At 66.4% G+C, this 55,775-nt stretch carries 51 protein-coding genes (1 of these 51 running past the window's edge); 37 read left to right on the top strand and 14 right to left on the bottom strand.

Annotated features, from left to right (window positions below):
- Positions 1 to 307: the 3' portion of an IclR family transcriptional regulator domain-containing protein gene (locus AC07PV_RS16665; RefSeq protein WP_218296030.1), read on the top strand. It extends 473 nt beyond the left edge of the window; 307 of the gene's 780 nt are visible here — the last part of the coding sequence; its start codon lies beyond the left edge, outside the window; it ends in the stop codon at positions 305 to 307.
- A gap of 81 nt (positions 308 to 388) precedes the next feature.
- Here AC07PV_RS16665 and hemL read toward each other — a convergent pair whose 3' ends face one another.
- Together hemL and thiD are read right to left on the bottom strand one after the other, a co-directional pair.
- Positions 389 to 1,699 (bottom strand): glutamate-1-semialdehyde 2,1-aminomutase, encoded by a 1,311-nt coding sequence (gene hemL / locus AC07PV_RS16660; protein ID WP_218296029.1) that lies wholly within the window; start codon positions 1,697 to 1,699, stop codon positions 389 to 391.
- Positions 1,683 to 2,642, bottom strand: coding sequence for a bifunctional hydroxymethylpyrimidine kinase/phosphomethylpyrimidine kinase (gene thiD, locus AC07PV_RS16655; RefSeq protein ID WP_218296028.1), 960 nt, complete (start codon positions 2,640 to 2,642; stop codon positions 1,683 to 1,685). The genes hemL and thiD overlap by 17 nt, the downstream gene beginning before the upstream one ends.
- 94 nt (positions 2,643 to 2,736) lie before the next feature.
- Here thiD and AC07PV_RS16650 point away from each other — a divergent pair, with 94 nt between their 5' ends.
- The 6 genes from AC07PV_RS16650 to AC07PV_RS16625 are packed head-to-tail and all read left to right on the top strand — an operon-like array spanning position 2,737 to position 12,798.
- Positions 2,737 to 2,910 (top strand): rubredoxin, encoded by a 174-nt coding sequence (locus tag AC07PV_RS16650; RefSeq protein WP_082836248.1) that lies wholly within the window; start codon positions 2,737 to 2,739, stop codon positions 2,908 to 2,910.
- Positions 2,911 to 2,968: 58 nt separating this feature from the next.
- Entirely contained in the window at positions 2,969 to 3,367 is a 399-nt protein-coding gene (locus AC07PV_RS16645; RefSeq protein ID WP_005796099.1) for a response regulator, read from the top strand.
- Positions 3,368 to 3,733 carry a response regulator gene (locus tag AC07PV_RS16640; protein WP_010459520.1) on the top strand — a complete coding sequence of 122 codons (366 nt, stop codon included), beginning with the start codon at positions 3,368 to 3,370 and terminating at the stop codon, positions 3,731 to 3,733.
- 15 nt (positions 3,734 to 3,748) lie between these two features.
- Complete coding sequence (locus tag AC07PV_RS16635; RefSeq protein ID WP_218296027.1) at positions 3,749 to 4,276, top strand: chemotaxis protein CheW; 528 nt, start codon at positions 3,749 to 3,751, stop codon at positions 4,274 to 4,276.
- A gap of 21 nt (positions 4,277 to 4,297) precedes the next feature.
- The gene (locus tag AC07PV_RS16630; protein ID WP_218296026.1) at positions 4,298 to 6,586 is read left to right on the top strand and encodes a methyl-accepting chemotaxis protein; all 2,289 of its coding nucleotides are present in this window, start codon (positions 4,298 to 4,300) and stop codon (positions 6,584 to 6,586) included.
- A gap of 47 nt (positions 6,587 to 6,633) precedes the next feature.
- Positions 6,634 to 12,798 carry a hybrid sensor histidine kinase/response regulator gene (locus tag AC07PV_RS16625; protein WP_494630829.1) on the top strand — a complete coding sequence of 2,055 codons (6,165 nt, stop codon included), beginning with the start codon at positions 6,634 to 6,636 and terminating at the stop codon, positions 12,796 to 12,798.
- A gap of 178 nt (positions 12,799 to 12,976) precedes the next feature.
- Here AC07PV_RS16625 and AC07PV_RS16620 read toward each other — a convergent pair whose 3' ends face one another.
- Positions 12,977 to 14,467: a cryptochrome/photolyase family protein gene (locus AC07PV_RS16620; RefSeq protein WP_494630827.1), complete on the bottom strand. Its 1,491-nt coding sequence runs from the start codon at positions 14,465 to 14,467 to the stop codon at positions 12,977 to 12,979.
- Between the two features lie 21 nt (positions 14,468 to 14,488).
- On the opposite strand from AC07PV_RS16620, the gene AC07PV_RS16615 reads away from it, so the two are divergent.
- The 9 genes from AC07PV_RS16615 (at position 14,489) to AC07PV_RS16575 (ending at position 21,843) form a co-directional block, all read left to right on the top strand.
- The gene (locus AC07PV_RS16615; protein WP_218296023.1) at positions 14,489 to 15,088 is read left to right on the top strand and encodes a YqgE/AlgH family protein; all 600 of its coding nucleotides are present in this window, start codon (positions 14,489 to 14,491) and stop codon (positions 15,086 to 15,088) included.
- Complete coding sequence (gene ruvX / locus AC07PV_RS16610) at positions 15,085 to 15,504, top strand: Holliday junction resolvase RuvX (protein WP_218296022.1); 420 nt, start codon at positions 15,085 to 15,087, stop codon at positions 15,502 to 15,504. Before AC07PV_RS16615 ends, ruvX begins: the two co-directional genes overlap by 4 nt.
- Positions 15,501 to 16,025 (top strand): bifunctional pyr operon transcriptional regulator/uracil phosphoribosyltransferase PyrR, encoded by a 525-nt coding sequence (pyrR, locus tag AC07PV_RS16605; RefSeq protein WP_494630826.1) that lies wholly within the window; start codon positions 15,501 to 15,503, stop codon positions 16,023 to 16,025. Before ruvX ends, pyrR begins: the two co-directional genes overlap by 4 nt.
- 2 nt (positions 16,026 to 16,027) lie before the next feature.
- Complete coding sequence (locus AC07PV_RS16600) at positions 16,028 to 16,990, top strand: aspartate carbamoyltransferase catalytic subunit (protein ID WP_218339666.1); 963 nt, start codon at positions 16,028 to 16,030, stop codon at positions 16,988 to 16,990.
- Between the two features lie 79 nt (positions 16,991 to 17,069).
- Positions 17,070 to 18,359 carry a dihydroorotase gene (locus tag AC07PV_RS16595; RefSeq protein WP_494630824.1) on the top strand — a complete coding sequence of 430 codons (1,290 nt, stop codon included), beginning with the start codon at positions 17,070 to 17,072 and terminating at the stop codon, positions 18,357 to 18,359.
- A gap of 138 nt (positions 18,360 to 18,497) precedes the next feature.
- Positions 18,498 to 19,235, top strand: a complete 738-nt coding sequence (locus AC07PV_RS16590) for a lysophospholipid acyltransferase family protein (RefSeq protein WP_218339665.1) — start codon at positions 18,498 to 18,500, stop codon at positions 19,233 to 19,235.
- Positions 19,236 to 19,453: 218 nt separating this feature from the next.
- Positions 19,454 to 20,686, top strand: a complete 1,233-nt coding sequence (locus AC07PV_RS16585; RefSeq protein ID WP_494630822.1) for a Yip1 family protein — start codon at positions 19,454 to 19,456, stop codon at positions 20,684 to 20,686.
- A gap of 210 nt (positions 20,687 to 20,896) precedes the next feature.
- On the top strand, positions 20,897 to 21,457 hold the full coding sequence (locus AC07PV_RS16580; protein WP_494630821.1) for a DUF4166 domain-containing protein: 561 nt from the start codon (positions 20,897 to 20,899) through the stop codon (positions 21,455 to 21,457).
- Complete coding sequence (locus AC07PV_RS16575; RefSeq protein WP_218339662.1) at positions 21,454 to 21,843, top strand: thiol-disulfide oxidoreductase DCC family protein; 390 nt, start codon at positions 21,454 to 21,456, stop codon at positions 21,841 to 21,843. The genes AC07PV_RS16580 and AC07PV_RS16575 overlap by 4 nt, the downstream gene beginning before the upstream one ends.
- A gap of 24 nt (positions 21,844 to 21,867) precedes the next feature.
- Here the strand turns inward: AC07PV_RS16575 and AC07PV_RS16570 are convergent, their stop codons facing one another.
- Positions 21,868 to 22,932, bottom strand: coding sequence for an ABC transporter ATP-binding protein (locus tag AC07PV_RS16570; RefSeq protein WP_218296014.1), 1,065 nt, complete (start codon positions 22,930 to 22,932; stop codon positions 21,868 to 21,870).
- Positions 22,933 to 23,057: 125 nt separating this feature from the next.
- Here AC07PV_RS16570 and AC07PV_RS16565 point away from each other — a divergent pair, with 125 nt between their 5' ends.
- Positions 23,058 to 24,692 carry an ABC transporter permease gene (locus AC07PV_RS16565; RefSeq protein ID WP_494630820.1) on the top strand — a complete coding sequence of 545 codons (1,635 nt, stop codon included), beginning with the start codon at positions 23,058 to 23,060 and terminating at the stop codon, positions 24,690 to 24,692.
- 94 nt (positions 24,693 to 24,786) lie between these two features.
- Here the strand turns inward: AC07PV_RS16565 and AC07PV_RS16560 are convergent, their stop codons facing one another.
- The 3 genes from AC07PV_RS16560 to AC07PV_RS16550 all read right to left on the bottom strand — a co-directional run bounded on the left by AC07PV_RS16560 (position 24,787) and on the right by AC07PV_RS16550 (position 27,976).
- A complete protein-coding gene (locus AC07PV_RS16560; protein ID WP_218296012.1) occupies positions 24,787 to 25,104 on the bottom strand; it encodes a hypothetical protein in 318 nt (105 codons plus the stop codon).
- 366 nt (positions 25,105 to 25,470) lie between these two features.
- Complete coding sequence (locus AC07PV_RS16555) at positions 25,471 to 26,910, bottom strand: aldehyde dehydrogenase family protein (RefSeq protein WP_218296011.1); 1,440 nt, start codon at positions 26,908 to 26,910, stop codon at positions 25,471 to 25,473.
- Positions 26,911 to 27,247: 337 nt separating this feature from the next.
- Entirely contained in the window at positions 27,248 to 27,976 is a 729-nt protein-coding gene (locus AC07PV_RS16550) for a FadR/GntR family transcriptional regulator (protein ID WP_218296010.1), read from the bottom strand.
- Positions 27,977 to 28,104: 128 nt separating this feature from the next.
- Between AC07PV_RS16550 and AC07PV_RS16545 the strand changes: the two genes are divergently transcribed.
- The 10 genes from AC07PV_RS16545 (at position 28,105) to AC07PV_RS16500 (ending at position 39,669) form a co-directional block, all read left to right on the top strand.
- Positions 28,105 to 28,923 (top strand): NAD-dependent epimerase/dehydratase family protein, encoded by an 819-nt coding sequence (locus AC07PV_RS16545; protein WP_492253821.1) that lies wholly within the window; start codon positions 28,105 to 28,107, stop codon positions 28,921 to 28,923.
- A gap of 8 nt (positions 28,924 to 28,931) precedes the next feature.
- Entirely contained in the window at positions 28,932 to 29,828 is an 897-nt protein-coding gene (locus tag AC07PV_RS16540; RefSeq protein ID WP_369643295.1) for an SMP-30/gluconolactonase/LRE family protein, read from the top strand.
- A gap of 57 nt (positions 29,829 to 29,885) precedes the next feature.
- Positions 29,886 to 30,863 (top strand): TRAP transporter substrate-binding protein, encoded by a 978-nt coding sequence (locus tag AC07PV_RS16535; protein WP_494630819.1) that lies wholly within the window; start codon positions 29,886 to 29,888, stop codon positions 30,861 to 30,863.
- Between the two features lie 71 nt (positions 30,864 to 30,934).
- On the top strand, positions 30,935 to 31,423 hold the full coding sequence (locus tag AC07PV_RS16530) for a TRAP transporter small permease (RefSeq protein ID WP_218296006.1): 489 nt from the start codon (positions 30,935 to 30,937) through the stop codon (positions 31,421 to 31,423).
- A gap of 217 nt (positions 31,424 to 31,640) precedes the next feature.
- Positions 31,641 to 32,933 (top strand): TRAP transporter large permease, encoded by a 1,293-nt coding sequence (locus AC07PV_RS16525; RefSeq protein WP_218296005.1) that lies wholly within the window; start codon positions 31,641 to 31,643, stop codon positions 32,931 to 32,933.
- Between the two features lie 45 nt (positions 32,934 to 32,978).
- Positions 32,979 to 34,553 carry a galactarate dehydratase gene (garD, locus tag AC07PV_RS16520; protein ID WP_494630942.1) on the top strand — a complete coding sequence of 525 codons (1,575 nt, stop codon included), beginning with the start codon at positions 32,979 to 32,981 and terminating at the stop codon, positions 34,551 to 34,553.
- A gap of 261 nt (positions 34,554 to 34,814) precedes the next feature.
- Positions 34,815 to 35,741 (top strand): DMT family transporter, encoded by a 927-nt coding sequence (locus AC07PV_RS16515; RefSeq protein ID WP_494630818.1) that lies wholly within the window; start codon positions 34,815 to 34,817, stop codon positions 35,739 to 35,741.
- Between the two features lie 21 nt (positions 35,742 to 35,762).
- On the top strand, positions 35,763 to 36,875 hold the full coding sequence (locus AC07PV_RS16510) for an aldose epimerase family protein (RefSeq protein ID WP_494630817.1): 1,113 nt from the start codon (positions 35,763 to 35,765) through the stop codon (positions 36,873 to 36,875).
- A gap of 76 nt (positions 36,876 to 36,951) precedes the next feature.
- Positions 36,952 to 37,941, top strand: coding sequence for a catalase family protein (locus tag AC07PV_RS16505; protein WP_494630816.1), 990 nt, complete (start codon positions 36,952 to 36,954; stop codon positions 37,939 to 37,941).
- 204 nt (positions 37,942 to 38,145) lie between these two features.
- The gene (locus AC07PV_RS16500) at positions 38,146 to 39,669 is read left to right on the top strand and encodes a DegQ family serine endoprotease (protein ID WP_369643289.1); all 1,524 of its coding nucleotides are present in this window, start codon (positions 38,146 to 38,148) and stop codon (positions 39,667 to 39,669) included.
- Positions 39,670 to 39,720: 51 nt separating this feature from the next.
- Here AC07PV_RS16500 and AC07PV_RS16495 read toward each other — a convergent pair whose 3' ends face one another.
- Complete coding sequence (locus tag AC07PV_RS16495) at positions 39,721 to 40,749, bottom strand: ABC transporter substrate-binding protein (RefSeq protein ID WP_494630815.1); 1,029 nt, start codon at positions 40,747 to 40,749, stop codon at positions 39,721 to 39,723.
- A gap of 187 nt (positions 40,750 to 40,936) precedes the next feature.
- Here AC07PV_RS16495 and AC07PV_RS16490 point away from each other — a divergent pair, with 187 nt between their 5' ends.
- The 3 genes from AC07PV_RS16490 (at position 40,937) to AC07PV_RS16480 (ending at position 44,168) form a co-directional block, all read left to right on the top strand.
- Entirely contained in the window at positions 40,937 to 41,596 is a 660-nt protein-coding gene (locus AC07PV_RS16490; RefSeq protein ID WP_218295998.1) for a response regulator transcription factor, read from the top strand.
- The gene (locus tag AC07PV_RS16485; RefSeq protein ID WP_494630813.1) at positions 41,593 to 42,978 is read left to right on the top strand and encodes an ATP-binding protein; all 1,386 of its coding nucleotides are present in this window, start codon (positions 41,593 to 41,595) and stop codon (positions 42,976 to 42,978) included. The genes AC07PV_RS16490 and AC07PV_RS16485 overlap by 4 nt, the downstream gene beginning before the upstream one ends.
- Before the next feature lie 197 nt (positions 42,979 to 43,175).
- Positions 43,176 to 44,168: a 2-dehydropantoate 2-reductase gene (locus AC07PV_RS16480; RefSeq protein ID WP_494630811.1), complete on the top strand. Its 993-nt coding sequence runs from the start codon at positions 43,176 to 43,178 to the stop codon at positions 44,166 to 44,168.
- Positions 44,169 to 44,172: 4 nt separating this feature from the next.
- On the opposite strand, the gene AC07PV_RS16475 is transcribed toward AC07PV_RS16480, so the two are convergent.
- Complete coding sequence (locus AC07PV_RS16475; RefSeq protein WP_218339647.1) at positions 44,173 to 44,658, bottom strand: Lrp/AsnC family transcriptional regulator; 486 nt, start codon at positions 44,656 to 44,658, stop codon at positions 44,173 to 44,175.
- 88 nt (positions 44,659 to 44,746) lie between these two features.
- Here AC07PV_RS16475 and AC07PV_RS16470 point away from each other — a divergent pair, with 88 nt between their 5' ends.
- Both AC07PV_RS16470 and AC07PV_RS16465 read left to right on the top strand, forming a co-directional pair.
- Positions 44,747 to 45,637: an EamA family transporter gene (locus AC07PV_RS16470; RefSeq protein ID WP_218295994.1), complete on the top strand. Its 891-nt coding sequence runs from the start codon at positions 44,747 to 44,749 to the stop codon at positions 45,635 to 45,637.
- A gap of 330 nt (positions 45,638 to 45,967) precedes the next feature.
- On the top strand, positions 45,968 to 46,183 hold the full coding sequence (locus AC07PV_RS16465) for a hypothetical protein (protein ID WP_218295993.1): 216 nt from the start codon (positions 45,968 to 45,970) through the stop codon (positions 46,181 to 46,183).
- Between the two features lie 52 nt (positions 46,184 to 46,235).
- Here the strand turns inward: AC07PV_RS16465 and AC07PV_RS16460 are convergent, their stop codons facing one another.
- Positions 46,236 to 47,069, bottom strand: a complete 834-nt coding sequence (locus AC07PV_RS16460) for a hypothetical protein (RefSeq protein WP_370627770.1) — start codon at positions 47,067 to 47,069, stop codon at positions 46,236 to 46,238.
- 290 nt (positions 47,070 to 47,359) lie between these two features.
- On the opposite strand from AC07PV_RS16460, the gene AC07PV_RS16455 reads away from it, so the two are divergent.
- Positions 47,360 to 47,560 (top strand): hypothetical protein, encoded by a 201-nt coding sequence (locus tag AC07PV_RS16455; RefSeq protein WP_218339646.1) that lies wholly within the window; start codon positions 47,360 to 47,362, stop codon positions 47,558 to 47,560.
- Positions 47,561 to 47,815: 255 nt separating this feature from the next.
- Here AC07PV_RS16455 and AC07PV_RS16450 read toward each other — a convergent pair whose 3' ends face one another.
- Both AC07PV_RS16450 and AC07PV_RS16445 read right to left on the bottom strand, forming a co-directional pair.
- Positions 47,816 to 48,268, bottom strand: a complete 453-nt coding sequence (locus tag AC07PV_RS16450; RefSeq protein ID WP_492244531.1) for a GFA family protein — start codon at positions 48,266 to 48,268, stop codon at positions 47,816 to 47,818.
- 120 nt (positions 48,269 to 48,388) lie between these two features.
- Positions 48,389 to 48,724 carry a hypothetical protein gene (locus AC07PV_RS16445; RefSeq protein WP_218339644.1) on the bottom strand — a complete coding sequence of 112 codons (336 nt, stop codon included), beginning with the start codon at positions 48,722 to 48,724 and terminating at the stop codon, positions 48,389 to 48,391.
- A 461-nt stretch (positions 48,725 to 49,185) separates the two neighbouring features.
- On the opposite strand from AC07PV_RS16445, the gene AC07PV_RS16440 reads away from it, so the two are divergent.
- Positions 49,186 to 50,367 carry a tyrosine-type recombinase/integrase gene (locus tag AC07PV_RS16440; protein ID WP_494630810.1) on the top strand — a complete coding sequence of 394 codons (1,182 nt, stop codon included), beginning with the start codon at positions 49,186 to 49,188 and terminating at the stop codon, positions 50,365 to 50,367.
- A 1,431-nt stretch (positions 50,368 to 51,798) separates the two neighbouring features.
- Here AC07PV_RS16440 and AC07PV_RS16435 read toward each other — a convergent pair.
- On the bottom strand, positions 51,799 to 53,304 hold the full coding sequence (locus AC07PV_RS16435; RefSeq protein WP_494630808.1) for a hypothetical protein: 1,506 nt from the start codon (positions 53,302 to 53,304) through the stop codon (positions 51,799 to 51,801).
- Positions 53,305 to 53,585: 281 nt separating this feature from the next.
- Here AC07PV_RS16435 and AC07PV_RS16430 point away from each other — a divergent pair, with 281 nt between their 5' ends.
- The 3 genes from AC07PV_RS16430 to AC07PV_RS16420 all read left to right on the top strand — a co-directional run bounded on the left by AC07PV_RS16430 (position 53,586) and on the right by AC07PV_RS16420 (position 54,577).
- Positions 53,586 to 53,798 (top strand): hypothetical protein, encoded by a 213-nt coding sequence (locus AC07PV_RS16430; protein WP_494630807.1) that lies wholly within the window; start codon positions 53,586 to 53,588, stop codon positions 53,796 to 53,798.
- Between the two features lie 171 nt (positions 53,799 to 53,969).
- The gene (locus AC07PV_RS16425; RefSeq protein ID WP_494630805.1) at positions 53,970 to 54,311 is read left to right on the top strand and encodes a helix-turn-helix transcriptional regulator; all 342 of its coding nucleotides are present in this window, start codon (positions 53,970 to 53,972) and stop codon (positions 54,309 to 54,311) included.
- On the top strand, positions 54,311 to 54,577 hold the full coding sequence (locus AC07PV_RS16420) for an Ogr/Delta-like zinc finger protein (RefSeq protein ID WP_494630803.1): 267 nt from the start codon (positions 54,311 to 54,313) through the stop codon (positions 54,575 to 54,577). Before AC07PV_RS16425 ends, AC07PV_RS16420 begins: the two co-directional genes overlap by 1 nt.
- Before the next feature lie 71 nt (positions 54,578 to 54,648).
- Here AC07PV_RS16420 and AC07PV_RS16415 read toward each other — a convergent pair whose 3' ends face one another.
- Positions 54,649 to 55,329, bottom strand: coding sequence for a hypothetical protein (locus AC07PV_RS16415; RefSeq protein WP_494630802.1), 681 nt, complete (start codon positions 55,327 to 55,329; stop codon positions 54,649 to 54,651).
- Positions 55,330 to 55,775 lie beyond the last annotated feature (446 nt).

Raw genomic sequence — 55,775 nt, 5'->3', positions numbered from 1 at the left:
ACCGGCGGCGCTGACGGCGTGGCTCAAGGCCTGCCCGCTGCACCGGCTCACGCCCCACACCATCACCCAGGTCGGCCCGCTGCGGCAGGTGATTGCCAAGGCGCGCCGCGACGACCATTGCTTGGCGGTGGAGGAGCACGAGCTGGGCGTGCACGCGCTGGCCGTGCCCCTGCGCAATCTGCAGGGCGACACGGTGGCCGCGCTCAATGTGGTGGCGTCGCCCAAGCAGGTGGACGAGCGCAGCCTGCAGCGCGACATGCTGCCACTGCTGCAGGAGGCCGCCCGCGAGCTGCGGGGGCTGCTGTGAACGAATGCCAACGTCGAGTTAGCAAGCAGGAATATTCATAAAAATGGCCGATAGCGCTTGATGGGTAAGCGCTGGTAGCTATTATTTTGATAGTTCCTTGAAGACTTCGCGGGCGGCTGCCACGGTGGCGGCGATGTCGTCGGCGGTGTGTGCCGCGCTCACGAAGCCCGCCTCGTACAGCGCCGGCGCGATGTAGATACCGCGATCGAGCAGGCCGTGGAACAGCTGGTTGAAACGCGCGCTGTCGGTCTTGAGCACCTGGGCGTAGTTCTGGGGCAGTTCGGGCATCAGGAAGAAGCCGAACATGCCGCCTTCGCTGTCGGTGCTGAAGGGCACGCCTTCGGCCGCCGCCGCGGCAGCCAGCCCATCGACCAGCGAGCGCGTGGTGGCCGACAGGGCGTCGAAGAAACCCGGCTTCCTGATCTCGCGCAGCGTGGCCAGCCCGCAGGCCGTGGCCACCGGGTTGCCCGACAACGTGCCCGCCTGGTACACGGCCCCCAGCGGTGCCAAGTGTTCCATGATGGCGCGCGGGCCCCCAAAGGCGGCCAGCGGCATGCCGCCACCGATCACCTTGCCCAGCACCGTGATGTCGGGCTTGAAGCCCGGGATGCTCCGGGCGTACACGCTCTGGGCGCTGCCCAGGGCCACGCGAAAGCCCGTCATCACCTCGTCGAGCACCAGCAGCGCGCCGTATTCGGTGCACAGCTCGCGGCAGCGCTTCATGAACGGAACGCTGGCGCGCACCAGGTTCATGTTGCCCGCGATGGGCTCGATCATCACGCAGGCCAGTTCCTTGCCATGCAGGGCAAAGGCTTCTTCCAGCTGGGCGACGTTGTTGTATTCGAGCACCAGGGTGTGCTGCACCACCTCGGGCGGCACGCCTGCGCTGGTGGCGTTGCCGAACGTGGCCAGGCCCGAACCGGCCTTGACCAGCAGGGAGTCGGCATGGCCGTGGTAGCAGCCCTCGAACTTGATGAATTTGCTGCGGCCCGTGGCACCGCGCGCCAGTCGGATGGCGCTCATGCCCGCTTCGGTGCCCGAGCTGACCAGGCGGATCATCTCCATCGAAGGGACGAGGCTCAGGATTTCCTCGGCCAGCTCCACTTCGCGCTCGGTCGGCGCGCCAAAACTGAAGCCTTCGAGCGCTGCGCTCTGCACGGCTTCGAGCACGGCGGGGTGGCCGTGGCCCAGGATCATCGGACCCCAGGAGCCGATGTAGTCGATGAAGCGCTGGTCGTTGGCGTCCCAGAAGTAGGCGCCCTGGGCGCGCTTCACGAAACGCGGCGTGCCGCCCACGGCCTTGAAGGCCCGCACGGGCGAGTTCACGCCGCCGGGGATCAGCGCCTTGGCGCGTTCGAACAGGGGGATGTTGAGGTCAGTGCTTGGTGTCATGGGGTGGCATCACAAAGCCTTCGAGGGCCTGTGCTTCGTCAATCGGGGGTTCTTCTTCATCGCCGTCGGCCTCGTCGTCGTCGGGCTGGGCCCAGAACATGCGGTCGGGCACGATGTGCCCCATGCCGGGGCGAAAGCCGGCGTCCAGGCAGCGGTCGAGGTAGCCCAGGGCCTCGCTGGTGGCCTCGCCCAGGTCGTTGCCGCTGGCCACCAGGGCGGTGAGCGCGGCGGACAAGGTGTCGCCAGCGCCGGAGAAGGTGGCGTCGAACAACTCGAACTTGCCGCTGCCCAGCACGGTCTGGGGCGAGGCCAGCACGTTCTCGACAAATTGCTCGGGCAGCGGAATACCGGTGACCAGGGTGTAGGGCACACCCATCTCGGAGGCGGCCCGGGCGATGTCGCGCGCGGTCGGGCTGCGGTCGCTGGTCCAGTCCGGCAGCAGCCAGCGCCACAGGGTGCTGTGGTTTCCAACCAACACCGAGGTCTGCGGTAACAACAATTCCCGGAAGGCGTCCAGGTACTCGTCGATCAGCTCGTCGCGCCACCAGGACAGGTTGGGCATGTAGGCGATCACGGGCACTTCGTCGTAGTCGGTCGTGATCTCGGCGATGGTGCTGATGTTCTCCGGGCTGCCCACGAAACCGACCTTGATGGCCTGTACCGGCAGGTCCTCCAGGACGGCGCGGGCCTGCTCGGCCACGGCCTCGTCGTCAAAACTGAAGTGGTCGAAAATCTCCGCGGTATCGCGGGCGTACGCGCCGCAGACCACGGCGATCGGGTGCCCGCCCACGGAGGCGATGGTGGTGATGTCGGCCGTCAGTCCGCCGGCGCCGCTGGGGTCGCTGGCGTTGAAGACGAGCACGCACGCAGGGCTTGCGTCCTCCGAACCGTCATCTTCGAGATCTATGATTTCTGGGGGGGGAGGGGATGCTTTGGCGGTCATGGACCAGATCCTGCTTGAGGGGCGGCACCGGCGCCGTGGCCCGCGGAGATGACTAGATACAATCGTTGCATTCTATGTGAAGGCCCTTTAAGCTGTGACCGACTCTAAAACTTGGATGTGTTTGATTTGCGGTTGGATTTATGACGAAGCAGAGGGTTCACCTGAGCACGGCATTGCACCCAACACTCCATGGGATCAGGTTCCCATGAATTGGACCTGCCCTGAATGTGGCGCCCGCAAGGAAGACTTCGAGATGGTTCAGATTTGAGGCGCACCAGCATCATGTGCTGCCGCGTTGTTTATTTTTCCATCGGGAGCAGTAACAATTGACTACAACAGGCGCATCTTTCAAAGTGCTAGTGGTGGATGACAGCAACACCATCCGTCGAAGCGCCGAGATTTTTCTCAAGCAGGGGGGGCACGAAGTCTTGTTGGCCGACGACGGCTTTGATGCTTTGGCCAAAGTCAACGATTACCAGCCTCAGCTGATTTTCTGCGACATCCTCATGCCCAAGCTCGACGGGTACCAGACCTGCGCCATCATCAAGCGCAACGCCCGTTTTGCAGATACTCCGGTGGTAATGCTGTCTTCCAAGGACGGCGTATTCGACAAGGCGCGCGGGCGCATGGTCGGCTGCCAGGAATATCTCACCAAACCGTTTACCAAAGACCAGCTGCTGCAGGCAGTGCAGCAGTTTGGCAATTCCCAACAAGGAGCGATGTAAATGCCCATCCAGAAAGTACTGGTCGTCGACGACTCGAAGACCGAGTTGATGTTTTTGACGGACCTGCTTCAGAAAAAAGGCATGCAGGTACGCACCGCTGAAAATGCCGATGAAGCCTTTCGCCGCCTGGCGGAAGAAAAGCCCGATCTGATCCTCATGGATGTCGTGATGCCCGGCCAGAATGGCTTTCAACTCACGCGCGCCATCACCCGCGACCCGCTGTATGCCGACGTGCCCATCATCATGTGCACCAGCAAGAACCAGGAAACGGATCGCGTCTGGGGGATGCGGCAGGGTGCGCGGGGCTACATCACCAAGCCCGTCGATCCCGCCGAACTGCAGGCCAAAATCGACGCCCTGAACTGAGGCTGCGGCGCGTTCATGGCCAACCGCGAAGCCCTGCGAGAGCTCCAGACCCGACTTGCCAGCCGCCTTCAGGCCGCAAGAACCGAAGGGACCTCTGTGTCATCCTGGCTGGCTGTCGAGTCCGCCGGGAGTTTCTATTTGCTGCCCCTTGGACAGTCGGGGGAGATTTTCCCCTGGGTCTCGATCCAGGCGGTGCCCTATACCCAAAGCTGGTTCCTGGGCGTTGCCAACCTGCGCGGCGGGCTGGTCGGCGTGGTGGATCTCGCGGGGCTCCTGGGCTCCGCGGCGCCCCGCACCGAACAGGCCCTGTCGGAGGCCAGCCTCCTGGCTTTCAACGCGGCCCTCGAAGTCAATGCCGCTTTGCTGGTGGACCGCCTGGCCGGCCTGCGCGGGACCGATGCGTTCGTGTCCTCCGAGCCTCCGGCCGAGGATTCCCCTGCATTCTTCGGCACCACGTATATCGATTCCAGCGGCGCGCGCTGGCAGGAACTGAACTTGCAGATCCTGTCCCAACATCCCGCTTTCCTGAGCATCAGTGCTTGAGTTTTTCTGTAAGGCTGCACCATGTCCGTCGTCAATCAATTTGGAAAACTGTTCAACCGGAAACCTGCCACACCGGATGCAGGCGCGATTGCCGGCACGGCCGACGACGGGCAGGATATTCTTGCCACGGGTTCGCTGGACGGCGCGCAATTGCGCGACGCGTACCAGGCCGAAGCCATGAACAGTGTTCAGGGTGACCCGGACGGCTATGCCCCCGAGCAGTCTGCCCAGGACGCGGAGGAAGACCTCATCTCCCTGCCACTGCTGGGCCGCTCGACCGCTGCAGCCCACCAGCGCCGCCTGCTCGGCCTGCTGGCTGTGGGCGTGATCGTCCTCGCCTTGATCGCTGCCTGGGTGCTGCGGCAGGCCGACCGCTCCGCGCAGCAGCTTGCTGCAACGGGCCAGTCCCTCATGCAGTCGCAGCGCCTGGCGAAGTCGGTGTCGCAGGCGCTGGTGGGAAGTCCGCAGGCCTTCCCGGACGTGGTGGAAAGCTCCGGCGTGCTGGCGCGCAATGTGCGCGCCCTGAATGCGGGTGATGGCGAACTCGGCGTGGAATCGCTGGGCGAGCCCTACAAGCCCGATCTGGACGCCGTGAACCCGCTCATGGAACGTGCCGAGCGCAATGCCAGCGTGGTGATGGGCCAGCAGAAGATCCTGACGCAGGTGGGGGACGCTCTGCGCACCATCAACCGCCAATCGTCCGACCTGCTGGAAATCGCCGAGACGGTGTCGTCCCTCAAGCTGCAGCAGAACGCGCCTGCCGCCGAGATTTCCGCCGCCGGCCAGCTCGTGATGCTGACCCAGCGTATCGGCAAGTCGGCCAACGAATTCCAGACCATGGAAGGCGTGAGCCCCGAGGCCGTGTTCCTGCTGGGCAAGGACTTGAATTCGTTCAAGGAAATCGCCCAGGGCCTGCTCGATGGCAGCCCTGAACTGCGCCTGGCCGCCACCAAGGATGCCCAGACCCGCGAACAGCTCGAAGCCCTGGTCAAGCTCTATGAGCAGACCCGCACGCAAGCCAGCGCCATTCTGGGCAACCTGCAAGGTCTGGTGTCTGCCCGTGAAGCCCAGTCGGCGATCATTGCCGACAGCGAGCCCCTGCGCCGCCAGCTCGAAGGCCTGCAGAGCAAGCTGTCCGCCCAGACGGGTGTGGGCGGTGGACAGCTCGCTGCCCTGGCCCTCGCCGGCCTGTTCGTGATCTTTTGCGGCGTGGGCATCTCGCGCGTGCAGCTGCTGGACAGCCGTGGCCGCCAGGCTGCTGCCGAAATGCAGCAGAAGGACGCCAAGCGCCAGGAGCAGGAAGCCAAGCGCGTCAATGACGCCAACCAGGCCGCCATTTTGCGGCTGATGAACGAACTGCAGTCGGTCGCTGAAGGTGACCTGACCCAGGAAGCCACCGTGACGGAAGACATCACGGGCGCCATCGCCGACTCGGTGAACTACACGGTGGAAGAACTGCGCCAGCTGGTGGGCAGCGTGCAGAACACGGCCACGCGGGTGGCGCAGACGACGGCCCAGGTGGACAACACGTCCACGGAGCTGCTGGCGGCATCCACCGAGCAGCTGCGCGAAATTCGTGAAACCGGCCGTTCGGTGCTCGACATGGCCACCCGAATCAACGAGGTGTCCACACAAGCGCAAGAGTCCGCCACGGTGGCCCGTCAATCGCTGCAAGCTGCCGACTCGGGCCTGCAGGCCGTGCAGAACGCCATCGGCGGTATGAACTCCATCCGCGACCAGATCCAGGACACCTCCAAGCGGATCAAGCGCCTGGGCGAATCGTCGCAGGAGATCGGTGAAATCACCGAGCTGATTTCCGACATTACCGAGCAGACGAACGTGCTGGCCCTGAACGCTGCCATCCAGGCAGCGTCCGCCGGTGAAGCCGGCCGAGGCTTCTCGGTGGTGGCCGAAGAAGTGCAGCGGCTGGCTGAACGTTCCGCAGACGCCACGCGCCAGATCTCGGCACTCGTGAAGGCCATTCAGACCGACACGCAGGATGCCGTGGCCGCTATGGAACGCTCCACGCAGGGTGTGGTGGAAGGGGCGCGCCTGTCCGACAGCGCCGGTACCGCACTGACCGAGATCGACCGCGTGTCGCGCCGCCTTGCCGAACTTATTGAGCAGATTTCGTCCTCGACATCCCGGGAAGCCGTTCTGGCCAACGAAGTGGCCGACAACATCCAGCACATTTTTGCGGTGACCGAGCAAACGGGTGAAGGTACCCGAACCACAGCGCAGCAGGTGCGCGAGCTCTCGCACATGGCTGAAGAACTGCGCCAATCGGTGGCACGGTTCAAAATCGCCTGACGCTGTAGTCATCAACCAGCTGGCTCATAGCAGCCGGGGACGAATCCATGTCATCTATTGATGTCAACAATGCACCGGCCGCGGATGGGACCCAGGGAGATCAGGACCTGGGTCCTTTGGCGTGGGTGCTTGACGAACTGCGCAAATCCCTTGACGGTGCTGTCAAGGCCATGCGCCGCTTTGTGCGCGATGCGGAAGCCGCCCGCGAATCGGATCTCGCGGCGCTCGATGCCGGCCCGCTGCGCATTGCCCGGCAGCAGCTGCACCAGGCGTGCGGCGCGCTGGAAATGGTGGGCATGGGCCCGCCGGCGCTGGTCCTGCGGGCCATGGAGTCTGCCGTCCAGAAGTTCGTGCAGCGGCCCGAGACCTGCAGCGACGACGCCGCGGCCGTCATCGAGCGTGCGAGCTTTGCGCTGATCGAATACCTGGAAACCGTTCTGGCTGGCAAGGCGGCTTCGCCCGTTGCGCTGTTCCCCCAGTACCGCGACGCGCAGGCGCTGGCCGGCGCGGACCGCGTCCATCCTGCCGACCTGTGGCCTGTGGAGCGCAGGTTTCGCGAGCCCGAGGGTGCAGTGTCGGTCACGCCGCTGCCGTACGGTCCTGAAGCGCGCGCGCGCCTGGACGCCGCGGTGCTGCGAATCGTCAAATCCGGTGATCTGCGGGCCTCGTTGAGCCTGAGGGACACCTGCCTGGGCTTCGTGGCGGCCCAGCCGGACCGCCAGTCCCGCGCTTTCTGGAAGATCTGCGCGGGCTTCTTCGAGGCCTTTGGCTCCGGCCTGTTGCCCGCGGATGTCTACGTCAAGCGCGTGGCGTCCCGTGTGCTGATGCAGTACGCCACCCTGGCCAAGGGCGACACGACCATTGCAGACCGCCTGGTGCAGGACCTGCTGTTCTTCTGTTCCCAGGCCAGGCCGGCCGATGCGGCCGCCAGCGACGTGCCCTCGCTGCAGGCCGTGCGGCAGGCCTTCGCGCTGGACCGGTTCAAGCCGGTCGACTATGAGGCTGCGCGTTTCGGCCGTTTTGACCCCGCCATGCTGGCGCAGGCACGCAAGCGGATCGCCGCGGCCACCGAGACCTGGTCCGCGCTGGCCGGCGGGGACCGCAACAAGCTCAAGCCCGCGGCGGATCAATTCAGCCTGGTGTGCGACTCGCTGCGCAAGCTGCATCCCGGAAGCGAAAGCCTTGCGCAGGCCCTGACGCGCGCACTGGAATCCACCACCCGTTCCGGCGAACCGCCCTCGGCCGCCTTGGCCATGGAAGTGGCAACCTCGGTCCTGTACCTGCAGGCGGCCTTTGAAGAGCTGGATGCGGGCGACGACCAAATGGAAATCCGCGCGGGCAGGCTCGCGCAGCGCCTGGATGCCGTCGGCGCGGGCGCGGAGCCCGAGCCCCTGGAACAGTGGATGGAGGAGCTGTACCGCCGGGTCAGCGACAACCAGACCATGGGCAGCGTTGTCGACGAACTGCGCTCCACGCTGGGCGAAGCCGAGAAGGCGCTGGATCAGTTTTTCCGCAATCCGCAGGACACGGCGGTCCTGGCGACCGTCCCCGGCCATCTCGCGCAGATGCGCGGTGTGCTGTCCGTGCTGGGCCTGGACCAGGCGTCGCTCGCGGTGGTTCGCATGCGCGACATGGTGGAGCGCCTGCTCATCAACGAGGTGCCCGAGGCCGATCGCCAGGGTGTCTTCGAGAAGCTGGGCAACAGCCTCGGCGCGCTGGGGTTCCTGATCGACATGCTCAGCTACCAGCGCACCATGGCCCGCAAGCTGTTCGTGTACGACGAAGAGCTCGGTGAACTGCGCATCCTCATGGGCAAGACCCGTCCGCGTGCGTCGGATGCCGTGGAAGAGGCGCCGGCCAAGCTGGAAGAGCGGGCCGCCATCCCATTGCCCGACGTGGTGCCACGTTTTCCCGTGCCGGAACCCTTCGGCGAGCCCACGGATTTCGGATCCCTGCCTTCCCTGCCGGACATGCCGTCCGAGGTGGCCCCTGCGCAGCTGGCGCCGGTGGATCCGGGGTCGCTCGCACCCGACATTTCCTTTGATCTGCCCGTCGCCACAGAAGGTGGCGGCGCGCCGGTGCCCCAGGCGGCAGCGCCCGCGCCCGCAGCGGCGCAGGCACCGGAGATCGAGGATGAACTGCTGGAGGTCTTCCTGGAGGAGGCCCGCGAAGTGGTGGTCAATGGCCTGGCCGCCATCGACGTGCTTCAGGATGAGCCGGGCAACCTCAGCGAACAGACCACGCTGCGCCGTGCCTTCCACACGCTCAAGGGCAGTTCGCGGATGGTCGGGCTGAACGATTTCGGTGAAGCGGCCTGGTCCATGGAACAGGTGCTCAACGCTTGGTTGGCAGAGCAAAAGCCGATGCAGCCCAGCCTGCTGCAGCTGTCCTCGGACGCGCTGCGGGCATTCAGCCGTTGGGCGGACGATATCGCCTCTGGCCAGGCTTCGGGCTGGCAGCCAGACGCATTCCGCAAGTCCGCGGATGCCATGCGGCTCGACGGCACCTTGCTGCCGCTGGCCACCCCGTTCGCCAGCGAGGACAGCCCCCCGCAGGCTGCGCCCGTGCAGGAGCAGATGCAGGAAGCTGCAGCCCTGGACGGCGTGCCCATCGAATCGCTGGAGCCAGAAGCTGCAGACGCACCACAGGCGGTGGAAGAGGCGCTGGCCATCCCCGACTTCGAAGCCACCGAAATCTTCGACCACGCACCCGAAGTGCCGGCGGATCAGGCCGTGGCCTCCCCCGAGGTGGCCGAGGAGATCGATTTCTCCGTGTTTGCAGCCGCGCTGGACGAAGCGCCCGCAGACGCCGCGGTGATCGATCCTTCCAGTGCCGACTTCGTGCTGGATCTCGAACTGCCCGACCTGGAACCCACCGTGGTGGCGCCTGAAGCCGAACTTCCGGCGCCAGCGACCGCGTTGTCCGACGAACTGACTGAGGACGAAGTGGCCGGGCTGCTGTCGGCGCAGTCCCTGGATGCCGCCGAGCCGCTGGAAGCCCCGGAGCCGGTGGAACTGGAGGCGCTGGAGCCATTGCCGGAGGCCGGTGCGCCCGAGCCCGAAGTCCTCGTGCCTGCCGAAGCGGTGGAAACCGTGGACGCCGAGCCCGTTGCTGCAACGCCGGAACTGGCCGAGGCCCTGCCGCTGGAAGACAGCAGCAGCGACGAAGCGGTCAAGGTGATCGACACGCTGCGCATTGGCATTCCGCTCTACAACGTCTATCTGAACGAAGCCGATGAATGGTCCCGCCGCCTGGTGACCTGCCTGCAGGAATGGTCGCTGGAACTGCACGAGCCCCTGCCGGACATCGCGGTGGCGTTGTCGCACTCGCTCGCGGGCAGCTCCGCCACCGTGGGCTTCAATGCCCTGTCCGAAATGGCGCGCGTACTGGAGCATGCGCTCCAGCATGTGACGTTGCAGTCCGGCGGCACCCAGGAACAGGCCCAGGCCTTCATGGCGGCGGCGGAAGATATCCGCCGGTTGCTGCACCAGTTCGCGGCCGGTTTCCTCAAGGAGCCCAGCCAGGAAGTGCTGGAGCAACTGCGCCAGATCTTGCAGACCGAGGTGGACAACACCCTGTCGCCGCCCGAAGAAGATGCGGAAGCCGCAGACGGGCTGGCGATGGAGCCGGTGGCACCGATCGGCGCGGAAGCCGCGCAGCCGCTGCCCCCAGCCGAACCCGTACCCGATGTCCCCGCCGAGCTGACGCCCGTGCCGGTTCCAAAGGGGCATGTGGCGCCCGCGCTGTCCGCCGTGGTGCACGACCACGACCAGATGGTCGACGACGCGATTGCCCATGCCGTGGCGCTGGGTTCGGACGTGGATGACGACATCGATGCGATCGACGTCATCGATCCGGACCTGTTCCCGATCTTCGAGGAAGAGGCCGCGGAACTGCTGCCGCAGCTCGGTGGAGCCCTGCGCCAGTGGGCTTCGCGCCCGGACAACCTGGGTGCGCGCAGCGAGGTGCTGCGGGCATTGCACACCCTCAAGGGCAGCTCGCGCCTGGCGGGTGCCATGCGTTTGGGCGAAATGGCCCACCGCCTCGAATCCGCCATCGAGCAGCTGGACGCCGAGACCGTCACCTCCGACCAGATCGAGCCCCTGCAGGCCAGCTTTGACGGCCTGCAGGCCAACTTCGAAGCCCTGCGGACCATTGGGCAGAGCCCCGCCGACACGGTGGTGTCGCTGCCGGTCGAGGCCGTGCGCGCTAGTTCCCCGGTGGACCTGTCGGCAGTGCCGGTGGATGCGCCTGCACAGGCGCTGGCAACGCCGCCATCGGCGCCTGCCGTGCGCCTGCCGGCACCCTCCCAGCTTGCGCCGCTGCGCGTGGCGTCCAACCAGTCGGTGCGTGTGCGTGCGCAGCTGCTGGACCGCCTGGTGAACCAGGCGGGCGAAGTGATGATCAGCCGATCGCGCCTGGACGTGCGGCTGGGCCAGTTCCGCAGTTCGCTGGCCGACCTGTCGGGCAATCTGGACCGCCTGCGCCAGCAGCTGCGGGACATCGAGGTGCAGGCCGAATCGCAGATGCAGTCGCGCCTGGCCCTGTCCAAGGATTCGGCCGCTGGTTTCGATCCGCTGGAGTTCGACCGCTTCACCCGCGTGCAGGAACTCACGCGCATGATGGCCGAGTCGGTGAACGACGTGGCCACCGTGCAGCGCAACCTGCAGCGCACCATGGAAGGCGCCGAAGACGACCTGATCGCCCAGGGCCGCCAGGCGCGCGAACTGCAGCGCGACCTGTTGCGCACCCGCATGGTGGAGTTCGAAGGCATTGCCGAGCGCCTGTACGCCGTGGTGCGCCAGGCCTCCAAGGAAACCGGCAAGCAGATCAAGCTCGATATCACCGGCGGCTCCATCGAGATGGACCGTGGCGTGCTGGACCGCATGACCCCGGCGTTCGAACATCTGCTGCGCAACTGCGTGGCCCACGGGATCGAGAACCCCGAGGACCGGGTCGCCGCGGGCAAACCGGCGTCCGGCACCATCACGGTGGATCTGCACCACGAAGGCAACGACGTGTCGGTGGAGTTCCGTGACGATGGCGCTGGCCTGAACCTGCCGCGCATCCGGGAAAAGGCACTGTCCCAGGGCCTGATCGAACCCGATGCGCAGTTGAGCGATGCCGAAGCGGCCAACCTGATCTTCACGCCCGGTTTCAGTACCGCCAGCGAAGTGACCGGCCTGGCGGGCCGGGGCATCGGCATGGACGTGGTGCGCTCGGAGATCAATGCACTGGGCGGGCGCATCGAGACCTCGACCGAGGCCGGCAAGGGCGCTGCCTTCCGCATGGTGCTGCCACTGACCACGGCGGTGACGCAGGTGGTGATGCTGCGTGCCGGTGATCTGGCGATCGGCGTGCCCGCCAACGTGGTCGAGATCGTGCGGCGCACCTCGGCGGCAGACCTTGAAGTTGCATACCGTACCGGCCATTTCGACGATGGCACGGAGCAGCTGCCGTTCTTCTGGGCCGGGGCGCTGCTGCAGGCTTCTGCGCGCAGCAACGAGCCGGCTGGCAAGACGCGACCTGTGGTGATTTTCCGCAGCGCATCGCAGCGCATCGCCATGCACGTGGACGAAGTGCTGGGCAACCAAGAAGTCGTGGTGAAGAACCTCGGGCCCCAGTTGTCCCGCCTGCCGGGCCTGGCGGGCATGTCGGTGCTGGCCTCGGGTGCCGTGGTGCTGATCTACAACCCCGTGGCGCTGGCCACGGTGTACGGCGATCAGGTGCGGGCAGCCCATGTGGATCTGCCTCCCGTGCTGGAGGCCGATGGTTCGGGCGCTGGCGGCAAATCCGTGGTGTCGCTCCAGCTGGCGGGCCCCAGCCAGGTGCCCCTGGTGCTGGTGGTGGACGATTCGATCACGGTGCGCCGCGTCACGCAGCGCCTGCTGCAGCGCGAAGGCTACCGTGTGGCGCTGGCCGCCGACGGCCTGCAGGCGCTCGAGCGGCTGCAGGAAGAGCGTCCCACGGTGGTGCTGTCGGACATCGAAATGCCCCGCATGGACGGCTTCGACCTGGCGCGCAACATCCGCGCGGACGGTGCGTTGCGCGACCTCCCCATCATCATGATCACGTCGCGCATCGCCGAGAAGCACCGCGAACATGCCATGGAGCTGGGCGTCAACCACTACCTGGGCAAGCCGTACTCCGACGAAGAGTTGCTGAGCCTCATTCAGCACTACGCACGCATCGCAGCCGCGGTGGAGGCCTGACCCATCGCGCGTCTCGCGGCCTGCCCTTCCCGGGGCGGGCCCGTGGCGCACTTCCTGCCCTTCCTGGTGCAGCCGTGGTGCCCGGCAGAGCGCTGCACCCCCTGAACATGGCAGAGCCGACCGTGTGCGCTATGCCACGCCGCGCGGGGGCTGGGCCGCGCTGGCGCGGGGCGGCCTCTCAGGCCGCCGCCGAGGTGACCACCGCGTAGCGCTCCTGCGTTCTTTGGCGTGCCGCCGCGTGGTCCACGATCGGCAGGGGGTAGTTCTGGCCAAGCTGCACGGCCGCCTCCTGCAGCTCCAGGGGCCGCGCCGTCCAGGGCGCATGCAGGGCCTTGTCGGGCAATCCGGCGAGCTGCGGCAGGTAGCGGCGGATGAACTTGCCCTGCGGGTCGAACTTTTCGCTCTGGCTGACAGGGTTGAAGATCCGGAAGTACGGCTGCGCATCGCAGCCGCTGGAGCTGGCCCATTGCCATCCCCCATTGTTGGCGGCCAGGTCGAAGTCGTTGAGGTGGGTTGCAAAATAGGCCTCGCCCCGGCGCCAGTCGATCCCCAGGTCCTTCACCAGAAAACTGGCCACCACCATGCGCAGGCGGTTGTGCATGTAGCCCGTCTGGTTGATCTGCGCCATGGCGGCGTCGACCAGCGGGTAGCCGGTGCGGCCCGCGCACCAGGCCGCGAACAGGGCGTCCGCGTGGGGGCCGGTTTCCCAGTCGATGGCGTCGTAGGCCGGCTTGAAGGCATGCCCCACCACGTGCGGGTGGTGGTGCAGGATCTGGAAGTAGAAGTCCCGCCAGATCAGCTCGTTGAGCCAGGTGGCGGCGCCCGGATTGCCCTGGGCCGCGAGCTGGTGGGCCGCGTGCGCCAGCAGGCGCGGCGAGATGGTGCCAAACCGCAGGTGCACGCTCAGGTAGCTCGGGCCCTTGACCGCCGGGAAATCTCGGGTGACCCCATACCGCGCGATGCGGCCCAGAAAGTCGTCGAACAGCTGCCGGGCCCCGCTGGCGCCGGTGGGCAGCCCTGGCTGCGCTGTTGTGCCTGCGGCGGGCACGAAGCCCAGTGCCGCCAGGCCGGGAATGGGCTTGCAGTGCTCCGCGGGCCGGGGCGCCAGCCGGTGCGCGTGGCGCTCCACCGGGTAGCCCGTCAGGTGGAACGCGTCGATCTTCTTCAGCCACGCGTTCTTGTAGGGCGTGAACACGCTGTAGGGCGTGCCGCTCTGTGTCAGCACCTCGCTGCGCTCAAGGATCGTGTGGTCCTTGGACGTGTGGAAGGCCTTGCCCATGGCCGCCAGCCGGGTGCGCACGAGGCTGTCGCGCGCGAGCGCCTGCGGCTCGTCGTCGTGGTTGGCGAACACCGCCTGAACGTTCAGCGCGCGCGCGAATGCGGGAACGGACTCGCTGGCCGCCGCGTGGGCCACGATGAGCCCTCCCTGCGCGTGGCCCGACAGCGCGCGCAGGGCCTCGTCCAGCTCCACCAGCGCCTCCCGGATGAACTCCACGCGCCGGTCGGCCCGGGGCAGGGCATCGAGAATCTCGCGGTCGAAAACGAAGAGGCAATGCACCTGCCGGCACTGCGTCAGCGCGTGGTGCAGGGCCGCCTGGTCATGGGCCCGCAGGTCGCGCCGGAACCAGACAAGGCCGCTGGGGTAGGAAGGCTCTGGAGAGTGCGCCATGTTCACCGTTAAAATTGGCAGATGTCTTCCGATTCTGCGCCCATCAACCTGACGCATCACTTCCTGATCGCGATGCCCGGTCTGGAGGATGAGTCTTTTGCGCGCAGCGTCGTCTACCTGTGCGAACACAGCGAGCGCGGCGCGCTCGGGCTCATCATCAACAAGCCGACCGACATCACGCTCAAGGGACTTTTCGACAAGGTCGACCTGTCCCTGCGGCGCGAGGACCTGAGCCGGGAACCCGTGTTCCAGGGCGGCCCCGTGCAGACCGAGCGCGGCTTCGTGCTGCACGAGCCCATGCTCATGGACACGGCCGAAACGGACGAATCCGCCTACGCTTCCACCATGACCATTCCGGGCGGGCTGGAGATGACGACCTCCAAGGACGTGCTCGAGGCCCTGTCCACGGGCGCGGGGCCCCGCAGGGTGCTCATCACGCTGGGCTACTCGTCGTGGGGCGAGGGCCAGCTCGAGTCCGAGCTGGCCGAAAACGCCTGGCTCACCGTGGCGGCCGACCTGTCGGTGATCTTCGACACCCCGGTGCCCGAGCGCTACGACCGCGCCTTGTCGCTGCTGGGCCTCAAGGCCTGGATGCTGTCGCCCGAGGCGGGGCACGCATGACCGGCTTGCCCGCTCAGCCCGCCGTTCCCGCGCACTTCCAGACCTTTCTTGCTTTCGACTTTGGCCTCAAGCGCACGGGCGTGGCCACGGGCAACCGCATGCTGCGCAGCGCCACGCCGCAAGCCACGATCAAGGCCGAAGGCGACGCGCGTTTCGTTCAGGTCGCGCAGCGCATCAAGGAATGGCAGCCCGACGCGCTGGTGATCGGCGTGCCCTACCACCCCGATGGCGCGAGCCACGAGAACACCGAACGTGCGCTCAAGTTCGGGCGCCAGCTGCGCGGCCGCTTCGGCCTGCCGGTGTTCGAGGTGGACGAGCGCTACAGCACCACCGAGGCCATCGCCGGCGGTGCCAAGGATGCGGACGCCGCTTCGGCCTGCATCATCCTGGAACAGTTTTTGAGGAACCTCCCATGAGCAGCAACCCATCCCCCGGCGCGTCCGGCAGTCTCGTGCTGGATGCCGAGGCCCTGTACCGCGAGCTTTTGCGCGGCGTGCGCAGCCTGTGGACCCCCACGACGCGCCTGGCGGGCATCGCCTCGGGCGGTGCCTGGCTGGCCGAGCGCCTGCAGAAGGACCTGGGCCTGGAGGGCGCGCCCGGCGTGCTGTCTTCCGTGATGCACCGCGACGATTTCGCCCAGCGCGGCCTCTCGGCCAGCGCGCAGACCTCGCTGCCGTTCGACGTGAACGGCGCCGACGTGCTGGTGCTCGACGACGTGCTCTACACGGGCCGCACCATCCGCGCGGTGGTCAATGAGCTGTTCGACTACGGCCGCCCCGCCAGCGTGCGCCTGGCCGTGCTGGTGGACCGGGGCGGGCGCGAGCTGCCCGTGCAGGCCGACTTCGCCGCGGCCCGCGTGGCCCTGCCTGCCGCCCAGTCGCTGACGCTGGCGCGTGACGACAGCGGTACCTTCCACTTCCAAGTCAAAGAGGCCTGACCGTGCTGAAGAAGCGCAACCCCCAACTCAACGGCAACGGCGAACTCATCCACCTGCTGTCCATCGAGGGCCTGCCGCGCGACATCGTCACGCACATCCTCGACACGGCCGCCAACTTCGTCTCCGTCAACGACCGCGAGGTCAAGAAGGTGCCGCTCTTGCGCGGCAAGAGCGTGTTCAACCTGTTCTTCGAGAACAGCACGCGCACGCGCACCACGTTCGAGATCGCGGCCAAGCGCCTGTCGGCCGACGTGATCAACCTCGACATCGCGCGCAGCTCGGCCAGCAAAGGCGAATCCCTGCTCGACACCATCGCCAACCTCAGCGCGATGGCGGCTGACATCTTCGTGGTGCGGCACAGCGAATCGGGCGCGCCCTACCTCATTGCCCAGCACGTGGCACCGCATGTGCACGTGATCAACGCGGGCGACGGCCGGCATGCCCATCCCACGCAGGGGCTGCTGGACATGTACACCATCCGCCACTACAAGAAGGATTTTTCCAACCTCACCGTGGCCATCGTGGGCGACGTGCTGCACTCGCGCGTGGCGCGCTCCGACATCCACGGCCTGACCACGCTGGGCTGCGCCGAAGTGCGCGTGGTGGGGCCGCGCACGCTGGTGCCGTCCGACATGGCGCAGATGGGCGTGCGTGTGTGCCACACGCTCGAAGAAGGCATCAAGGACGCGGACGTGATCATCACGCTGCGCCTGCAGAACGAGCGCATGAGCGGCGCGCTGCTGCCGTCGAGCCAGGAGTATTTCAAGAGCTTCGGCCTCACGCAGGACAAGCTGCAGCTGGCCAAGCCCGATGCCATCGTGATGCACCCCGGCCCCATCAACCGGGGGGTCGAGATTGACTCCGCCGTGGTCGATGGCAAGCAGAGCGTGATCCTGCCGCAGGTGACTTTCGGCATCGCTGTGCGCATGGCCGTCATGTCCATAGTGGCGGGGAACGAGGCGTGATGCCCGGAATGAATGCTCCTGTTTTCATAGCTGCTAGCGCTTATCCAATAAGCGCTAGCAGCCAATTTGGCTTCAAATCATGAAGATACTGATCCAGAACGGCCGTGTGATCGACCCCGCTTCGGGCCTCGACCAGACCTGTGACATCGCCATCGCGGCGGGCCGCATCGTCGGCGTCAACCGCGTGCCGCCCGACTTTGCGCCCAAGCGCGTGGTGGACGCCACGGGCTGCATCGTGCTGCCCGGCCTGGTGGACCTGGCCGCGCGCCTGCGCGAGCCCGGCCACGAGCACGAGGGCATGCTCGAATCCGAGATGGCGGCCGCCGTGGCTGGCGGCGTGACCAGCCTGGTGTGCCCGCCCGACACCGACCCGGTGCTGGACGAGCCGGGGCTGGTGGAGATGCTCAAGTTCCGCGCCGAGAAGCTGCACCAGTCGCGCCTGTTCCCGCTGGGTGCGCTCACGCGTGGCCTCGCCGGCGAGGTGCTGACCGAGATGGCCGAGTTGACCGAATCGGGCTGCGTGGGCTTCGGCCAGGCCGAAGTGCCCCTGGCCAGCACCCAGGTGCTGCAGCGCGCGCTGCAGTACGCCGCCACCTTTGGCTACACCGTGTGGCTGCGCCCGCAGGAAATGCACCTCGGCAAAGGCGTGGCCGCCAGCGGTGCGCTGGCCACGCGCCTGGGCCTGTCGGGCGTGCCCGTGGCAGCCGAGACCATTGCGCTGCACACCATCTTCGAGCTGCTCAAGACCACCGGTGCGCGCGTGCACCTGTGCCGCCTCAGCAGCGCGGCCGGTGTCGAGCTGGTGCGCCGGGCCAAGGCCGAGGGACTCAACGTGACCTGCGACATCAGCATCAACACGCTGCACCTGACCGAAAACGACATTGGCTTCTTCGACAGCCGTGCGCGCTTGACGCCCCCGCTGCGCCAGCAGCGCGACCGCGATGCCCTGAGCGCGGCGCTACTGGATGGCACCGTCGATGCGCTGGTGTCCGACCACACCCCTGTTGATGAAGACGCCAAGACCCTGCCGTTCGCCGAGGCCGAACCCGGTGCCACGGGCCTGGAGCTGCTGCTGAGCCTGGCGCTCAAGTGGTCGCAGGACAGCGGCGTGCCGCTCGTGCGCGCGCTGGCCACGGTCACGTCCGAACCCGCGCGCGTGCTGGGCAGTGCCCTGGGCACGCTGCAGGCCAGCGTGGGCCAGATCGTCGAAGGCGGCGTGGGCGACCTGTGCATCTTCGACCCCCAGGCCGCGTGGACCGTGCAGGACGATGCGCTGCGCAGCCAGGGCAAGCACACGCCGTTTTCCGGCTACGAGCTGCCAGGCCAGGTGCGCATGACGCTGGTGGGCGGGCAGGTGGCGTACGGGTGACCCCCCTGTGCCGCTTTGCGCCATCCCCCGAGGGGCACGCCACCGGTGGTCCGGCAGGGCCGGTTCCACGGTGGCACCCGCATCGGCCAGGCCCGTTGCGTGGGCCATGGGCATGGCGAATCGCCACGGACGGCTGAGATGAGGCATCTGCGCGCCTGCTGGCGCCTGCTGCGCCTGCTGGGCCACATCGCCAAGGGGCTGGCCATCGTGGCGCTGCGTTTTCCGGCGCTGTCGCCCGATCAGCAGCATGCGCGGGTGCAGGTGTGGTCGCTGCAACTGCTGGCCCATGCCGGCATCAGCCTGCGCATCGTGGGGCAGCCGCCAGTGGCGGGGCCGGTGATGCTGGTCGCGAACCACATCTCGTGGCTTGACATTCCCGTGATGCACGCGGCCCGGCATTGCCGCTTCGTGTCCAAGTCCGACGTGCAGGGCTGGCCGCTGATCGGCACGCTGGCCACCGCCGCCGGCACCCTCTACATCGAGCGCAGTTCGCGCCGCGATGCGCTGCGCATGGTGCGGTCCATGCACGAGGCGCTGGAGCGCGGCGAGGTGCTCGCGGTGTTTCCCGAGGGCACCACGGGCGATGGCCGCGAGATGCTGCCGTTTCATGCCAACCTGCTGCAGGCCGCCGTCACCGCCAGCGCGCCGGTGCAGCCCGTGGGCCTGCGCTTTGCCGACAGGGCCACCGGCGCCACCAGTTTCGCGCCCAGCTACATCGGCGACGAGACCCTGGTGGGCTCGATCTGGCGCACGCTGTGCGCGCCGTCCATCGACGCCGTGGTGCACTACGGCGACCCGCAGCCGGCCGAAGGCCGCGACCGGCGCGCATGGGCGCAGCACCTGCACGACACCGTCGACCAGTTGCGGAAAACCTGAGGCGGCGGCAGCGGCGGGCGGGCCAGGCGCGCCGCTCCTCCCGCGTGCGCGGCGCGCAAGCGGGGTGGTTCTGCGGCCCAAAAACGTGCATATTCCACGTTTGCGGCGGCGACGGTGTGGCAACAGCGCCCAATTGCGGGCAATTTCCCGTATCGTCCGCGTCTTTCGGCCTGCGGCACGACGGCAGCAGGCACCACTCACACTGCCGGGAGGGCACCATGAACCTGATTGAGCGCGCCAAGAGCATTCTTCTGCAACCCAAGGAGACCTGGGTCGCCATCGAATCCGAATCCACCGATGCGGCGACCCTGTTCACCCGCTACTACATGATCCTGGCCGCGATCCCGGTGGTCTGCGGCTTCATCGGCCTGTCGCTGATCGGCTTCGGCGGCTTTGGCGTGACCGTTCGCGTGCCCCTGGTTTCCGGCCTGGTGAACATGGTGGTGTCGTACGTGCTCAGCCTGGTGGGCGTATTCGTGCTCGCGCTCATCATTGATGCGCTCGCCCCTGCGTTCGGGGGGCAGAAGAACCAGATCCAGGCCCTCAAGGTGGCGGTCTATGCCAGCACGGCCGCCATGCTGGGCGGGGTGTTCAGCCTGCTGCCGGCGCTGGCCATGCTGGGTTTGCTGGCGGCGCTGTATTCCATCTACCTGCTCTACACCGGCCTGCCCGTGCTGATGAAGAGCGCACCGGAGAAGTCGGTGGCATACACCGTGGTCGTCATCATCGCGGCCATCGTCATGGGCGTGGTCATCGGTGCCGTCAGCTCGGTCTTCATGCCCGGTGGCGGAAGCCTGTTCGGCGGCGCCGCGGCGCCTGCCGTCACCCTGAACACGCCCAAGGGGCAGGTGTCCATCGACACCGCCGGCCTGGAAGCTGCCGGCAAGAAGATGGAAGAAGCCGCGCGCCAGCTGGAGCAGGCCCAGAAGGGCCAGGACCCCGCCGCCATCGCGGCCGCCACCGGCAAGGCCGCAGCGGCCGCGGCGGGCGCGCTGGGGGGCGGCCAGGCCATTGCCGCGCAATCGCTCAAGGCCGCGCTGCCCGAAAGCCTGGCGGGCCTGCCGCGCACCGGCTTCGACGTGCAGGACGGCGCGGCGCTGGGCCTGCCCACCAGCCAGGCCAGCGCGCAATACGGCAGCGACAGCAAGCAGGTGCGCCTGGAGATCACCGACATCGGCGGCCTGGGTCAGATGGCGGTGATGGCCATGGGCATGGCCCAGGGCGAGAAGGAAGACCAGACCAGCGCCGAGAAGACGTGGCAGGAGGGCGGCCGCACGCTGCACCAGCGCTACGAGAAGGACGGCAGCCATGCCGAGTTCAAGGCCATCCTGAAGAACGGGCTGGTGGTCAGCGTCGAGGGCGACCACATGGGCGTCAAGGACTTGCGGGGCATCCTGGGCCAGGTGGACCTCAATGGCCTGGAGGGCCTGCAGCGCAAGGGCAAGTCCTGACGCCCCGGCGTACGCGGCCCACGCCCCGGGCATGGGCACCGTGCCCCCTGCACAGGCAAGCCGGCACGCGCCGGCTTTTTTCGTGTCCGGGCCTGCGAAGCAACCGGTGTCCGCGCGCTAGACTGGCGGGCAGGCGCGGGCCCTGCCGGTTCGTTTCCCTTGCCGGTGCGGCCGGACGCTGCGCGCCGCCAGATCTTCCTGCCCCTTCCCATGCCTGCTCCCACCCTTGCTTCCCTGTACCAGCGCGCCATGGGCCCGGCCTTCGAGCGCCTGGCGCCTGCGCTGGCGCGGTTTCACAGCCTGTCGGGCCGGCACAGGCTTCGGGGCAAGGTGGTGGTCGAGGCTCCGGCGGGCGCGATGGGCCGCCTGCTCGCGTGGGCGCTGGGGGCGCCACTGCGCCCGGTCCAGGGCGACATCGTCTTCGAGCTGGATGCCACTCCCGGCGCCGAGGTGTGGACGCGTTGCTTCCCCGCGCGGACCATGCGCTCCACCCTGCGCGAATCCGGCGGCCGGGTGGTGGAGCATCTGGGGGCCGCGCGGCTGGGCTTCGTGCTCGATGAACAGCAGGGCCGGCTGGTCATGCGCTTGCAGGACCTGCATTTCCTGGGCATCCCTTGCCCCGCGTGGCTGCGCCCGCGCGTGGTGGCCGAGGAGACCGGGCGGGGCGATACCCTGCATTTCCACGTGCAGGCCACCGTGCCGTGGGTGGGGCGGGTGGTTCACTACCGGGGCCACCTGGTCGTGCCAGCCACCGAGGGGCTTCCTCCATGATCGTGGTGTTCGACGCGCAGTGCCTGCTGTGCAACGGCTGGGTGCGGTTCCTGCTGCGGCACGACCGCGCGGGGCGCATCCGTTTCGCCTCCATGCAGGGCGCCACCGGCCGGCGGCTGCTGGCCGGCGCGGGCCTGCAGGTGGATGGGCTGCAGACCCTGCTCGTCATCGAGGATGGCCGCAGCTGGCAGCACACGGCGGCCATCCTGCGCGTGCTGCACCGCCTGGGGTGGCCCTGGCGCCTGGCCTGGTTGGGATGGCTGGTGCCCGCGCCCGTGCGCGACGCGCTCTACCGCCGGGTGGCGCGCAATCGCTACCGGATATGGGGGCGCTCCGAGACCTGCCTGGTGCCCGCGCCCGGGATGGCCACACGGTTCCTGGACTGACGCGGCATCGGGCCGCGCACGCCGTCACTCGCGGGGAAAGGTCACCACATGGTCCACCTGCGCGCGGATGCCGATCCATTCGCCCAGGGCGTGGTCGTGGTGGCTGGGCACGTGGGCCAGCATGGTCTGGCCGCTGGCCAGGCGCAGCGTGTAGAGGAATTCGGCGCCCCGGAACGACTTGCGCACGATCTGCGCCTGCACCGGCGCATCGTCGTCGTGCACGATGTCGTCGGCGCGCAGCAGCACATCGCATTCGCCGCCGGGGTAGCTGCCGGGCAGGGGGCATTCGTCCAGGTCGGTCAGTTCGCCCAGGGGCGTTTGCGCCACCACGTTGTTGCCGCGCTGCACCAGCGTGGCGGGGGCGAACACGCCGTGCCCGATGAAGTCGGCCACGAAGCGCGTGGCGGGGCGGTGGTACAGGGTGTACGCGTCGTCCCACTGGTGCAGGCGGCCCTCGTGCATCACGCCGATCACATCGCCGATGGCAAAGGCCTCGAACTGGTCGTGCGTGACGAACAGCGCCGTGGCGCCCGCGGCCTTGAGGATGCCGCGCACCTCGTGCGCGAGGCGCTCGCGCAGGTCCACGTCGAGGTTGGAGAAGGGCTCGTCCAGCAGCATGAGCTGCGGGCGCGGCGCCAGGGCGCGTGCCAGCGCCACGCGCTGTTGCTGGCCTCCGGAGAGTTCGTGCGGAAAGCGGTTCTCGCTGCCTTCCAGCCCCACCAGCTGAAGCACCTCGGTCACGCGCGCGGCCTGCTCGGCCCGGGGCAGCGCGTGGATGCCGAACGCCACGTTGCGGCCCACCGACAGGTGCGGAAACAGGGCGTAGTCCTGGAACACCATGCCGATGCGCCGCAGTTCGGGCGGCACGCTCAGCGCGGCACTGCTCACGAGGCCCTTGGTCAGCCGGATTTCGCCGCCGCTCACCGGCTCCAGCCCCGCCACCGCGCGCAGCAGCGTCGTCTTGCCGCAGCCCGAGGGGCCGATCAGCACGCCGATATCGCCTGCGTGCAGGCCCAGCGTGACACCTTGCACCGCGGCCTGCGCACGGCCCGCATAGCGCACTTCGAGTTGGGAGACCTCAAGAAACATGTCTGCATTTTATGGGGTAGGGGAGTGAATGCTTAAAATTCGCATTTGCATTCCTGAGCGTTGCCCGGTTGCCGTCCGTGCGGGTGTGCGTTTTCTTCCCACCCCCTCTGCCGAGCTCCCGCCCCTTGCGCCGCACGCCCTTCGCCTTTCGCACCATTCCCCTGGTCCTGTTCGCAGGCTTTCTGGCATTGCCCGTGCTGGCGGTGCTGGCCTCGTGGCTTCCGTTCTCGCCCTCGGGCCCGGGCGACGCCCAGGCCGGGGCCATCCTGCGCGAGATGGCCGCCACCGTGCTGCCCGGCTATGTGTGGACCACATTGCAGCTGAGCGTGATGGTAGCGCTGGGCGCCGCCATCGTGGGCACCAGCGCCGCGGCGGCCGTGACGCTGTTCGACTTTCCCGGCCGCCGCACCCTGGAGTGGCTGCTGCTGCTGCCGCTGGCCATGCCCGCCTATGTGACGGCCTACGCGTACACCGACTTCCTGCAGTTCAGCGGCCCCCTGCAGGTGGGCCTGCGCAGCACCTTTGGCCTCGAAGGCCGCCTCCTGCCCGAAGTGCGCAGCCTGGGCGGCGCGGTGTGGGTGTTCATCTTCTCGCTGTACCCGTATGTCTACCTGCTGGCGCGCACGGCGCTGGGCGAGCGTGCCGCGCACCTCATGGAGGCCGCGCGCCTGCTGGGCGCGCCGCTGCCGCGCCGCATCCGCGCGGTGGCCCTGCCGCTGGCGCGCCCCGCCGTCGCCGCCGGCGTGGCGCTGGTGCTGATGGAAACCCTGGCCGACTTCGGCGTGGCGAGCTATTTCGGCATCCAGACCTTCACTACCGGCATCTACAAGGCCTGGCTGTCCATGGACAACCGCCTGGCGGCCGCGCAACTGGCCACCATGCTGCTGGTGGTGGTGATGGTGCTGCTGCACATGGAGCACCGTGCGCAAAAGCGCATGCGTTTTGCCACCGGCGGCGGGCGAGCGGGCTCGGCCGAGGCGCAGCCCCTGGCGCTGCGCGGAGCGCGCCGCTGGGCGGCATGGGCGGTCTGCACGGTGCCGGTGGTCATGGGTTTCGTGGCGCCAGTGGCCTTCATGCTGCGGCCGCTGGCGGCCGACTGGTCGGTGCTGCCGTGGGAGCGCTTCATGGAATGGGCCTGGCACAGCGTGCGCCTGGGCGGCATCACGGCCGCGCTGGCGGTGGCCATCGCGCTGGCGCTGGCCTTTGCGGTGCGCCGCCAGCCCGACCCCGTCACGCGCGGCGTGGTGCAGCTGGCCAGCGTCGGCTATGCGGTGCCGGGCGCCGTCATCGTGGTGGGCCTGCTGCTGCCCGTGGGCTGGCTGCAGGCGGCCATGCCGCAGTGGGGCGTGGGCGCGCTCGTCACCGCCACGGCGTTTGGCATCGTCTGGGCCTACCTCGTGCGGTTCTGCGCGGTGGCCCTGCAGTCCATGCAGAGCGGCTACGCGCGCATTCCGCTCAGCCTGGACGACTCGGCCCGCATGCTGGGTGTCGGCAGCCGCGGGCTGCTGGCGCGCGTGCACTGGCCGCTGCTCAAGCGTTCCACCGCCGCCGCCGCGCTACTGGTGTTCGTGGACGTGATGAAGGAGCTGCCCGCCACGATGGTGCTGCGCCCCTTCAACAGCGACACCCTCGCCGTGGTGGCCTACCAGCTGGCGCGCGACGAGCGGCTGGGCGAGGCGGCCTTGCCGTCGCTGGCGCTGGTGGCGGTGGGGCTGGTTCCCGTGATTTTGCTCAGCCGCACCCTGCGCAGCCGGGCCTGAGACCGTCAGCATGTTCCGGTCATCTGCGCAATGAACAAAGCCGCCCGAGGGCGGCTTTGTTCATGGGGCCTGTGAGCAGTGCCCGGGCGCTCGTTCATTCGCTCCAGTCGGCGTGCTTCTCGCACAGCTTGTTGGTTTCCTTGCCCTTGCGGGTTTCGGAGAAGGTCACCAGGTTGCCCTTGAAGTCCTCGGGCGTTTCGTTCCACATGCAGGTGCACCACGCCTGGGCCTTGGTCTGGCCCTTGATGGGGCTGGCTTCGTTGCCACCCTGGTAGACCTTGGCGGAATGGCTCAGGCACTGGCGAAACTGCGCGTCGCCCGCGGGTGGGCGGTTGTAGTCATCTGCGGCGTGCACCGCGCTGCTGGCCGAAAGAACAAGGGCCAGGGCGGCGAAGAGGGGGGAGATTTTCATGGCGCAGATTCCCCGTGCGGGGGATGAAGAAGAGAGGGCAGGGATGGACACTGCCGCCCGTGAAACAAGGCGGCATCGTCAGTGTAACCATTGGATACATTTTTGGAGTCCGCCCTGCGGCTTTATCTTTGCCGGGCCCTGCCGCGTGGCGGCTCGCGGACGGTGGGCGTGCCGCCCCTGGCATGTTCTCGCTCCCGGTTGCCGGGCACACCACCACCAGCATGGGCATTGGTTGCTATCAATAGAATAGCTGTCAGCGTTTTACCCATGAGCGCTTGCGAGCCATTTTGCTCAAAACCCGGCGGGTGGTGCGCCGTGCCCGCGCACCACCGTCCGCAGGGCCGGTGATGCGGGAAGGCCCCCGGTTCAGGCCTGCGTGTAGGCGGTCTTCACCGTCGTGTAGAACTCGGCGGCGTAGCGGCCCTGCTCGCGCGGGCCGTAGCTGCTGCTCTTGCGGCCGCCGAAGGGCACGTGGTAGTCCACGCCCGCCGTGGGCAGGTTCACCATCACCATGCCGGCTTGCGCGTGGCGCTTGAAGTGCGTGGCGTGCTTGAGGCTGGTGGTGGCGATGCCGCTGGCCAGGCCGAAGGGCGTGTCGTTGGCCAGGGCCAGCGCTTCGTCGTAGTTCTTCGCGCGCAACACGCTCACCACGGGGCCGAAGATCTCTTCGCGGTTGATGCGCATGCCAGGCGTGGTCTCGGTGAACAGGGCCGGGCGCAGGTAGAAGCCGGGTGCGCCGTCGGCGTTCTTCTCCAGGGCCTCGCCGCCGTAGGCGAGCTTGGCCCCCTCCTGCCGGCCGATGCCGATGTATTCCAGGTCCTGCGCCAGCTGGCGGTCGTCCACCACGGGGCCGATGTCGGTGCCGGCCTTGCGCGCGTCGTCCACCTTCAGGGTCTTCATCTTCTCGACCATGGCGGCCACGAAACGGTCGTGGATGCCCTCGGTCACGATCACGCGGCTGCTGGCGGTGCAGCGCTGGCCGGTGGAGAAGAAGCCGCTGTTCACCGCAGCGCCCACGGCCACGGCCAGGTCGGCGTCGTCCAGCACCACGAAGGGGTTCTTGCCGCCCATCTCCAGCTGCACCTTGGCGCCGCGCGGCACGCAGGCCGCCGCCACGCGCTGGCCCGTGCCCACCGATCCGGTGAAGCTCACGCCCGCGATGCGCTCATCTTCCAGCAGCACCTGGCCCACGTCCGAGCCGCGGCCCATCACCAGGTTGAACACGCCGGCCGGCAGGCCCGCGCGGTGCAGGATGTCGGCCAGCGCCCAGGCGGAGCCGGGCACCACTTCGGCGGGCTTGAACACCACGCAGTTGCCATAGGCCAGTGCCGGGGCGATCTTCCAGGCCGGGATGGCGATGGGGAAGTTCCACGGCGTGATGATGCCGATCACCCCCAGGGGCTCGCGCGTGATCTCGATGCCCACGCCGGGGCGCACGGACGGCATCACTTCGCCACCGGGGCGCAGCGCCTCGCCGGCGAAGAACTTGAAGATGGCGGCCGCGCGGCCCACTTCGCCAATCGCCTCGGGCAGGGTCTTGCCTTCTTCGCGTGCCAGCAGGTCACCGAGCTCGGCCTTGCGGGCGATGATCTCGTTGCCCACCGCGTCCAGGATGTCAAAACGCTGCTGGGGCGTGGACACGCTCCAGGCCGGGAAGGCCGCGTGGGCTGCCGACACGGCCTCCAGCGCCTGCTCGCGACTGGCCACGGCGTAGTCGCCGATCACGTCGCGGGTGTCCGAGGGGTTGGTGTTGCTATAGGTGCGGACGCCGTCTGTCCAGGCGCCGCCGATCAGGTTTGCATGCATGGCTGTGGTGGGTTGGTGAGTGAAGTGAAAAGGGTGTGCGGAAGGCAGTGCCTGCCCTCGGCGGAATGCCGCGCCGCACCCAGGGCCCGTGGCGGGGCGCCGACGGGCTGTGGCTGCGCAGCGTACCGCAAGGCCGGGTGGCGGTGGCGCGGCGCGGGCAGCTCGCCCGCAGGTGCCCGCCGCCATCTGCCGTCGTGCGGCCAACGGGTTTGAAAGTCTTGTTGTATGTCATCGTACAACATATCAGACCTCACAGACCCGCGGGTTAGTACTGATGAGACAACCGGGCACTTCGCATCAGGCAGAGGAGAGGGCCGATGCCCACGGCGCGGGCGCGTCAACTCGCCTCGGCCTGCGCGCGCCGCCTGCGCTCGCGGCTGTTGGCCAGATGGGTGCGCATGGCGGCCCGCGCGGCGTCGGGGTCCTGGCCCACGATGGCGTCGTAGATGCTTTCGTGTTCGCCATTGACGCGGCGCAGGTACTGGCGCCGTTCATCGTCCCCCGAATCCGGTGAGGCCAGCCGCGCGCGCGGGATGATCATGCTGCCCAGCGTGCCCATCAGTTCGGCGAAATGGCTGTTCTGCGTGGCGCGCGCAATTTCCAGGTGGAACTGGAAATCCGCCGCCACCGCGTCGCGGCCGGCATCCACGGCGGCGGCCACCGCATCAAGCGCCTCGCGCATGGCCTTCAGGTTGGCCTCGGTGCGGCGCTGGGCGGCCAATGCGGCCGCCTCGGTTTCCACGCCGATGCGCAGCTCCAGCACCGCGATCACGTCGCGCAGCGTGCTGAACTGGTCGGGGGTGATCTTGAAGCCCGGTGCCTGCCCCAGCCCCAGCACAAAGGTGCCGATGCCGTGCCGTGTTTCCACCAGGCCGGAGGCCTGCAGCTTGGAAATCGCCTCGCGCACGACGGTGCGGCTGACGCTGAACTCGGCCATGATGGCCGCTTCGGTGGGGAGCTTGTCGCCCAGTGCCAGGCTGCCATCGCGGATGCGGTCCCCCAGGGAATCGACCAGTTCCAGGGCCAGGGTGCGGGGCTTGCGGCGAAGCGCGGTATCGGTGTTCATCTCTTGGTGTTATCCCTATGTGGCGCCGTGGGGAGAAGCAGTACATTGCATTTTTGTTGTACGACAACTGATGACGTTCAACAGAATCTGTTGCCACTGTACCAAGAACCCCCGCCTTTGTAACCGCCATGCCTTGCCATCCCACCCCCATCCGTTTCCAACGCTTGTTACTGACCGGGGCGGCTGGGGGGCTGGGGCGCGAGCTGCGCACGCGCCTGAAAGCCTACTGCGGCACCTTGCGCCTGTCCGACGTGGCCGACCTGGGCCAGGAAGGCGCGGGGGAAGAGGTGCGCCCCGCGCGGCTGGAGGATGCCGGTGCCATGCTCGCGCTGCTGGAGGGGGTCGATGCCGTGGTGCACCTGGGCGGCGTGTCCACCGAACAGCCCTGGGAGCCAATCCTGCAGGCCAACATCATCGGTGCCTACAACCTGTATGAGGCGGCGCGCAAGCAGGGCGTCAAGCGGGTGGTGTTCGCCAGTTCCAACCACGTCACCGGCTTCTACCGGCAAGACGAGGTGGTGGGCCTCAAGGACCCGGCCCGGCCCGACGGCCTGTACGGCCTGTCCAAGGCGTTTGGCGAAGACCTCTCCCGTTTTTACTTCGACCGCCATGGCATCGAGACGGTGTGCCTGCGCATCGGCTCCTCGTTCCCGGAACCCCGCAACCGCCGGATGCTCGCCACCTGGATGAGCTATGACGACCTGGAGCGCCTGGTGGTCGCCAGCCTGACCGCTCCGGTGGTGGGCCACAGCACCATCTACGGCATGGGCGACAACACCACCACCTGGTGGGACAACACGCTGGCGCGCCACATCGGCTACCGGCCGCAGGACAGCTCCGAGCCCTTCCGCGCCAAGGTCGAGGCGGCCGACCCGCACCCCGACCTGACCGACCCCGCCGTGATCTACCAGGGCGGCCCGTTCGTGCGCACGGGTCCTTTCGAATGAGCGCCCCGATGACGCCCCCCGTGGACCTGCTGCTGCCCGACCACCGCGACCAGGTGGGCGAAAGCCCCGTCTGGAGCCCCGCCGAGCAGGCGCTCTACTGGGTGGACATCGAAGGCCGCCAGCTGCACCGCTGGACCTATGCGGACCAGCGCGTGCAAAGCTGGGAGACGGTGGAGCGCCCCGCCTGCATCGCGCTGCATGCGGCCGGCGGGCTGATCGCAGGCATGGACACGGGCGTCTTTCACCTGCAGCCCCAAGTGGGAGGCACCCTGGCCGCCACCCTGCTGGCCGGCGTGGACCACCCCCGGCCCGGCATGCGCTTCAACGACGGCCGCTGCGACCGCCAGGGCCGCTTCTGGGCGGGCACCATGGTGCGCGACATGTCGCTGGCGCAGGCCGCGGGCAGCCTGTACCGCATGGACGGACAGCGCGGCCTGTCGGCACCGCAGGTGCAGGGACTGGTCACGCAGAACGGCCTGGGCTTCAGCCCCGACGGCAAGACCCTGTACCTGAGCGACAGCCACCCGAGCGTGCAGCAGATCTGGCAGCTGCCATTGCACGACGATGGGTCCCTGGGCGAACGCTCGCTGTTCGTGGACATGCGCGATCTGCCCGGCCGGCCCGACGGCGGCGCGGTGGATGCCGACGGCTGCTACTGGATCTGCGGCAACGACGCCGGCGTGGTGCACCGCTTCACGCCCGACGGCCGCCTGGACCGGTCCATCGCCGTGCCCACCAGCAAGCCCTCGATGTGCAGCTTCGGCGGCCCGGGGCTGGACGTGCTGTTCATCACCTCCATCCGCCCCGGGCAGCCCCAGGGCGACGACGTGGCGCTGGGCGGCGCCATTTTTGCCACCCGCCCCGGCGTGGCGGGGTTGCCGGAAACACCCTATCGGAGCGCCTGAAGACAACAGGCTTCGGAACTCTCCCCCATTCACAACACTTCAACCCAGGAGACAACCATGAAAATTCCCCAATTGATGGGCCGCGTGGCGTTTGCCGCCAGCATCGTGCTCGGCGGCCTCACCGCGCAGGCCACGGAATTCCGCTCGTCGGACATCCACCCCGAGGACTACCCCACCGTTCTGGCCGTGCGCCACATGGGCGAGACGCTGTCCAAGGCCACGGGCGGCAAGCACAGCATCAAGGTGTACGCCAAGGGCTCCCTGGGCATCGAGAAGGACACCATCGAGCAGACCAAGCTGGGCGCCATCGCCATGACGCGCGTGAACGTCGCGCCCATGAACAACATCTGCCCCGCCACCATGGTGCCCACCATGCCCTTCCTGTTCCGCGACAAGGAACACATGCGCAAGGTGCTCGATGGCGCCATCGGTAACGAGATCCTGAAGGACTGCGAATCGCAGGGCTTCGTGGGCCTGGCCTTCTACGACAGCGGCGCGCGCTCGATCTACACCGTGAAGAAGCCCGTCAAGACCCTGGCCGACGTCAAGGGCCTGAAGGTGCGCGTGCAGCAGAGCGACCTGTGGGTGTCCCTGCTCGAGGCCATGGGCGCCAACGCCACCCCCATGCCCTTCGGCGAGGTCTACACCGCGCTCAAGACCGGCCTGGTGGACGCCGCCGAAAACAACTACCCCAGCTACGAAAGCTCGCGCCACTTCGAAGTGGCCAAGTACTTCAACAAGACCGAGCACTCGATGGCGCCCGAGATCCTGCTGTTCAGCAAGCGCGTGTGGGACACGCTGAGCGCCGACGACCAGAAGGCCATCCGCGCCGCCGCCAAGGAATCGGTGGGCTTCATGCGCAAGATCTGGGACGAGCGTGAAGAAAAGTCCCTGGCCACCGTCAAGGCCGGCGGCGCACAGATCGTGGAGATCGACAAGGCGGCCTTCAAGACCGCGATGAAGCCGGTGTATGACAAGTTCCTGAAGGACCCCAAGCTCCAGGACATGGTCAAGCGCATCGACGCGGTGCAGTAATCCTGGCGTTCCATGCCGCAGGGCCGTGCGTCCTGCGGCGGGTCCCTCCTTCCGTCTTCTGAATGTTCTCTATGTACACGCGTCTTTGCGCCTTCATCGCGCGCTCTTGTCTGCAACTGGGGGTGGCGGGGCTGGTGCTGCTGGTCTGCGCCGTGCTTTACCAGGTCATCGGCCGCTACATCTTCAACAACACGCCGACCTGGGCCGAAAGCGGCGCGGTGCTGCTGGTGTTGTACGTCACCATGCTGGGCATGGCGGTGGGTGTGCGTGACGCGGGCCATATCGGCCTCGAATCGTTCCTGGTACTGGCGCCCGACTGGCTGCGCCACAAGCTGGAAATCGTGATCCACGTGCTGGTGCTGGTCTTCGGCGTGGTCATGGCCTGGAACTGCGGCGTGCTGGCCGAGTCCGTGGCGCCCTACAAGATTCCCACGCTCGGCATCTCCGAAGCGTTCAAGTACGTTCCCCCCGCGCTCGCTGGCGTGCTGGTGGCGATGTTCTCCCTGGAGCACATCATTGCCCTGGTCCGCGGCACAGAGGTCGAGCCCGCCTGGCATTGAGATGAAGCACACCCCCCTGAGCGCTTTCAGCGCTTCCCCCCGCTCTCGCATGGCTGCGCCACGCGGGCAGGGGGACGCAGCCCTCGCGGCGGGGCGGCCCTGGCTCGGCTGCCCTGGCCTGGGTCACGCCCGCCGCATGCGGAGCGCCCCGGGGACGATCGAAGCAATCCCAGCGTACCGCCCAGCACCCTAACGTTCCTGTAAAGATTCCACCATCATGGCGTTGACCATTCTGTGCGTGACCTTCACGCTCCTGCTGCTGCTGGGCGTGCCCGTGGCGTTTTCCATCGGCCTGTCGTCGCTGGCCACCATCCTGTATGAAGGCCTGCCGCTGGCCGTGGGCTTCCAGCAGATGATTTCGGGCATGAATCCGTTTTCGTTCCTGGCGATCCCGTTCTTCATCTTCGCGGGCGAGATCATGATGTACGGCGGCATCGCCGACCGCATCGTGGACTTTGCCAAGAGCGTGGCCGGCCATGTGCGCGGCGGCCTGGGCATGAGCAATGTGCTCGCCTGCACGCTGTTCGGCGGTGTGTCGGGTTCGCCCGTGGCCGACGTGTCCGCCATGGGCGCCGTGCTCATCCCACAGATGAAGAAAGAGGGCTACCACGCCGACTACGCGGTGAACGTGACCACGCACGCCTCGCTGGTGGGCGCGCTCATGCCCACGTCGCACAACCTGATCATCTTCACCTTGGCCGCGGGCGGCAAGGTGAGCATCGCGGCGCTGATCCTCGCGGGCATCGTGCCGGCGCTGCTGCTCACGGTGTGCAATCTGCTGGCGGCCTACCTGGTGGCCGTCAAGCGCGGCTACCCTGCGGGCACCTTCCCCGGCTGGGAGATCGTGTGGATCTCCTTCAGAGCGTCGGTCCCCGGGCTGGCGGTGGTGGTCATCATCATCGCGGGCATTCTGTCGGGGGCGTTCACGGCCACCGAATCAGCCTCGGTGGCCGTGGTGTGGGCCCTGGTGCTGTCGGTCTTCGTCTACAAGAAGCTCACGCGCGAACAGTTCCTCAAGGCCGCCTCCAAGGCCGTCAAGACCACGGGCACCGTGCTGCTGCTGATCGGCATCTCGTCCATGTTCGGCTACCTGATCGGCCTGTACGGCGTGGCCGAGCTGACGGGCGATGCGCTCAAGTCCATGAGCACCTCGCCCTGGGTGATCTTCCTGTGCGTGAACATCATCCTGTTCGTGCTCGGCACCTTCCTGGACATGGCGGCCACCATCCTCATCTGCACGCCCATCTTCCTGCCCATCTGCCAGCAATTCGGCATGACCACCGAGCAGTTCGGCATCGTCATGCTCATCAACTGCGCGCTGGGCCTGAACACGCCGCCGGTGGGCACCACGCAGTTCATCGGCTGCACCATCGGCGGCATCTCCGTGGGCGAGGTGATGAAGACCATCTGGCCGTTCTACAGCGCACTCATCGTGGCGCTGATGCTGGTGACCTACGTGCCACAGTTTTCGATGTGGTTGCCGGACCTGGTGCTGAAGGCCGGTGGATGAGCACGGCCGTGCAAAACACGAAGCGGACATGAAGTGAACGACCCGATGCGAGAACCCCTCACCATCCGCATGCACGCGGACGACAACGTCGCCATCGTCGCCAACGACGGTGGCCTGCCCGCAGGCACGGTGCTGCCCGAGGGCGTGCCGGGCGCGGGCGTCACCCTGCGCGACAAGGTGCCCCAAGGCCACAAGGTGGCGTTGACGGACATGGCCGAAGGGGATGTGGTGCGCCGCTACAACGTGCCCATCGGCTACGCGCTCAAGCCCATCCCGGCAGGCAGCTGGGTGCACGAGCGCCTGCTGCAGATGCCTTCGGCCCGCGCGCTCGAAGGTCTGCCCATGGCCACCGTGAAGCCGCCCGTGCTCGAACCCCTCACGGGCTACACCTTCGAGGGCTACCGCAACGCAGACGGCTCGGTGGGCACGCGCAACATCCTGGCCATCACCACCACCGTGCAGTGTGTGGCGGGGGTCGTGGCCCTGGCGGTGCGCCGCATCAAGGCGGAGCTGCTGCCGCTGTACCCGCAGGTGGATGACGTGATCGGCCTGGAGCACACCTATGGCTGCGGCGTGGCCATCGATGCGCCCGACGCCATCATCCCCATCCGCACCCTGCGCAACATCAGCCTCAATCCCAACTTTGGGGGTGAGGTCATGGTGGTGAGCCTGGGCTGCGAAAAGCTCCAGCCCGACCGCCTACTGCCCCCGGGCAGCTTTCCCATCACCGACGAGCGTGATGCGGCGCTGGGCCCGGAGACCGTGTGCCTGCAGGCCGAAGAGCATGTGGGCTTCATGTCCATGCTCGACCACATCGTGCAAAGCGCGCGCCCGCACCTCACGCGGCTGAATGCCCGCCGCCGCGAGACCATCCCCGCCAGCGAGCTGGTGCTGGGCGTGCAGTGCGGCGGCAGCGATGCGTTCTCGGGCGTCACCGCCAACCCAGCCGTGGGCTTTTGCGCCGACCTGCTGGTGCGCGCCGGCGCCACCGTGATGTTCAGTGAAAACACCGAGGTGCGCGATGCCGTGGAGCAGCTCACCAGCCGCGCCGCCACGCCCGAAGTGGCCCAGTCCATCGTGCGCGAACTGGGCTGGTACGACCAGTACCTCGACCGGGGCCGTGTGGACCGCGCCGCCAACACCACGCCGGGCAACAAGGCCGGTGGCTTGTCCAACATCGCCGAGAAGGCCATGGGCTCCATCATCAAGAGCGGCACCGCTCCGATCTCGCACGTGCTGGCCCCGGGCGAGAAGCTGCGCCGTGACCAGCGCGGCCTGGTGTACGCCGCCACGCCCGCCAGCGACTTCATCTGCGGCACGCTGCAGCTGGCCGCTGGCATGAACCTGCATGTGTTCACCACCGGCCGGGGCACGCCCTACGGCCTGGCCGAATGCCCCGTGGTCAAGGTGGCCACGCGCACCGACCTGGCCCGCCGCTGGAATGACCTGATGGACATCAACGCCGGCAAGATCGCCGACGGCGAGGCCAGCATTGAAGACCTGGGCTGGGAGATGTTCCACTTGCTGCTCGACGTGGCCAGCGGCCGCAAGAAGACCTGGGCCGAGCAGTGGAAGCTGCACAACGCGCTGGTGCTGTTCAACCCCGCGCCGGTGACTTGAAGTGACACCCCCTGAGTCGCTTCGCGCCTTCCCCCTCTCTCGCATTGCTGCGCAATCCGGGAGGGGGACGCTCCCAGCGCGGCGGGGCGGCCCTTGCACGGGAGCTCTGGCTTGGCCCGCGCCCGTTGCATGCGGCGGGGTGAGGCATAGGTAAATGAATCATTGAAATGTCGTTCTTGCAGCCTGCGTCCCTGAGCGCTTGAACACCCCTCAACAGCCCGTCTTAACGCGGGCTGTTTCACTAGAGAGACACGATTTCACATGGGTCACACCCGATTTTCCGACCGCAAGGTCGTCGTGGCGCTGGCGCTGCTGTGCTGCCTGCTCTGGGGCAGCTCGTACCCTGCCATCAAGACCGGCTACGCCTGGTTTGGCATTGCCAGGAGCGACATTCCCTCGCAGCTGGTATTCGCCGGTTGGCGCTTCCTGGGGGCGGGGCTGATCCTGCTGGCCTGGGCCGTGGCCATGCGCAAGGCTGTCTGGAGCCTGGGCTTTGCAGCAGGGCGACAGCTGGTGGTGCTGGGCCTGGCGCAGACCACGCTGCAGTACGTGTTCTTCTACGTGGGGCTGGCGCACACCACCGGGGTCAAGGGCTCGATCATGAACGCCACCGGCACCTTCTTCAGCGTGCTGCTGGCGCACTGGGTCTATCACAACGACCGGCTGAGCCACGCCAAGCTCTGGGGCTGCCTGGTGGGCTTTGTGGGCGTGATGGTGGTCAACCTGGGGCGCGGCACGCTGGACCTGGACTTCACGCTGCTGGGCGAAGGCTTCGTGGTGATCGCCGCCTTCGTGCTGGCCGCGGCCAGCATCTACGGCAAGCAGGTGTCGCAGCGCATGGACTCTGTGGTGATGACAGGCTGGCAACTGGGACTGGGTGGCGCCGCGCTGCTGGCCCTCGGCTGGGGCCTGGGGGGCTCGCTCTCGGGCTTCACCTGGGGCTCGGCCGCGCTGCTGGTGTACCTGGCGCTGTTGTCGTCGGCCGCGTTCTCGCTGTGGAGCATCCTGCTCAAACACAACCGCGTGAGCCAGGTCACGGTGTTCAACTTCACCGTGCCGATCTTTGGCGCGGCGCTGTCGGCACTGTTTTTGGGCGAGGCGCTGTGGGAGTGGAAGAACCTGCTGGCCCTGGTGCTGGTGTGCGCGGGCATCTGGCTGGTGACGCGCGATGCGCCAGCCGCCAAATAGATGCCCCCTAAACTTGCGGCCATGGCTTACTCCCTTTCCCGCGAAGCGTTTCAACAAGAGCTCCACGGCCAGCGCACCGACCTGTTCACCTTGCGTGGCGCGGGCGGGCTGCAGGTGGCCGTGAGCAACTACGGCGCCCGCCTGGTGCAGGTGGCGGTGCCCGACGGGCAGGGCGGCCTGGCCGATGTGGCGCTGGGCTACGACAGCCTGCAGGGCTACCTGGACGGCCAGCTCTCCATGGGCGCATTGATCGGGCGCTGGGCCGGGCGGTTGCGTGCGGGCACGCTCACTCTGCCGGAGGGTTCGCCTTTGCAATTGCCCACCAACAGCGGTCCCCACCACCACCATGGTGGTCCCCGGGGCAGCCGCTTCCAGGTGTTCACGTTGGAGGAGGTGGGGGCCGATGCGCTCACCCTGGGCCACACCTTTCGCACCGAAGACGACGGTGTGCCGGGCACGGTGCGCCTGCAGCTTCGCTTGCAGGTCACGGCCGACAACGCGCTGCACATGGCCTGGACGGCCGAGGCGCTGGACGCACCCACCGTGCTGAACCTCACTGGGCATGCGTTCTTCAACCTGGCGGGCCGTGGCAGCACCCACGGCCACACCCTGCAGGTGCCCGCCAGCCGCTATGTGCCGCTGGCCGCCGACGTGTGCCCCACCGGTGCGCTGGCTGCGGTGCAGGGCACGCCATTCGACTTTCGCGAGGCCCGCCATGTGGGCGATGCTGTGGCGGCGCCCAGCGAACAACTGGCCCAGGCCGGCGGGCTGGACCACTACCTGGTGCTGGACGAGCCGGATGCATCCCGTGCGCCGCCCGTGTCATCCATCACCCCGTCAGGCCTTCGGCTGGCCGCGCTGCTGAGCGAGCCCGTCAGCCGCCGTGCGATGGAGGTCTGGAGCACAGCGCCCGGCGTGCAGGTCTATGCGGGCCATGGCCTGAAGGCGGACCCGGCGCGGGACCGGGGCCGTGGCGCGCAGCAGGGCAACTGGCTCTGGCAGCCGGGTGACGGTATCTGCCTGGAACCCATGGAGTACCCCGATGCGCCCAACCACGCCGCCTTTCCCATGCGCTGGTTGGCGCCCGGGGAGGTGGTGCGGGGCGCGATCGTGTACCGGTTTCGCGGCCTCTGAGCGCGGTGGCCGGCGAGGGCCCCGATTTTCGGCAGGTCGCGCTACCATGCCACCTGGCTTTCAACCGAGGTCGCTCATGGATACAACCGTTGCACCCAGCACTGACTGGAAGGAAGTGGTGGCGCCCGACGAAGCCCGGCGCTTTGCCGGGTATGCCCGCCAGTTCGCCGAACTACAGGCGCGCAAGTCGCACAAGTACGGCAATGGCCGTGGCCTGCACCGCAAGCAGCTCACCGCCGCGCGGGGCCAGCTGCAGGTGCTGGGCGATCTGCCTGCGTTTGCGTCCCACGGGCTGTTTGCCCAGCCCGCACAGTACGACGTGCGGGTGCGGCTGAGCAATGGCGGCATGGACAAGGCCTCCGACCGCAAGCCCGACATCCGGGGCTTTTCGTTCAGCGTGCTGGGGGTGAAGGGCGATTCCGCCCTGGGCAACGGGCCCGCCAAAAGCCAGGACTTCACGCTCATCAACCAGGAGAAGTTCGCCTTTCCCCAAAGCGGCGAGTTCGTGGACTTTGTGGTGGCTGCCTCGCATGGCGGCGGCGCGCTGATCAAGTTCCTGGTGCAGCGCCACGGGCTGCTGGGGGCCGCCAGGCAGATCGCCAAGACGGCCAAGACTTTCGGCCGGCCCTTCGGCGGCTTTGCCGCCCATGCCGTGCACAGTGCCGCGCCCATCGCGTGTGGGCCCTATGCGGTGCGTGTGCGCCTGCTGCCCCATGTCGCCAATGGAGCACCGGTCACCCAGGTGCAGGACGATTGGAACGCCGAGTTTTCGGCCCGCCTGCGCCAGCAGGACCTGGTGTGGGACCTGCAACTGCAGCCCTTCGTGGACGAGGCCACCACCCCGATCGAAGATGCCAGCGTGGACTGGCCCACACCCTACACCACCGTGGCCCGGCTGACCCTGCCCCGGCAGGATCCTGCGGCCGACCCCGCGCTGGCCGCCGAGGTGGAGGCCGCCGTGTTCGACCCCTGGCAGGCACTGGCGGCGCACCGGCCGCTGGGCGACGTGATGCGCGCCCGCAAGGTGGTGTACTTCGAGAGCCAGAAGGGGCGCGGGGCGGTGTAGCCTGGGTCGCCCCGAAGCGGCTCGCAAAGCCCGCCGAAGCGGTTCTGGCCGGGCGCCGTGTCGCAGGCAGCACGAGGAGGAGCACCACAACAGGCGGCAACGTTCGACGCGCCGAGCCTGGCGCGTTCCCGGCTCTAAGTTTCGTCTAAGTGTTGGTGCCCACACTGCCCTCCATCGCAACTCCGATGGGAAAGGCACCACACCATGAACACCACGACGCTGACCTCCACCCCCCGCCGCCTCATCCTGGCCCTGGTGGCCGCAGGCGCGGTGGGTGCCACCGGCGCGGGCCTCATCACGGGGCACCAGGCCCGGGCCCTGACTCCCTCCGCGCCCATCGTGGCCCAGACCCCGGCGGCCCCGGGCGGCGCGCTGCCCAGCTTCGCGCAGATCACCGCGCAGAACGGCCCTGCCGTCGTCAACATCAGCGTGACGGGCAGCACCAAGACGGCGATGGCCAATGACGACGAGGACGATGACGAAGGGCGGCCCACAGCGCGCCAGCGCCGGGGCCCGCAGATCGACCCGAACGATCCGTTCTACGAGTTCTTCCGCCAGTTCGGTTTTCCCGGCGGGGGTGCGCAGGGCCAGCCCAACGTGCCCACGCACGGCCAGGGCTCGGGCTTCATCGTGAGCCCCGACGGCCTGGTGCTGACCAACGCCCATGTGGTCAAGGGCGCGAGCGAGGTCATCGTCAAGCTCACCGACCGGCGCGAGTTCCGGGCCAAGGTGCTGGGCTCCGATCCCAAGACCGACGTGGCCGTGCTCAGGATCGACGCCAAGAACCTGCCCACCGTGCGCCTGGGCAGCACGCGCGACCTGCAGGTGGGCGAATGGGTGCTGGCCATCGGCTCGCCCTTCGGCTTCGAGAACAGCGTGACGGCGGGCGTGGTCAGCGCCAAGGGCCGCTCGCTGCCCGACGACAGCCTGGTGCCCTTCATCCAGACCGATGTGGCCGTGAACCCCGGCAACTCGGGCGGGCCGCTGTTCAATGCGCGCGGCGAGGTGGTGGGCATCAACTCGCAGATCTACAGCCGCTCGGGCGGCTACCAGGGCGTGTCCTTCTCCATCCCCATCGAGCTGGCGGCCAAGATCAAGGACCAGATCGTCGCCACCGGCAAGGTGCGCCACGCGCAGCTCGGTGTGGCCGTGCAGGAGGTGAACCAGGCGTTTGCCGAATCGTTCGCGCTCGACAAGCCCGAGGGCGCCCTGGTCGCCAGCGTCAGCAAGGGCAGTCCGGCCGACAAGGCGGGCCTGCAGGCCGGCGACGTGATCCGCCAGGTGGACGGCCAGCCCATCGTGGCCTCGGGCGACCTGCCCGCCTGGGTGGGGCAGGCGCAGCCGGGCCAGCAGGCCAGGCTCTCGGTGTGGCGCCAGGGCAAGCCGCTGGAGCTGACCGCCACGCTGGGTGATTCCAGCGACAAGGCCAGCAAGCAGGCGCGCAACGACGATGCCGTGGGCAAGGGCCAGCTGGGGCTGTCGCTGCGCCCGCTGGACCCCGAGGAGCGCCGCGAGGTGGGCGTGAGCGAGGGCCTGGTGATCGAGCAGGCGCGAGGCCCCGCCGCCGCGGCCGGCGTGCAGCCCGGCGACGTGCTGCTGGCCATCAACGGCGCGCCGGCCCGGAACATCGAGCAGGTGCGCACGGCCATGGCCAAGGCGGGCAAGTCGGTGGCGCTGCTCATCGAGCGCAACGGCGACAAGATCTTCGTGCCGGTGCGCCTGGGGTAGGCCGTGGGGGAGGCCCGCCGTCGGAAAAGACCCTGCGGCGGGCTGCGCGCATCAGCGCGGCAGCGCCTCCACTTCCTTGGTCCAGCGGTCGATCAGGCGCCTGCGCTCTGCGGCCTTGCCGTATTTCTCGAAGTCGTATTTGATGAGCTTGACGTTGTCCAGCGTCGGGATGCGCGGGTCCATCTTGAAGCTCTTGTTGGCGGGCACCTGGTAGCTGCCGACCTGGGCGCCCACGGCCTGGCCTTCGGGGCTCATCAGCCAGTCGTAGTATTTCTTGGCGTTCTCCATGTTGCGCGCGCCTTTCACCAGCGCGATGCCGCCCACCTCGTAGCTGGTGCCTTCGCAAGGCGCCTGGGTCTTGACCGGGTACTTGTCGGCCTTCCACTTCTCGAAGTTGAACATGAAGGTGATGCCCACGCCCACCTCGCCCTTGGCCACGTTGGGTGCCTGCGCCTGGCCGCTGCGGGTGTAGGTGGTGGTGTTCTTGTGCAGCGCCTTGAGGTAGTCGAAGGCCTTCTCCTCGCCCATGAGCTGCACCAGCCCCGCGATCACCGTGTAGGCCGTGCCGCTGGAGGCAGGGTGCGAGATTTCCACTTCGCCCTTGTACTGGGGCTTGATCACATCGGCCCAGCACTGCGGCTCGGGCAGCTTTTTCTTCTTGAGCGTCTCGGTGTTGTAGCCAAAGCCGATGGCCGAGCTGTAGAAGCCCCCCACCTGGTGGCCCGACATCGCGTACTGGCGCACGCTCCAGCCGTGCAGGTCATGCAGGTAGGCCGGGCGGTATTCGGCCAGCAGGCCCTGCTCGGCCGCTTGCAGGAAAGGGTCGCCCGTGCCGCCCCACCAGATGTCGGTCTTGGGGTTGTTGGCCTCGGCGCGCAATTGGGCCGCGATCTCGCCCGTGCCTTTGTGGGCCTGGTTGACCTTGATGCCGGTCTTCCTGGTGAACTCCTTGGCGGCGGCTTCGCACCAGGGGGCGTCGGTGCTGCACAGCGCGTTGACCGCGCCCTGTGCCTGGGCGCCTGCCGACAGCGAGGCCAGCACGGCCGCGGCGGAAATGAACCGAATCTTGTGGAATGCCATCGATCTTGCTCCTTGTTCTCTGTTGGTATGGATCGAACTGAGGGTCGGGCAGTGGGCCCGACGCACGATGATTGTGACAGTGATGTGACAGAAAAACGGCGAACGGGATGCTCCGCATGGCGGTGGGCCGTGGCGCCACCGCTATCCTTTGAGGGGCGATTCCCCTCGATCCATTGAACCCATTGCCATGCGCCTCTTGCTTGTTGAAGACGACCCCATGATCGGCGAAGCCGTGCAGGACCTGCTGCGCGCCGAGCACTACGCCGTGGACTGGGCGCGCGACGGCGATGCGGCCGACACCGCCTTGCGCACCCAGCCCTACGACCTTGTGCTGCTGGACCTGGGCCTGCCCAAGCGCGACGGCCTGGCCGTGCTGCGCGACCTGCGGGCCCGCAAGAACCGCACCCCCGTGCTGGTGGCCACCGCGCGCGACGCCGTGGCGCAGCGCATCGAAGGGCTCGACGCCGGGGCCGACGACTACGTGCTCAAGCCCTATGACCTGGACGAGCTGCTCGCCCGCATCCGCGCGCTGCTGCGCCGCGCCGCCGGGCGGGCCGAGCCGGTGTACGAGCACAAGGGCGTGTGCATCAACCCCGCCACGCGCGAGGCCACGGTGCAGGGTGTTCCCGTCGTGCTCTCGGCGCGCGAATGGGCGGTGCTGGAGCCGCTCATCGCCCGGCCCGGCATGGTGCTGTCGCGCCAGCAGCTCGAAGACAAGCTCTACGGCTGGGGCGACGAGGTGAGCAGCAACGCGGTGGAGGTCTACATCCACGGCCTGCGCAAGAAGCTCGGCGCGGAGGTGCTGCTCAACGTGCGCGGCGTCGGCTATCTCGTACCCAAGGCATGACCCGCAAGCTCACCCAGGCCCTCCAGGGGCTGCTTCCCCGATCCCTGCGCATGCGGCTGCTGGTGTTTCTGCTCGCGGCCATCGTGCTGGCCGGGGCGGTGCAGGGCGCGCTGGCCTACCGGGGCGCGCTGGCCGAGGCCGATGCGCTGTTCGATTACCACATGCAGCAGACCGCGCTGGCCCTGCGTTCGGGCCTGCCGGTGGATGCGCAGGGCCTGGGGCCGGGCCTGGACCCCGAGGACGAGAACCACGAATTCATCGTGCAGGTGTGGACCAACGAGGGCCTGCGCATCTTTGAATCGGCCGTGGGCGCGGCCCTGCCGCAGATCGCCGTGCTGGGCTTCACCGACGTGCAGGCGCGCGGCGGCACCTACCGGGTGTTTTCGATGCAGACGCGCTCGCAGGTCATCCAGGTGGCGCAGAACATGGCCGCGCGGCGCGACATGGCCCGCAGCCTGGCGCTGCGCACGCTGGCGCCGCTGGCCATCATGGCGCCGCTGCTGGTGCTGGCCGTGTGGTGGGGCGTGAGCCGCTCGCTGGCCCCGGTGGAGCGCGTGCGCCGACAACTGGCCCAGCGGCAGGCCGACGACCTCTCGCCGGTGAACGACGCGCAGCTGCCCGACGAAGTGCAGCCGCTGGTGAGCGAACTCAACCTGCTGTTCGAACGCGTGCAGCGCGCCTTCACCGCCCAGCAGCACTTTGTGGCCGATGCGGCGCACGAGCTGCGCTCGCCCCTGGCCGCGCTGCGCCTGCAGCTGCAGGGCCTGCAGCGCGCGGGCGACGATGTGGCGCGCGCCGCCGCCATCGAACGCCTGTCCGCCGGCATCGACCGTGCCACGCGCCTGGTGGAGCAACTGCTCACCCTCGCCCGGCAAGAGGCCGGAACGGCCGCCACCGACCCCGTGGACCTGCGCGCCGTGGCGCAGCTGGCCCTGGCCGACGTGGCCCCCGCCGCCCAGGTGCGCGGCATGGATGTGGGCCTGCTCGATTCCGACGCCGCCACCGTGCCCGGCAACGCCGAGGCCCTGCGCATGCTGGCGCGCAACCTGCTCGACAACGCCATCAAATACACTCCGCCCGGCGGCCGGGTGGACCTGCAGGTGCGCGCCGGCAATGGCCATGCCGTGCTCACGGTGGAAGACAGCGGCCCGGGCATCGCCCCCGAACACCGCGAGCGCGTGATGCAGCGTTTTGTGCGCGAAACCGCCGATGGCGCTCCCGGCAGCGGCCTGGGCCTGGCCATCGTGCAGGCCATCGCGCAAGGCCATGGCGCCACCGTGCAACTGGGGGCCTCGCCGCGCCTGGGCGGCTTGCTGGTGACCGTGCGGTTTGGTGCAGGTCTGCTGGCGGCAAACCCCCTGGACGCAGGCGACATGGGTTGATGGTGCTTCAAATTTGATAGCTTTTGGCGCTTGATGGATAAGCGCTGGAGGCCAAAAACACTCAAAATCTGAAGGCTGGAGGTGTCTGCAGACACCGTCGCCTCTGCGCCAGGCCCCGTGGGCGCGCCGCCGCACAATGCGCAGGCGCCGCACCCACTGTGGCGCCCCTGTCTCCCATTGCCCAAGGAAGCACCCGCATGCACTTCATCGTTCTCGGCGCAGGCGCCATTGGCTGTTATGTGGGGGGGCGCCTGGCAGCGCACGGCCAGCCGGTCTGCCTGGTGGGGCGCCCGCATGCGCTGGAGCCCATCGCCCAGCAGGGCTTGAAGGTGACGGACCTGGACGGGTTCGACCGCACCGTGCCCGTGTCTGCGCTGCGGCTGGCCCCCACGCTGGCCGACGCCGCCCCCGGCGCCGACAGCATCATCCTGCTGTGCGTCAAGAGCGGCGCCACCGAGTCCGCCGCGCGCGAACTGGCGGCGGCCTGCGCGCCCGGCACCCCCGTCATCTCGCTGCAGAACGGCGTGGACAACGTGGCCCGCGTGGCGGCGCTGGCCCCCGGCCTGAACGTGCTGGCGGGCATGGTGCCGTACAACGTGGTGCTGCGTGGCGCCCAGGTGCACCGCGCCACCGCGGGGCATCTGCAGCTGCAGCGCGACGCCGCCACCGAGCGCATCGCGCCGGTGTTCGATGCGGCGGGCCTGGCCACCGTGCTGCCCGCCGATATCCGCGCGGTGCAGTGGGGCAAGCTGCTGCTCAACCTGAACAACCCGGTCAATGCGCTGTCGGACCTGCCCTTGCGGCAGGAACTGCTCGACCGCGACTGCCGCCGCGTCTTCGCCGCCCTGCAGACCGAGGCGCTGCGCGTGATGGCGCGCGCGGGCATCACCCCCGCCCAGGTCACCGCCGTGTCGCCCACGCTGCTGCCCCATGTGCTGCGCCTGCCCAACTGGCTGTTCACCCGGCTGGCCAAACGCATGCTGCAGATCGACGCCAAGGCGCGCTCGTCGATGTGGGACGACCTGGAAGCCGGGCGCGTGACCGAGATCGATGCGCTCAGCGGCGCGGTGGTGCGGCTGGCGGCGCAGCATGGGGCACGGGCACCGCTCAACGCGCGCATGTGCGAACTGCTCGGCGGCCCGCGCCAGCGGCTGAGCGGCAAGCAGATGCGGCAGGCGCTGGGGCTGTGACCAGTCAGGCCAGCGCCTTGTCCAGCGGCACCCGCAGCCCCGACTTGAGGCTGCCCAGCGCCACCGAGGTGCGAAAGCGCCGCACATTGTCATCCCCCTCGAACAGCCGCTGCGTCAGGGCCTCGTAGTCCGCCATCGACGCCACGGTGACCACCAGCAGGTAGTCGGCCTCCCCCGTCACGCTGTAGCACTGCTGCACCGCGCCCTCGGCCGCGATGCGCGCGCGCAGCGGGGCGGTGCGGTCGGGGCGCTCGTTCTCCAGGTGCACCTCCAGCACGATGGTCAGCGGCATGCCCACTTTCACCGGGTCGAGCACGGCCACGTTGGCGCGGATGACGCCGCTGTCGTGCAGCCGCCGGATGCGCCGCTGCACGGCGGGCGCCGACAGGTTCACCGCCTGCGCAATCACCCGCTGGGGCGTGGTGTTGTCGGTCTGCAGGATGTCCAGGATCGCGAGGTCGAAGCGGTCGAGCGGGGGCGGGGTGGGCATGGAATCCTCTCAAGCAGCGAGCGAAAGTTGCGTGCACGGCCCGAAATAAGAGAAAAAAGCACGCACGGGTCGAACTATATTTTTACCCATGACCGCGTCGCGCTTTCAACGATTCTTTCCCTTCCTGGCTGTTCTGGGCTCCGTCACCGCCCTGGGCATTGGCACGTCCTGGGCCAAGCAGCTGCTGTTTCCCGCCGTGGGCGCGCAGGGCACGACCGCCTTGCGCGTGGGTTTTTCCGCCGTGCTGGTGCTGCTGCTGTGGCGGCCGTGGCGCTGGCGGCTGTCGCGCGCGGATGCCGCAGCCCTTGCCTGCTATGGCGCGGCGCTCGGGGGGATGAACCTGATGTTCTACATGTCGCTGCGCACGCTGCCGTTTGGCCTGGCCGTGGCCATCGAATTCTCGGGGCCCCTGGCGGTGGCCATCTGGTCGTCGCGCCGCGCGGTGGATTTCGTGTGGGTGGCCCTGGCGATGGCCGGGCTGGGCATGCTGCTGCCGCTGGGGCTCAACGGCAGCACGCTGGACCCGGTGGGGGTGCTGTATGCCCTGGGCGCGGCCGTGTTCTGGGCGCTGTACATCGTGTTCGGCAAGCGCGCCGGGCACCTGCACGCGGGGCATTCGGTATCGCTGGGTCTTCTGGTGGCGGCGCTGGTGGTGGTGCCGGTGGGCGTGGCGCATGCGGGCGCTGCGCTGCTGTCGCCGGCCTTGCTGCTCATCGGGGTGGCGGTGGCGGCGGTCTCCAGCGCCATTCCGATCTCGCTGGAGATGATGGCGCTCAAGCGCCTGCCCAAGGAGGCTTTCGGCATCATGATCAGCATGGAGCCCGCCGTGGCCGCCGTGCTGGCCGTGGGCCTGCTGGACGAGCACCTGAGCCTGCTGCAATGGCTGGCCATCGGCTGCATCGTGGCGGCGTCGATGGGAAGCGCGTTCACGGCGGGGCGGTCCGCCGCACCGGGGCACGCCGCGCCGCATCCGGCCTGACACGGCGGGCGATGCCCGCCGCGACGGTTCCGTCGCGGACAGGCTCCAGTCTGGCGGGCGCGGCCCCTCTCTCCGATCCCTTGCCCACCCGATGGCGGCCCGGCGCGGGCGATGCCTGGGTTGTGCTACCGCGATTCCCACACCCGAACCTCGCGGCGGCCTACGTCATCGCGCCGCCGCCTTTTCTACCGTGGAAGCCATGGAGGGATGGCACGCTGGCATCCCCGATGCCCGCCCGGGCGCGGCCCCGCGCCGGGGGCAGGAGCGGTGGCCGTCCGCTGGACGCTGCACCGATCGATATACCCACCACAGCCCCTACAGGAGTCGCCCATGCGCATTCCCCCGCTGCCCCAATCCGAAGTCGACGAGGCTGAACGCAAGGTCAGCGCCATCCTGGAAGACCTCGAAGAAACCACCGATTCCGATGTCAAGGACATCGACCTGGAAGACGTCGTGGAAACCGATACCGCCAGCGGCAAACCCGCCGTGCACCAGACCGTGGACATCACCGTCCAGCCGCGTGCCCGGCGCAAGTGGCTCAAATGACGACCACGCCCCAGGAGATGGGTGGCCTGCGGTGGGCCTGCCTGCCCGCCGGTCACCCGGTGGCCGAACCCCGGCCTTCGCGCCACTGCAGCACACGCGCCACCAGTTCGGCATAGCCGGGCTCGGCGTGCGCCAGCAAGGGCAAGCCCGTCTCTCGCACCGCGTGCCCGACTGCCGGGGCCCACTGCGGGGTTCCAGGTTCTGCCTGGCTGCGGGCCATCTTTGCCAGCACCAGTTCCTGGCCCCAGAAGTACACCTGCTGCGCGTGCACGTTCGATTGCATGCGCTGCACATCCGCCAGGGCCTGGGGTTCGGCCAGCCCGAGCCAGATGTCGGCATACAGAAAATCGACGGGCGCGCCCTGGGGTTGCCATTGCAGCGCATCGGACTGAACCAGTGCCACCTTGCGCGCGGCGGCATCGGGCAGCCCCTCCAGCACACGGCACAGGCCAAACAGCTGCAGCACGTCCTGGTCCCGCTCGACCACCGTCACGCGGTCCACCGCCGGCTGCAGCGCCATGTTGGCCGCAACCCAGCCCATGCCCAGCCCCATCACGACGACGTGGCCGCGGACATGGCGCAAGGGCAGCTCCTGGCTTTCGATTTCCATGGGCGAGAGCGACATCCAGGTGTCCCACCCGCCCTCGTCGTTCTCGCGCATCAGCACGGCTGAACCCGAGGCGACACACGGGCCGCTGTGGTAGCCGCAGTCCAGCCCGACGCCGCCACGCCTGATCCGCCAGGGGCCCACGGCACCATCAGGGTAGTGCGGCGTGTGCCAGGGCGATGTGAAGACGGGCAACCCGAGCGCTTGCGCCAGCACGCTGGCGGAAGGCTCTGAAAAGGAAGCGGCGGGCAGAGGAGGGGATGGTGGCGGTGTGGACACGCGGCTATCTTAGAGGACGCCTTCGTGGCCGGAAGCAGGGCGCGGTGGTCCAAGATCGGCCCCCGCCCGGACGTCTTTCACGCCTGGGGCCGTGCCTTGGTTGCGAGTGTCCGGGTTCAAATGCGCGCGATGGGCCGGGTCGAGCACGGCATCCGGCCTGGCGCGTGGTGCTTTCAGCTACGGCTCTCCCATCGGAGTGCATCCTCTGGCGGGCTTGGTTTGTGGCCCGCCTCCTACGGCAGCAGGCCACGGTACGGCGCCCAATGGGCTTTCTGCCCAAGGAGCGCACCATGGCCACAGACCCCAACGAACACCCCGCCCACCGAGTCCCCGAGGAATTTCCTCTGCCCCCGGGCGATCTGCCGCCCAGCACCGAACCGCCGACCCTGCCACCACAACCGCAGCTGCCCGATGGCTCCGGTCCAGATCCCTACCAGGGCGAAGTTGAGAACGAGGACGATGACCCGGTCGGCAAGCCGCCGAGGATGTGAGCCGATAGCCGCCCTGGCGCTCCGCCTGAGCGAGGGGGCCGGCTCCACCAAGCCTGCGCAGCCCTGACGGCGCTTGTATCTCGGCAACCAGGGCACATGCCTCTCTTCGGGCGACTGTGACGCTGGGTGTGGGCGACGCCATGCGTACGGTGAGGCCTAAAGCAATCTTGCACCGTAGACCGCGGCAGGGAGCGGCCCCGCTCTCGAAGAATGGCGGGCTGTCAGCTGCCAGGCGGCTGATGCAGGGGCAGGCCTTCAGCTGTGGTGATCGGAGTTGGCGCGGTAAGTGATCCAGCCCGCGGTGGTCGGCACGCCGCCCGGACGATCTTTTGGATGGCTGCGACCTTCCAGCACAGGCACCTCGTCAAAGTCGAACGGGCTGAGCCCATCGATGCAGGCGACGTTCACACCATACTGCGTGGGCACGGAACGCCGGGAGTGAAAGGTGTATATCCCGCACACGGAGCAGAAATAGTGCTTGGCCTGTCCGGTGTTGAATTGATAGAGCGTCAGTTTGTCCTCACCCGCATGCACATGAACGTCATCCAGGTTGACAGAGACTGCTACCGCGCCCCGCATGCCGCAATACGAGCAGTTGCACCGGCGCGCGCTGCGCAATCCATCGGTCAACAGCAGAGTGAACTTCACGGCGCCGCAATGGCAACTGGCGTGAAGCTCTTTGCGGCCGTCGAAATCAGCTGGGGTCAAAATCGCCTCCACTAACGAATCAGCACATGAACAGATGAGCCATCCGGATCGACTGGCGCAACGCCAGGTCCGCTCCTGGCCGGATTCTGCCCGATGACGAACGGTGCGGCGCCCGCGTGCCTAGGTTCGAGCTGGCGGCATCTGGTCGAAAGCCGAGAGCGGCATTTCCGTCCCGTCATGAGCGACCACCACGCCTGCCGTGGAATCGGAAATCTCAATCGGACGGCTCCAGAACTCGGTCTTGGGAGGTGGCTCCTTCCGATTCTGGTCCGCAACGGCGCCATAGCATCGGGTGATGTACAAGTCCTCTGCCTGCTGGGCTGTCAGGATGATCTTCTGGGGGTACTTGTTTTCGTGGTCACGCCAGTGGGTGCGGAACGCGTTCGAGAGGCGGCGGAATACATCCAGCATGCCTGGGCGATAAGGGGGGAGGTCAACAATGTTCTGGGCTGCCATGGGTTCGATTTTGCCCATGAAACCCGGAAGAAAAAAAAGCCCGCACTCAGCGGGCTTTAACTTGCTCAAGGCAAGGAGGGGAGGGTTGTCGCAGAGGAGGGCGACGGAGCAATCGTACGGGGGCTGACGGCCTGCTTTTGTCAGACAACGCCGCATGAATCCATGGCGGGCTGGGGGAAGGAGCGCCGTCTCAATGCCCGTAGGCGCGGGGCCAGCCAAGCGGCGAGGGCAGGCGCAAGCGGGCTGCAGCGGTGGGAGGTTACGGGGCGATCACCCTGCCGTACCGTGCTCCCACAATGTCCCCGGGAACGGATCGTTGGGTGTAAGTCGTTGATTCGTAAAGGGCTCGTGGTCCTCGACAGCTATCAAATTCTGGCCGCTAGACCGCATGGGCTCTAGATTCATGCTGCGTGGTGACAGAATGTGCCCCCACTTGTGCCCCCTGCCATTTCTGGTGCCCCTTGAAACTCACCGACACGAAGCTACGCACCCTCACCGAGCCCGGCAAACATTCAGACGGCCTGGGCCTCTATCTTGAAGTCACCAAGGCGGGCGGGCGCTACTGGCGCATGAAGTACCGCTTCGCCGGGAAAGAAAAGCGCCTCGCCTTCGGCGTTTACCCGGATGTGACCTTGAAGGCGGCACGTGAAGCGGCCACCAAGGCCCGCCGCCTGCTGCAAGACAACCAAGACCCAGGCGAAGCCCGCAAGGAGGAAAAGGCGCGGGTTATCCACGAAAGCCGCAACACGCTGGAGGTGGTCGCCCGCGACTGGCTGGAGCACCAGCGCGGCCGCTGGGAGCCCGTGACGATGGGCCGCATTCAGGCATCGCTGGAGAACGACATTTTTCCGGCGCTGGGTTCAAGGCCCATGGCCACGTTGAAGGCGCGCGACGTAATGGAGGCAGTAAAGGCCATCGAGGCGCGCGGTGCGGCCGACCAGGCCGGCCGGGTGCTGCAGCGGGTGAAGGCCATCTACCGCTGGGCAGTCACGCACCAGCGCATCGACAGCAACCCCATGCTCGATCTGGTGCCCTCTGAAATCCTCAAGCCGCGAACCGTGCAGCACCGGGCCGCGTTGTCCGAGAAAGAGCTGCCCGAGTTCATGCGAAGGCTCGCCGCCTATGAGGGCGCGCCCGCCATCGTGTTGGGCCTGCGGCTGCTGATGCTCACGGCCTGCAGGCCGGGCGAAGTGCGGGGCGCGCGCTGGGCTGAATTCGACCTCAAGGCAGCGCTGTGGACCATCCCGGCCGAACGCATGAAGATGCGCGAGGAACACCGCGTGCCCCTGTCCCAGCAGGCCCTCGAAGTGCTGGACAAGATCGTCGCCATCAGCGGCGGCCGCGAGCTGGTGTTCCCCAGTCCCTACTACCCCAGCAAATCGCTGAGCGAAAACACCTTCAATTCAGCCCTGGCTCGCATGGGCTACAAGACCATGGCCACAGCCCATGGCTTCCGTGCCCTGTTCTCAACAGTGGCCAACGAACACGGATGGAACCCCGACGTGATAGAGCGGCAGCTCGCGCACAAGGAGCGCAACGAGATACGGGCCGCATACCACCGCACCACGTACATGGCCGACCGCACGAAGCTGATGCAGTGGTGGGCCGACTACCTGCAGGCAGCAGGCGCCCGCAAGGGCTGAGCTACACCGCCCCGTTCTGAGCGGGCGCGCGCCGATGCTGCGCCTGCACTTGCCACCCGCAGTCCTGCGGCCGACGCCACGCGCTGCGGCCGGTGGCATGTGGTGGCCTGCCCAGCAGCCATGCAAGACGACCCCATGCCCTGGCGCGCTGTCGAGACCCCGCCGCGCCTGCTCGCTTCGTGCGTTGATTTCGCCGGGGTTGCCGCCTGGGTGCACAGCCAAGCCTGATGCGGGCTCACGGGGCGCTGCAGTGCCGCTTTCACTGCCGGGAATCGACGGAGTTTTGAGGCCGCGGGCCGGGTGGCTGCGGAACCTGTGACGTAACGGAAAGAACCTTTTTCAAACTAGAGATGCTTGGAATCGACTACCTACAAACCCACCAATGAAGACCAGTTTGTAGGCTTTGTAGGTAGTTCGTTTCGGGTATCTCAAATTTGGATTGGTATGGTTCCAGCAGGGTGCAGGCTGGTGACTGAGGCAAAACGCTTGCTCGCGCTTCGACGGTCGGTAAACCCTTCAAAGCCTACAAACCCCACCAAACAGCGACCACCCGGAAGGGGTTGCGGACGGTGCCTGCGCTTGTTCCGAATTTGATTTGGTGCGTGTTTCAGCAGGGTGCGAGCCGGTGCCGTGGGCAAAACACTTGCTCGCGCTTCGACGGTCGGTAAACCCTTCAAAGCCTACAAACCCCACCAAGCGGCGACCGCCAGGGAGACTTTGTAGATGGCGTTTCCGGGTATCTCAAATTTGAATTGGTAGGCGGTTCAGCGGGGTGCAGGCCGACGCCCCTGGGCAAAACACTTGCTCGCGCTTCGACGGTCGGTAAACCCTTCAAAGCCTACAAACCCCACCAAGCTACGCGCCCGACGACCTCAAAGAAGAACGCGCACTGTTTTTTACATGCGCGCGTTTCGTCCAAAAAGAACCCTCCAAAACCCACCAACCAGTCATCGGAATACGATCTCTTTAATTGAGCGCTTTCGTCATCGTGGCGGGCTAAGGCCTATTGGCTATCTGGCGCTTGAGTTCTTGTTACGTACCTCTACGCCATGCTCACTGGGCGCGTATTGGGTATTGGGTTGGATGGCTTGAGTGAAGCACAACCACCGGGCCCTGACGTGAAGGGGCTGCTGTCACCGCACGGTTTGGTATCAATGGGCAAGGTTGTGAGTGGTTTGAGGTGCACGGCTCCTGGTTCGAAAATAGGGGCTGAGTAAATGGTAAGTACGTGAATACGTGCGCCTCAAAATTAGGCTATGGGGACTGGTGGTATTTGCTATTCGCTATTAATTTTTGATAACAGGAAAAGTAGGTAACCCTTTACACCCCCAGCTTGAAGTGCTGATTGCAGTGCCACTGATCATAAAAAGTACCGATAGCATTACCATTGTCGGAGCCAGTGCTGAAACTACGGCTAGCTACGTGCGCATTTCATGATTTTTCTTTTGGGCGCTCACTGTCTGAAATTTCTTCCGTGGTTGCATTTGCGGAAATTTTATCAAGTATTCCCTTTTCAATTCTCTCCACTTGAGTGGAAATTATTCGATCACTTCTCTCGGTTAGCTTCTTTGCAATTAATGAAAAACCTGGTATTTTGGCGAGAGCATCCATTGAGTCGGAAAGCTTGCCGCTATTTTCAAGCGCTTCCATGATTGGATGATCGGCTTTGTTGTAGTCAGTGATGAGCTTGCCAGGGTTTTCGGCGCTGACTTGAAGAACGTTGAATAGAAGTCGAGTCCTAAGTTCTTCTTTGACTGCACTTTGATGAGGAAGTGTTTCGATTTGATTGGAGAGGCCAGAGAATGTTTTGCCCAGGACAGATTTGTGTGTGTATTCCTCAATTAGACGTTTTGATAAATTTAATTTCTTGTTTGTAGAGTAGGCGAGCCAGAGTACAGGAAAATAAATTGGGAGAATTGCCATTATCAACTTTGGCGTGTCTTGAATTACCTGAACAAGACTTTTGCCTTCGAATGCGAGCAAGTAAATATCTACCGAAAGTGGTATTAATGATATGCAGACTAATCCCAGGATTGCATTATTGAAATTTTTCTCGAAATTTGCGAGAGATGCAGACTCTTCTTCTTTCTTTTTTTCATAAGCGGCACTCAATCCTGCCGCCATTGAACCAGGCAGTAGGCCTATTAGTTGTTCATTGACCGATTCATAGCGAGCTGCTGATTTTGATAAAAGCTCTTCGAATTTTTTGTTTCGCTCGTCGAGTGTTTTTTCGTACCTGCTAGAGATCGATGATGCAAGCGTTTCGATCGATATGCTCAGATTTTGTGCTTGCTCACTTAGTGCTCTATAAGATTTGTCTAGATCGTCCTTCAAGCCGTCAATATGCTCAGTCTTTCCTTCTTCTTCATTGGTGATATCTTGACCTAGTATGCGTTTGTGTAATTCATCAATTTCTGATTTTCTTGATGTCGCATGAGAAAGAACCGCCTTGATGCTTTCTGAAAGTGCTTTAGATTCAACTAGCAGTCCTTGGGTGTTTTCCAGTGTGCTAGGTAATTCAGCCGTTTGGTCTAGGAGTGCTTTTGACTGTACAACATTCTGTGTAAGCTCTGCAATTTGTGCGTCAGTAAGATTTTTTGCTTCTACAAATTGATTGTAGGCCGCTAAACTAGCGTCGATTTGTTGTGTGAGCGTTTCACTTCTCGTCGCTGCCTGAGCCTTTTCCGCCTGAAGCGCTTGAAGTTCCTCAAGTGCTCTCACCTTGTATTGATTGAGTTCGTCTAGAGCAGCTTGAATTGCCCCTGCGCTAGAACGAGCCTGCACCTCCAAGGCTACGGTGTTTTCCGCTGCGACTCTTGCTTGCTGTTCTGCATCCGTTGGGCGTTGCCGAACCTCTGATTCAACATTGGATAGCCGAGATATTATGGTTGATTGAAATGAATCAAAATCTTCCTTGCTAACGCCAAAAATAGACATTTGTTCTCCGTTACTTTTTTGTTTGTTGAGAGGCGAATCCCTGGATAGGTAATTTAATGCAGGCCGCGAAAGCTTTTGCTTACATCTTTGGTTTATGATCTAAATTGGTATGGGGATAATGGTGAAAAATACTTGCTATCTAGCCTTGTATAGCATTGTTTGTATAAGCACGCAGTATTGGCTTCAGTCATAAGTCGATCCTCCTGGATGTCTACTGCACGTTGCTGAAACAGGTCCGTGAGCAAATTCGTTACAAATACTATAGCCTGCATGGAGTAGGCATGCGTACAACGACTGTGCTTGCTTGTGAAATATCCCGGCGTACTGCATCCGCGAGAGATGGGCAACTGAAGATCAAAGACTTTCTGACACTGCTGGCTACTGAGCCGGTGAGTGCAGGTCTGTCGGCGTTGCCTACTGATATGGTTTCGCTTGACCAACTGCTGTGCAGCATCGGCATCGGCATTGGCGCTGTAGCGGTGATCGCAGGGTGATAGCGTCCTAGCGCTCCTTCTTAGCCTCTCGTACTTTGAACCGCACCATTCCACGCGGCGCCATGGCGCGCCCGTCGTTTTCGCGCTCACTTTCCCCGCCACTAACTGTGGGGAGCGCAGCCACAACATAGGTTTCTTGGCTTTCAGCAGTCCACACAAGACCATAGGGACATGCAAAGAACAGCCACGCAAACCACACCCATCCAGGCCGGTCCCGGCCCGTCCGATGTGCGCCCGTACCGCGAGCGCTTGCTACGCATTGACGATGTGTGCTTCATGACCGGCCTGGGCCGCAGCACCATCTACGCCAAGGTCAAGGCCGGAGACTTCCCCAGCGCCGTGCAACTGCACGGCACCAGCGTGGCGTGGCGCGAAACTCAGGTGGACGCCTGGATTGCCTCACGCCCCGCCGTGGGTGCAGCGCCGCCAGTTCCACCAGCCCAGCCCGCCAAGCCAGGCAGGGCAAGCCGCGCGCCCCGTCCCGCACGCGCAGCAGCCATGGGAGCAATCTGATGGCCACCCGCATGATGTTCCTGTGCCCCCACTGCAAGGGCAAGACCAAGACCCGCACCAGCCGGGGCCTGTCGCCCACGCTGCGCGAGCTGATCTACCAATGCGAAGACCCGGAATGCGGCTACAGCTTCGTGGTGCAGGCCGAAGCCGTGCGCACTCTGTCGCCATCCGGGAAGCCTGATCCCGAAATCAACTTGCCCTTCGGCACTCGTGCGGCAGTACAGAAGACCGGTCCGTTGCATTCTCTTAGGGAGGGAGGGGAATGACCTTGCACCTCATGATGTCGGGCTCTGGAGATGGCCGCACGCTGTTGGGCCATCAATGCGGAACCGCAGCGCTAGGGGCGTTGCGTATGCGATCCGTGCACGATTGGGCCGTCCCCGTCTCTGTAGGCGCTTACAGTCAGCGGGGTGTGAGTTCTTTCCACCGGCTGGATGTTGGTCAACTCGCGGAATCGCTGAGCGCTCCGCTCAATCGTCGAGGATTGCTCGTTGAGTACCACAGGGCCACTAGACGGCAGTCCTTTGTCGGCCCAGTCAGACGCGTGCTCCGACAACGCCATGCACGCGCCCAGCACGTTCACATACTGCTCAAACTTGTCAAAAGTGGTGAGGTATTGGCTGTTCAATGCTTTGAGACCGAAGGCAATGGCGTTGAACTCTCCTTTGGCGGTAAATGCCGGACTCGAGACGTGTTGCGTGTGGTTCAGACCGCTTTTCAATCGCTTGGCTGCTTCATGAGCTTTAAGCATCAGTTGCAAGGCGATTCGTTCAGTTTCATGGATGGCGTCTTGCAAAAGCTTCTGCTTCTCGGCTTCTCGTTCTGTCGCCTCTACTATGCGGCGAGTCTCCCGCTCAACCGCTTCTTGAGTATGGCGAACCTCGGCCTTGTCAAAACTAACTTGTGCGACGCGAAGGCTTGCCGCAATTGCAATGACCGATCCCAGAGCTTGTATCCACCCGGGCCACTCGGTATCTTTGGGTCTGAAAAGGAACGCCACGTAGACGATGGACAGCATTCCAATCACTATCCACTGTATTGCCTCTTTGTATGTCTTTATCCAATTCACAATGAGCGCCTCTCTTGGTTGACCAGTAAGGATACCAACGCGTACACTAGCCCAGTCACGTCAAAAAAAGGCGTGATCGGGATTGGCGTCCCGTTGAACTTTCTGCGACGCAAGCCGCAGTTACTCCCGCAGAGTCCCTGCGGCTTGTTCGTTCGTGCCCCATTTTTTGGCGGCTCGGACAGGGAGCCGCAAGGCTCGCCGGTTCTCGCAGGAGGTTCCCGGTACGCCAACCTGTTCGAGCTGCCGCCCCCGATTGGCGTCGAGGGTGGCGGTTTTTGCAAACCGAACCTTCTGGAGGCCTTCATGGCTGACCGTACGCCCGCACGCGCATTGATCGCGCGCACCACCTCGCCCATCACGGGCACCCCCGACCCCATCCAGCTGCACGCCACCGC

Source organism: Acidovorax sp. GW821-FHT09A11 (assembly GCF_059418365.1).
This window is presented reverse-complemented; position numbering and strand designations above follow the sequence as displayed.

Excerpts from the sequence above, each read along its gene's own strand:
- hemL (WP_218296029.1), bottom strand. The coding sequence starts at position 1,699 with ATGACACCAAGCACTGACCTCAACATCCCCCTGTTCGAACGCGCCAAG.
- thiD (WP_218296028.1), bottom strand. The coding sequence starts at position 2,642 with ATGACCGCCAAAGCATCCCCTCCCCCCCCAGAAATCATAGATCTCGAA.
- AC07PV_RS16640 (WP_010459520.1), top strand. The coding sequence starts at position 3,368 with ATGCCCATCCAGAAAGTACTGGTCGTCGACGACTCGAAGACCGAGTTG.
- AC07PV_RS16635 (WP_218296027.1), top strand. The coding sequence starts at position 3,749 with ATGGCCAACCGCGAAGCCCTGCGAGAGCTCCAGACCCGACTTGCCAGC.
- AC07PV_RS16630 (WP_218296026.1), top strand. The coding sequence starts at position 4,298 with ATGTCCGTCGTCAATCAATTTGGAAAACTGTTCAACCGGAAACCTGCC.
- AC07PV_RS16625 (WP_494630829.1), top strand. The coding sequence starts at position 6,634 with ATGTCATCTATTGATGTCAACAATGCACCGGCCGCGGATGGGACCCAG.
- AC07PV_RS16620 (WP_494630827.1), bottom strand. The coding sequence starts at position 14,467 with ATGGCGCACTCTCCAGAGCCTTCCTACCCCAGCGGCCTTGTCTGGTTC.
- AC07PV_RS16615 (WP_218296023.1), top strand. The coding sequence starts at position 14,489 with ATGTCTTCCGATTCTGCGCCCATCAACCTGACGCATCACTTCCTGATC.
- ruvX (WP_218296022.1), top strand. The coding sequence starts at position 15,085 with ATGACCGGCTTGCCCGCTCAGCCCGCCGTTCCCGCGCACTTCCAGACC.
- pyrR (WP_494630826.1), top strand. The coding sequence starts at position 15,501 with ATGAGCAGCAACCCATCCCCCGGCGCGTCCGGCAGTCTCGTGCTGGAT.
- AC07PV_RS16595 (WP_494630824.1), top strand. The coding sequence starts at position 17,070 with ATGAAGATACTGATCCAGAACGGCCGTGTGATCGACCCCGCTTCGGGC.
- AC07PV_RS16590 (WP_218339665.1), top strand. The coding sequence starts at position 18,498 with ATGAGGCATCTGCGCGCCTGCTGGCGCCTGCTGCGCCTGCTGGGCCAC.
- AC07PV_RS16585 (WP_494630822.1), top strand. The coding sequence starts at position 19,454 with ATGAACCTGATTGAGCGCGCCAAGAGCATTCTTCTGCAACCCAAGGAG.
- AC07PV_RS16580 (WP_494630821.1), top strand. The coding sequence starts at position 20,897 with ATGCCTGCTCCCACCCTTGCTTCCCTGTACCAGCGCGCCATGGGCCCG.
- AC07PV_RS16575 (WP_218339662.1), top strand. The coding sequence starts at position 21,454 with ATGATCGTGGTGTTCGACGCGCAGTGCCTGCTGTGCAACGGCTGGGTG.
- AC07PV_RS16570 (WP_218296014.1), bottom strand. The coding sequence starts at position 22,932 with ATGTTTCTTGAGGTCTCCCAACTCGAAGTGCGCTATGCGGGCCGTGCG.
- AC07PV_RS16560 (WP_218296012.1), bottom strand. The coding sequence starts at position 25,104 with ATGAAAATCTCCCCCCTCTTCGCCGCCCTGGCCCTTGTTCTTTCGGCC.
- AC07PV_RS16555 (WP_218296011.1), bottom strand. The coding sequence starts at position 26,910 with ATGCATGCAAACCTGATCGGCGGCGCCTGGACAGACGGCGTCCGCACC.
- AC07PV_RS16550 (WP_218296010.1), bottom strand. The coding sequence starts at position 27,976 with ATGAACACCGATACCGCGCTTCGCCGCAAGCCCCGCACCCTGGCCCTG.
- AC07PV_RS16545 (WP_492253821.1), top strand. The coding sequence starts at position 28,105 with ATGCCTTGCCATCCCACCCCCATCCGTTTCCAACGCTTGTTACTGACC.
- AC07PV_RS16540 (WP_369643295.1), top strand. The coding sequence starts at position 28,932 with ATGACGCCCCCCGTGGACCTGCTGCTGCCCGACCACCGCGACCAGGTG.
- AC07PV_RS16535 (WP_494630819.1), top strand. The coding sequence starts at position 29,886 with ATGAAAATTCCCCAATTGATGGGCCGCGTGGCGTTTGCCGCCAGCATC.
- AC07PV_RS16530 (WP_218296006.1), top strand. The coding sequence starts at position 30,935 with ATGTACACGCGTCTTTGCGCCTTCATCGCGCGCTCTTGTCTGCAACTG.
- AC07PV_RS16525 (WP_218296005.1), top strand. The coding sequence starts at position 31,641 with ATGGCGTTGACCATTCTGTGCGTGACCTTCACGCTCCTGCTGCTGCTG.
- garD (WP_494630942.1), top strand. The coding sequence starts at position 32,979 with ATGCGAGAACCCCTCACCATCCGCATGCACGCGGACGACAACGTCGCC.
- AC07PV_RS16515 (WP_494630818.1), top strand. The coding sequence starts at position 34,815 with ATGGGTCACACCCGATTTTCCGACCGCAAGGTCGTCGTGGCGCTGGCG.
- AC07PV_RS16510 (WP_494630817.1), top strand. The coding sequence starts at position 35,763 with ATGGCTTACTCCCTTTCCCGCGAAGCGTTTCAACAAGAGCTCCACGGC.
- AC07PV_RS16505 (WP_494630816.1), top strand. The coding sequence starts at position 36,952 with ATGGATACAACCGTTGCACCCAGCACTGACTGGAAGGAAGTGGTGGCG.
- AC07PV_RS16500 (WP_369643289.1), top strand. The coding sequence starts at position 38,146 with ATGAACACCACGACGCTGACCTCCACCCCCCGCCGCCTCATCCTGGCC.
- AC07PV_RS16495 (WP_494630815.1), bottom strand. The coding sequence starts at position 40,749 with ATGGCATTCCACAAGATTCGGTTCATTTCCGCCGCGGCCGTGCTGGCC.
- AC07PV_RS16490 (WP_218295998.1), top strand. The coding sequence starts at position 40,937 with ATGCGCCTCTTGCTTGTTGAAGACGACCCCATGATCGGCGAAGCCGTG.
- AC07PV_RS16485 (WP_494630813.1), top strand. The coding sequence starts at position 41,593 with ATGACCCGCAAGCTCACCCAGGCCCTCCAGGGGCTGCTTCCCCGATCC.
- AC07PV_RS16480 (WP_494630811.1), top strand. The coding sequence starts at position 43,176 with ATGCACTTCATCGTTCTCGGCGCAGGCGCCATTGGCTGTTATGTGGGG.
- AC07PV_RS16475 (WP_218339647.1), bottom strand. The coding sequence starts at position 44,658 with ATGCCCACCCCGCCCCCGCTCGACCGCTTCGACCTCGCGATCCTGGAC.
- AC07PV_RS16470 (WP_218295994.1), top strand. The coding sequence starts at position 44,747 with ATGACCGCGTCGCGCTTTCAACGATTCTTTCCCTTCCTGGCTGTTCTG.
- AC07PV_RS16465 (WP_218295993.1), top strand. The coding sequence starts at position 45,968 with ATGCGCATTCCCCCGCTGCCCCAATCCGAAGTCGACGAGGCTGAACGC.
- AC07PV_RS16455 (WP_218339646.1), top strand. The coding sequence starts at position 47,360 with ATGGCCACAGACCCCAACGAACACCCCGCCCACCGAGTCCCCGAGGAA.
- AC07PV_RS16445 (WP_218339644.1), bottom strand. The coding sequence starts at position 48,724 with ATGGCAGCCCAGAACATTGTTGACCTCCCCCCTTATCGCCCAGGCATG.
- AC07PV_RS16435 (WP_494630808.1), bottom strand. The coding sequence starts at position 53,304 with ATGTCTATTTTTGGCGTTAGCAAGGAAGATTTTGATTCATTTCAATCA.
- AC07PV_RS16430 (WP_494630807.1), top strand. The coding sequence starts at position 53,586 with ATGCGTACAACGACTGTGCTTGCTTGTGAAATATCCCGGCGTACTGCA.
- AC07PV_RS16425 (WP_494630805.1), top strand. The coding sequence starts at position 53,970 with ATGCAAAGAACAGCCACGCAAACCACACCCATCCAGGCCGGTCCCGGC.
- AC07PV_RS16420 (WP_494630803.1), top strand. The coding sequence starts at position 54,311 with ATGGCCACCCGCATGATGTTCCTGTGCCCCCACTGCAAGGGCAAGACC.
- AC07PV_RS16415 (WP_494630802.1), bottom strand. The coding sequence starts at position 55,329 with ATGCTGTCCATCGTCTACGTGGCGTTCCTTTTCAGACCCAAAGATACC.